This window comes from Neobacillus sp. NPDC093182, assembly GCF_044754045.1.
On sequence record NZ_JBIVOI010000003.1, the window covers coordinates 282136 to 339806 of the forward strand.

Consider the following 57671-nt stretch of genomic DNA (forward strand, 5'->3'; position numbering starts at 1 on the left):
AGCTTGTGACTTTGCTTTGTTCGCTGCAGATGGGTTTACTTTTTCAACCTCAGTTACTTCTGCTTCTTCAACTACTTCAGTTTCTTCTGTTTCGGTCTCAACTTCCACTGCTTCTTCAGCAGGTACTTCTTCTACTACTGCAAGTACAGCTGAATTGGCTGCTGCATGTGCTTTCGCAGTTTCGCTTGCTTTTACACTAGCTTGTGACTTTGCTTTGTTCGCTGCAGATGGGTTTACTTTTTCAACCTCAGTTACTTCTGCTTCTTCAACTACTTCAGTTTCTTCTGTTTCGGTTTCAACTTCCACTGCTTCTTCATCAGCCACTACTTCTTCTGCAACCTCTTCAGATTCAACTTCAGTTTCTACTTCAACAGCTTCTTCAGCAGGTAGTTCTTCTGCTACTGCAAGTACAGCTGAATTGGCTGCCGCGTGTGCTTTCGCATTGTCGCTTGCTTTTACACTAGCTTGTGCCTTTGCTTTGTTAGCTGCAGATGGGTTTACTTTTTCTTCTTCTTCTTCAACAGCTTCAGCTTCTTCGTCATCTTCAGTTTTTACAATTGCGTCTGTTTCAAAATCGATGTTTTCGGAATCTTCATCCTCATCTTCTTCATCTTCAATTCTTACAACTGAATCGGAGTCAGCATCTGTTTCTTCTTCCTCTTCTTTTGCCGCGTCATCTTCATCTTCCGTTTTTGCAGCTACATCGTTATCAACGTCAACTGCTTCTTCAGATTCAGAATCTGTATTCGTATCCGCTTCCGTTTCATCCGTTGCAGCTTCGGGTTCAAGTTCAATGACAGGTGTTGTTTCCTCAACCTGTACTTCTTCCTTTACTTCCTCTTCCGCCACCACATCTTCAGCTTTTTCTCCCTTTCCATGAACAGCTGAATTTGGGGCTGCATGCAATTTTGCATTTTCGCTTGCATGTACGCTCGCCTGCGACTTACTAGCCTTTTCTTCATTAGGCTTTACTTGTACGCTTACTTCATCCTTTGCCTGTACAGCTGGTACTGCCGGAACAACTGGTTTAACATTCACATTAACCTTTGCGTTATTGGATTGTTTCACTTGAACAGGTTTTTCAACTTTAGCGTGATCTGGGCCTGCTGCTGCCGTAAATTGACCTCCAGCAAAAATTCCAAACGATAAGGCTCCTGCAAGTACAAAAGATTTAGCAATTTTATTAGGGTTTAAGTAATGTTTCATTTTTATTTCGCTCCTTTTATTATCATGATCCGTGGCTTTTAGCTTTGGGTGACGTTGGTTAATAAAGGAGCTGCCTGCGGCGGTGGTGATGGCGGAGCATTCACCCATTGAGTATTCAACAACGCTTGCCGGGAAAGGTATGGCTGGACAAGTTTGATTTCAAAGTAGTGATTCCATTCAAACCATTTATCCAACAAGCTTAAATTACTTATCCCATAATTGACCCGATCATTTGATTGACCCCCCGAACCGTTGCTTCTCTGTGTTTGATTCAGTACTTGGTTTACCTTAGGTATTTCTTCCTCGCTGGCAGGATCTTTCTGTGTCCCCTGCACAACGGATTCTGATTTTGTTGTGTCTAAGTCTTCTCCTTGCAAATAGACACTATTATCTACTTTTACTGGTTTTACTTGTTTGACTTTTACCTCACTATCAGTATCTTGGATAGGATCTTTAGGATTCAACTTTTCTACTGTATGATTTGCCTGGACAGCCTCTGTTTGTTCGGGAACATTGACCTGAACAACCTTATCAGCCTTCTTTACCTCAGGCTTCGCGTTTGCATTTGCCTGTTCTGGCAGGCTTTTTTCCAACGCTTCCTGATTTGGAGTATCTTGGACTGGGAGCTGTTTTGCTTGTGCTTGGTTTTCACGAGCATGCTCAGGAATCGTCTTGTTCATCGATTTGGCCTCTACAGGCTTTGCTGGTTCTGCTATTGTTTCAGGTTCTGGTATTGATACCGGTTTTGGTATAGAAACATTTTCCGGAATGGAAGCCTGAGCTTGTCCCTTTTGAGGACGAATTTCATTCTTATCCGCAAAAGCATTGTCTGGAAAAAACATCGCCGCACCAACCAATAGAGCTGATATAAAAAATTGGCGGAAGTGCACATTTTCACCCCCTTTCAATGAATCGTAACTTTCACGGACAAAATTCGAGTAAAAGAATCGTTTTTTGTCGTCCTTTTTTAAAAACGATTCTTTTCACCCAATCCCCTGCAACAATATGGGTAATTTATAACATCAAAAAAAGACGATTCGGGGGGAACGAATCGTCTCTTTGTACTGCTAGTTAGGCTGCTGATTTATTTTTCTCAGTATAAGTCTTTGTTGTTTTGCGGATGAATGGAACCACCCAGCGGTCTAAACCATATTTACCTGCGTTGAATCCTGCTGCTAAGATGATGAAGCCTAAGAAAATATCAGTTGGGTTATGAGAAACAGTTCCCGCTAAGAAGAAAGAGAAGTTCATCACTAGACCAAAAACAATAGCTGCGGTTGTTAAACATCCAAGTAGAAGTCCTAATCCAATTAATGTTTCGCCCCAAGGAACGATGAAGTTGAAGACATCGATGTTTGGAAGTGCAAAGCTTTCTAAGAAGTTAACGTACCATCCGTAAACCATATTGCCATCTGGACCCTTTACTGGATTGGCTACTGCATTTTTTAAATATCCTGAAGCGTCGAATCCACCTGTAATTTTACCTAAACCAGCTGTGAACCAAGCATATCCAAGGTATAAACGAATAACGGTTAAAATAGCTGCTGCAATCTTATTTTCTCTTAAAAATTTAGTAAACATAAAGCATTCCGCCTTTCAAAATTTACTTGTTCTTTATACTTACACTATATTGGATTTCAGTAGTTAATAACATGGGTATAGTGTTAAGTTCACAGTTTGTTTGAAATGTTATGACGGAATGTTGAACGACTGATAGAAATGGTTATTTTCTAAGCTGCATCAATCTTTATTCGCTGATTTTTTTCGGTTTTCAGCTAATGGGGCTGTTCAAGCCAGGCTTTATTATATGGTTGGATCTCATACAAAAATTGTTGCAATTTAGACGTTATTACAAAATAACTTATTATTGTCGAAATCATGTCTAATTAGAGGGTGTTTGCAGCAACAAGATATATCAGTATCATTTACCCTTTTCTCAATTTTCCTACTATTTAAATCAGTGTTCACAGCTAAGATGTTCTATGGTACTATCGGAAAGGCTTTGGAAAAATGCTATCCATCATAAATTGAAGAACTTGGAAATCAAGTCATCGCACCTTCCAAACCACAGTACAAAAAAACATACGAGGTGTATGATGAAAACAAACAAATTGACCCAAATCGAAAACAAAGAACTTTTAATGGACATCGTGGAGCTAAAAATAAAACTAAGTGAATTATTTAACCAAACTGGCCCAAATACTTCCGAATATATAAGTCTATCAATCAAACTCGATTGCCTGATGAATGAATACTTTAACGAGAAAATAGAACAACTAATCTAACAAGTAAGGGACCAGCAAAAATTTGCTGGTCTCTTTTACATCTGCCTATATTAACTAGTAACTATCTCTTTTTCTATTGCTGTATAGCCTTCCATAATCGCCACACTCACCCAAACTCCGTTTCTTTTCTGTCTTCGGTCACTCCAGAATGCTCTCTCTAATATTTATTTTTTCTGACCATGTCCTTTTGGCCTTATTTTCTATATATAAAGGGTGAAAGGAGGTGATTGACAATGGCACAGGCAGTTGTAACATCGTCTAAGTTACGTTTGGTGTTTCAAGTAGGCATGGATGACGAAGGGAAACCCGTTATAAAATCGAAGACACTTAGTAATATCCAGAAATCCGCGACAGCTGATCAACTTTTCCAAGCAGCACAAGCGTTGATCGGTTTATCAAACGATACTCTCAGCAATATTGAGAGAGTCGACAATGCAGATTTACTAGCTTAATAGAAAAATAAATAGCGATAGGAGGTGAATGAAATGGCTAAAACATTAGAGTTGGAGTTTGCTACAGAGTTTGGTAAATCGGCACGTTTATCAATAGAAAATCCGAAGGAACCGATTGAGGAAGCAGTGGTGAAGGCGGCGATGGAAGAGATGATCGCGTCAGGAGTTTTCACTTCTACAAACGGTAATTTTGCTACTGTGAAAGGAGCTCGGGTGATCGATAGAAATGTAACCGAATATGAAATGATTTAATAGAGTAGGAGGAGGTCGGGTTCCGAGGGAAGCCGGCCTCTATTAAAGAAAGGAGTGAGATCTCGTGGAGCAAATGATACCTCTCATCAGTGAGGTAGGATTCCCAATCATTGTGACCCTCTATTTGCTATATCGGATTGAGTCGAAGCTAGATATGGTAGTCCAATCGATTCAAAATCTTCCCGAACGCATGAAGGCGTAGAAGCTAAACCGGAGCATGTCACCACCAAATTAATAGAACCTTAAACCTTTGTTCATAGTTTGTTCATACTTTGAGGGTAAGATAAATATATGAAGAGGACAAACATTTTTCTCTCTCTTTCATAAACCCCCTTTTATAAGATTTCTTTTTGGATTCGGCAACTGGCCGGATCCTTTTTTTTATGAAAATTTTGCACCTGACTCGCATAGAATGGAATGTTACTTATTTTCACTAAAACTTTTCGTTCTTTTTTCCGTCTGTTGATGTGGAAATTCACTATGGAGGCAGGTGTTATATGAAATTAACAATAAAAAAGTGTCTAGAATGCGGTGGAACTTCCTTTACGCAAGCAAGTGACCACAAATGCTTTCGTTCAATAGAAAAAAGTTTTACAAAGGGAACCGTAGAGAACTATATTGTATGTTTAACATGTGGTGAAATTCTGTCCATTAAAATCCTGCACCCCGGTAAATTAAAATTCGGCAATCACTAAGTCATGTGATTGCCTTCTGGCGCTCAGCTTATCCAGAAAATCTCCTGCTAAGTCCACTTTTTTTATCATCCTGGTATTCATCCCCATAAAATTTACTTTTACTATAAATGTACAAGAATCCAGCTAAATTAGAGAAGATAAAATCGGTTAAACGGATTTTTTAAAAATTTTACTTGCAAGAGCGCTTACATTGAGTTTATAATATCCATAAACCGATTTACTAAACCGGTTTACTAAAACGATTTATTTAATTACTTCAAAGAAGGTGTCATAACCATGCAAAATGTGATTGTTCCTTTAAATGCTTTTGATAGAGTCGAAGTCTTAGAGAAAGGACAAACTTCTTTTATTAAGCTTATTGCCAGTTCAGGTGCTTTTGGGACTGAGATTCGCCGTGAGTTATTTTCAGAACAAGATCCGCCGTTAGAAAGTATGAAACAAGAAATTGAACAACATAAACTTTTTACTGTGTATTCCGCACCCGTCGAGTTATGGAATGCGAATCATCAGTTAAATGAACAAGCGTTAACTGCGATTTTTGAAGAAGGAAAGAAGCTTGGAGCCAAGTGGATCAAAGTATCACTAGGACATTTTAGTAAAGACCAATCCAATGTAAGCGACCTCCACTTCTTTTTGAAGCAGCATTCTGATATTCAATTGTTCGTAGAGAACGACCAAACGCTGTATGGCGGAAATGTTTCCAACTTAAAGTCATTTTTTGAAAGCGCCTCCGAGCAGGATGTGCCGGTTAAAATGACATTTGATGCAGGAAACTGGTACTATTCCAAGCAGGATATAGACGACGCTTTAAGCCAGCTGTCCCAATATGTCCAGTATCTTCATTTGAAACAAGTTGACTTAGAAAATGGGGAACTCGTAACCGTACCGCTTCAAAAAAACATTGGACACAGCTGGGAAAAAGTGATGAACAGCCTCCCTTCCAATCTAGTGAAAGCGCTTGAGTTCCCAATACAACCAAAGGAACGAACAAAAGAGTATATCCAAATGATGACAGAAAGCGAGGTACTACTATGAAAAAGTTAGATGTCATAACATTTGGCGAAGCAATGGCGATGTTCATGGCGAATCATCCTGGTTCCTTACATGAAGTTAACCAATTCACCCGTGAGCTTGCAGGCGCTGAAACCAACGTCGCAATCGGTCTTGCCCGCCTTGGCCTCGGCTCTGGCTGGGCGAGTAAAGTAGGAAATGACGCGTTTGGAAAATTTATTATTAACCGTCTCCAAAATGAAAACGTCAACATAGACCATGTTTTGCTAGACAACACGTACCCTACTGGGTTCCAATTAAAATCAATGGTGTTAGAAGGAGATCCTGAGGTTCAATACTTCCGCAAGGGGTCTGCTGCAAGCCATCTTACTGTAGAAGATTTTAATGAAGAGTATTTCACAGCCGCTAAACACCTTCATATGACAGGGATTCCATTAGCGATTTCAACAAGTGCACGAGCATTTGCCAAACATGCGTTAACTACTATGAAAAAAAATGGCCGAAAGGTCTCCTTGGATCCGAATTTACGCCCGACTCTTTGGGCATCACAAGAAGAAATGGTAAAAGAAATCAATGAAGCAGCTTTCCAAGCGGATTACGTTTTACCAGGGTTAGCTGAGGGTGAAATTTTAACAGGGTTCAAAAACCCTCGTGATATTGCTTCCTTTTACTTGGATAAGGGTGTCGAGCTTGTGGTCATTAAGCTTGGACCGGCTGGTGCTTTTTATAAAACAGCAGCCGAAGAAGGAACCGTACTCGGCTTTCCTGTAGAAAAAGTCATCGATACCGTTGGTGCAGGTGATGGTTTTGCTGTCGGAGTAATCAGTGGACTCCTTGAAGGTCTCTCCATTCATGACGCAGTTATTCGGGGAAATGCAATTGGTTCACTAGCTGTTCAGTCGCCTGGTGACAATGATGGCTATCCAACCAAAGAACAGTTAGAAAAATATATAGAAAATAATTTACAGGGAGTGAATTAACATGAACCAAACGATTGCCAAAAAAAGATGGTTTTATCTGATTCCTATTGCTTTTATCACTTACAGTCTTGCCTATCTTGACCGTGCCAACTATGGGTTTGGAGCGGCTTCCGGATTAGCAAAGGACCTTGACATTACAGCAGCGACTTCCTCCCTGCTTGGTGCACTTTTCTTCTTAGGTTATTTCTTTTTCCAAGTACCAGGTGCTGCTTATGCCGAGAAAAAGAGTGCCAAGGTACTCATTTTCTGGTCATTGATTGCTTGGGGCTTACTTGCTACCTTTACAGGTATGGTAACAAACGTAAAGTTACTGTTCGTCATTCGTTTCTCCCTTGGAGTTGTAGAAAGCGCTGTTATGCCTTCCATGCTGGTACTATTAAGCAACTGGTTTACAAAAAAAGAACGTTCTCGTGCAAATACGTTCTTAATACTTGGTAACCCTGCAACTGTTTTATGGATGTCCATTGTTTCTGGTTATTTAGTTGAATCTGTCGGCTGGAGATGGATGTTTATTATTGAAGGTCTTCCTGCTGTTCTTTGGGCATTCATTTGGTGGAAACTAGTTAATGATAAACCGCGTGAAGCAAAATGGTTAACGGATAAAGAAAAGTCTGATCTTGAAATGCAATTAGTAAAAGAGCAAGAAGGAATCAAGCCAGTTAAAAATTACGGTGAGGCCTTCAAATCAAAACCAGTTATTTTGTTAAGTGCTCAATACTTCCTATGGAGCATTGGTGTCTATGGATTTGTGATGTGGCTCCCTTCTATTATTAAAGCGGCACCGAATATGGATATTGTTACAACAGGCTGGCTGTCTTCAGTCCCTTATATTTTAGCCATTGTTCTAATGTTAACTGCTTCCTATTTCTCTGATAAAATGATGAACCGAAGTGCTTTTGTTTGGCCATTCCTATTAATTGGCGCAATCGCCTTCTATGCTTCTTATGCAATTGGTACAGAGCATTTCTGGATTTCATTTGTCCTGTTGATTATTGCAGGTGGAGCGATGTATGCTCCATATGGCCCATTCTTTGCGATTATTCCTGAAATCCTGCCGCGTAACGTTGCCGGTGGTGCAATGGCTCTGATTAACTCTATGGGTGCATTAGGATCATTCGTTGGTGCCTATATTGTAGGATATTTGAACGGTGTAACAGGTGGATTCGGTGCTTCCTATATCTTTATGGCAGGATCTCTATTCCTTTCTGCAATCTTGACCGTTTGGGCGGTAAATGTCGCAAAAAAGGATAGCAGCAAGCCCGCAGATATAAATATGAGTGCTTAATAGAAAAGCTCTAGCTGCCTCTAGGCTCAGTAGCTAGATTCTTAAAAAGATGAACAGCCTTAGAAACATTCTAGGGCTGTTTCCATTATGAAGGGAGTTTTTTTACATGGGTGTTGAAGAAATTAAAAGGAGAGCAGTCGTCGCAGTCATTCGCGGTGCTTCAGTAGAAAGTATTATTCCAATGGCTAGGGCATTAAAAGACGGCGGGGTCACCGCGCTTGAAATTACAATGGAAACCCCAAAAGCATTGGCGGTCATTGAAAAAGCAGCCGATGAATTTGGTAATGAAATGTTTGTAGGCGCTGGAACGGTGTTGGACGCGGAGACAGCGCGTGCCGCCATTTTGTCTGGAGCCAAATTTGTTTTTTCACCAACGGTTCGGAAGGAAACGATTGAAATCACAAAGCGATACGGGGTTATCAGTGTACCAGGTGCATTTACACCGACAGAAATTCTAACCGCTTATGAATATGGTGCAGACGTCATTAAAGTGTTCCCTGCAGGAAGTGTCGGACCAGGTTATTTTAAAAATATTGCTGGTCCCCTGCCCCACATTCCTTTAATGCCAACAGGCGGTATCGACATGAATAACGCAAAGGACTATATTCTTGCCGGTGCTGTGGCGGTCGGCGTTGGCAGTTCACTTGTCGATCCTAAAAGAGAATTAAGTGATGATTATTTAGCTTTAATAACAGAAAATGCTAAGAAGTTAATGGACGAAGTCCACACAGCTAGGTTAACATAATCGTTGGGGATGACAGAAAGTTTGTCATCCTTTTTCTTTTTAATAAAGACGTACAATGCAGATACACTGGATAATTAGCTGATTTGTCGCTAAAATGAAAGCAGTGACCATAGGAAAGAGGAAGATAGGCATGGAAAAAGTAACGATGGCCGATGTGGCTCGTGAAGCGGGTGTATCAAAAAGTACCGTTTCTCAATACTTAAATAAGCGATATGAATATATGGGCGAAAAAACCAAGCAGAAAATTGAACAAGCCATTGAGGTCCTAGGGTATCAACCCAATTTTTTAGCCAGGAGCCTCAAACAAAAGCGTACCTCTCTTATTGGAATCATTGTTGCGAATATCACACATTTTTTTTCAACAGAAGTGAGCCGCGCGATTGAGGATTTCTTTCATCAATATGATTTGCAGACCATCGTGTGTAATGCAGATGATGATCCTGAAAAGGAAAAAAAGTATATTGAAATGCTCCGGGCGAAACAGGTCGATGGGCTGATTATCTTTCCAACTGGAAAAAATAATGATTTATATGAAAGCATGGTAAAGCAAGGCTATCCTGTTGTGTTTGTCGATCGAAAAGTCGAAAATCTTGATGTGTTTTCCGTGATTACAGACAACACCGAATCCACTTACAAGGCCATTCAGCAGTTCCTCGAAAACGGACATCGAAATATTGCCTTTGCTGTCCAGCCGCTTACAGTCAGCACGCGGATAGAAAGATTAGATGGATACAAAAAAGCCTTGTCTGAAGCAGGTTTAGAGGTAAATCCAAATTACATTATCGAAGCAAGTATCCCCGAAATGAAAAAGAAATTGAACCAGCTGTTTTCATTAGAAGTAAAACCAACAGCCCTATTTGCAGCGAATGATCGTGTTTTTATCGCTCTTGGAGAATTTTTAAAAGAAAAAGGAATGAAGTTTGGGAAAGACCTTGATGTAGTAGTCTTTGACAACATCCCTTTTTCCCAAATGCTCGAAACCACCCTGTCCTTTATCATTCAACCAGCTGCAAAAATGGGGACCAAAGCCGCCGAACTCCTTTATGAACAAATTCGCAAAGAAAGTCACGAACCCGAAGTATTCGTATTTCCGAGCGAAATCAAGTAGGTTGGTGCCTGTCACCGCTCGTGGACACTGTCCACCTCAGGCGGACAGTTATTGGCAGGCACTTCCCCTTCCTCCTCCCTTCCAGACCCTCTCGACTTTTTCTATTGAATAACGCTTACATTTGAAGTATAATCATTTCATAAACCGGTTTAGTAAATCGATTTATCTAACTGCCGAAAAGGAGTTTAAACGATGAAAATACAACTTGCTTTGGATCGGATGGAAATAAACGATGCGATTGATTTAACAAGAAAAGTGGAGGATTCTATCGATTGGATAGAGGTCGGAACCTCATTAATCAAGGAATTCGGGATGACGAGCGTTAGAGAGATGAAACAAGCTTTCCCAGCCAAAACGATTGTTGCCGATTTAAAAACGATTGATAATGCCCGTTATGAATTTGAAATGTGTTTTAAAGCCGGAGCAGATGTTGCAACGGTCATGGGCGTGTCTCCTCTCGTAACCATTGACGCGTGTATGGAGGTTGCAGAACAATACAATAAGATCGTAATGATTGATTTATTAAATACAACAGAGCAGCAAAAAAGAGATTTAATGAAATACAAGAAAGCTGTTTTTTGTGAGCACGTTAGCAAGGATCAACAAGAGGAGCTTGGAACCAGCAATCACGGTGCAGTGGAAGACAATCTCTATGGTCCAAACATGACCATTGCTGCTGCAGGCGGCATTACCCTCGATTCATTGGAACTACTACGGAAAACACTTAATCCTTCCATTGTGATTATTGGCTCCGCGATCACAAAGGCAGAGAATCCAGCAGAAACAGCAGCCAAATTTAAACGAGTGGAGGCAAAATAAATTATGTTACTCATTCCTACTATCATTAAAGAAATCGAAACTGTACTGAGTCAGCTAGAAGAAAACAAGCTGGAAGAAATCGCCGGCCAATTGCAAAAAGCCAAGCGTATCTTCGTGATTGGTGAAGGGCGTTCCGGGCTGATGGCCAAATCATTTGCCATGCGCTTAATGCATTTAGGAGCTGCGGTATTTGTTGTAGGTGAAACGATCACCCCATCTATTGAAAAAGGAGACCTTTTAGTAGCGATTTCTGGTTCAGGAACAACCAAGAATGTGGTTTGGACCGCTGAAAAAACACATTCTCTTGGCTGTTCCGTCATCGCGATCACTACCAGCCCAGAGTCTCCATTAGCAGCTGCGGCAACAGCGATTCTTCACGTACCGGCAGCGACTAAATACCGCCGTGAAAACGAGATGAAAACGATTCAGCCGCTTGGTTCCCTATTCGACCAGTGCGCTCACATTATATTCGACACCCTATGTCTGCAATACAGTTCACTTAACAAAGTGGACCACAACGCAGCATTCGAACGTCATAGTAATTTAGAGTAGACCCATTTCAGATGGGTCTTTTTTTCGACAAAGTCATAGAGTTTTCATCTTAAACAAGCGTTTGATTAAAACATCCTCAAGCCCTTTTTAAAAAAGAAATTTTGATAGTTTTCCGGGAAATTTTTTGTCGAAAAGTGATACGCTTAAATAACTTTCCATATAGTAACTTGAAGGGAGTTTTGCATCATGCAGCGGATTAAATTAATGGTTCAACTTTTTCTGAAAGAACCTTTGTGGTTTAAACTACTAATCTCCTTCACATTACTTTCCTCCATCATTCTCAGCATTTCCACTTTTTCAAATGTGCCTGTTTACCAAAGCATTTCCAAGTTGGCTGCAGCAATCTTTTTCTGTGCATATGGATTTAAATTGAGAATGAATCGTCTAATCTCCGTCCTTTTTTTCACCGTGGCAGCGATTTGTATTTACCTGGCATTTCTGGCTCTCAGGTAATAAGAAAAGCAGTGAACACTCACTGCTTTTGCTTTGCCTATTCAAATGCCTTGATGGAAGGTGCCTCGTAGTTTAAAAATTTATCGAGTAATGCCGCTGGCTCTTGCTCAATAATCGCCATCGAACGAAATTTTTCCTGCAAAAACTTTTGGTCAATCATATGGTCAAACAGACTGATTAATGGGTCGTAATAGTGGTTGATATTGAGAAGACCACACGGCTTTTTATGCAAGCCAATCTGCCCCCAGGTAAATACTTCGAAAAACTCTTCAAGGGTCCCGGTCCCGCCAGGCATGACCACAAAGCCATCTACCAATTCGGCCATCTTTGCTTTTCGTTCGTGCATGGTTTCAACGGTAATCAACTCCGTTAACCCTTTATGGGAGATCTCTCGTTCCTCGAGTACCTTAGGTATCACACCAATAGCTTGACCGCCCTCACTTAACACCGTATCTGCGACAGCACCCATCAAACCGATACTTGAACCGCCGTAAACTAAAGTAATATTCCGTTTTGCCAGTTCTTTCCCCAATTGAATGGCTCCTGTCTTATAAGCCTCTGAAGCACCCAAACTTGAACCGCAATAAACCGCCACTCGTTTCATGCCGCTGCCTCCCTCTATGTGGGTTTTAATATGATTATAGTTAATGCTAGAAAAGAATACAAAAAACAGGAAGAATTCACTTCCTGTCGGTTAAGAAAAGCTGCGTTCCTGCATGGGTTAACTAGTAGCTTTAAAGAAGATTTTAAAAGGTAAAAATAGTGCGGCTAAAGATAGTAATAAAAAGATAATGTCAGGCATAAAGGTACCAAAACCAATGATATGGAGGATAAAGTATAACGGATATACCCAACATGCATACCAAGACCATCGAAGTCCTTTACGATAGGCATTTGTTAGAATTGCAAATCCAAATAAAGCCATACCTATTACCAGTGAGCCTCTAAGCTTTAATTCAATTCCAGCCTCGGTTTGATCATTAGTTAAATAAGCGTGTAAAACTGAACCTTCACCTACTGGTCCATTTTCACCCGATATACTTATAATTAGCATTAGAACTTGTATGAGAAGCAAAAGGATCCAAGCTTTTGTTTGTAAAAACTTCACTTCAACCATCTCCTCTCAAGTAAATTCAATTAGTAGGATAAAAGTTAGACAGTAGTCGAACAAAGTGACCATTACCCTCGAAATATCCTATTAGGATATTATTATCCTTATCTAAGGTTATTCCAGATTTTCAATAATAATTATTTAACTAACTCTTTTTTTGGTACAGTTTATTGGAAAATATTGCGAAACCTTTCATCTCATTCATTCGTACTAACTACTACTAGGAAAGAAGGTGACACACATGCTGAAAAAGTGGTTTACTTGCTTGACACTACTTGCTTTGTTACTCGTTTTCCCCCATCAAAGTTTGGCTGTGGAGTTCTCAATTACTGATGTAAAAATTGATGCAGCCTTACAAAACAACGGAAATGTAGAAGTAGAAGAAACCCACACGTATGAATTTGAGGGCGAATTCGGCGGAATCACCCGTGAAGTGGTTCCGAAAAAAGGAGCTTCTATCAGCCAATTTACGGCAACAGAGAACGGTAAGAATTTACGAATTGAAAAAGAAGATAACCTATATAAGGTTCACCGTAAAGGTGAGGATGAAACCATTACAGTGAAACTTCACTACACGATTGAAAATGGAATAGAGGTCTATCAGGACGTGGCGCAATTTTATTGGCCGTTTTTTGATGACAGAAATGATTCCTCCTATGAGGATCTCTCAATCACGATTCACCCTCCTCAAGAGACAGAAGATGTGATTGCCTTTGGATATAACGAGGCGTTTACAGCTGAATCGATTCAGGAAGATGGTTCCGTCCTTTATAAATTAGGAAATGTTCCTAGTAATACAAATGGCGATATCCGTGTAGCCTATCCTGCCAGCCTTTTTCCGCATGCGCCTCTGACCGCTGATAAACTGATGAAAGAGGACATTCTTAATGCGGAACGTGAGCTCATGAAGCAGGCAGAAGCTGATGCCAAAATAAAAGAAACTCTTTCAAAAATTAGCACGATAGGTCTCCCTGCTTTTACAATTATTTTACTACTTCTTATTATGCGAGATTGGTTAGCGTCACGAGCAATACGAAATGATTTCATGCGTGAGGGAAAAACGACTTTATCTGTACCAAAGCAAATGATGAGTTTACCGGCAACCATCCATTTTACTAATAACAACTATCTTCCGCCTCAAGCCATGGCTGCCGCGTTACTAGATTTGGTACGACAAGGATTTGTAACGAAAACAGCAGACGACCAGTTTCAAAGGATTCGCTCAAAGAGCCCAGTAAAACATGAAAATCTATTGATGGAGCTGCTGTTTGATAAAATCGGTGCAAACCATATCTTTAGTCTCGACGACTTAACAGCTTATACAAAGAACACGAAAAACCAGATTAGATACAACACTTACCAAAGTGAGTGGAGGCAGGCAGTTAAACAGGAGGTAGACAGTCATTCCCTATACGAAAACAAAACAACCTATCGATTACTCATTGGTTTTTCAAGTATCCTTTTACTACCGTTTATTTTCTTTTTCCTAATTTATGGTCTTTTTGTTTCCTTTATTGTGACACTACTATTAATCATTACCGTCATCATCTATGCTAGTGTCTACCGGCCGAAAACAACAGAAGGTGCAAGGATTGCCTACGAGTGGAAGCAATTTAAAACGCGCTTTAAAAATTTACCACAAACCGAGTGGGAAAAATGGTCTGAAGATGACCGCATGCGCGCCTATATTTACGGTCTCGGAATCAGCAGCAAAGAAATAGATCGAAAAAATGATGAGCTCATCGAAGCATTGACCCCAACGGGTAACGATTACGTTGATGATGGCAGCTTCTTCTCCATCATCTATATCGGACCATACACGTCTTCAAGTTTCCACTCGGCTTATCATTCTTCAATCAGCAGCAGCGGAGGAGCTGGTTCCGGAGGAGGAAGCGGCGGGGGAACCGGTGGAGGCGGCGGAGGGTCCGGCGCTTTCTAAAACGAAAAAAGCTTGAGGCTATCCTCAAGCTTTCTCCGTTTTCCGTGCAATGGTTGTGGTTAAGGTTGAAATTATAATATCATAGAGTTAGAGATATCCATGAAATTCCATAATTAAAATGGAGCACACAAAATACAGTCCTCATGTTTTACAAACTACCGATAAAATGGAGGGAAAAGTATGTATCCAAATATTTTAAGACACCCAGGTCCAACCCCAATACCTAAAAAGGTTCAGCTGGCTATGAGCCAGGATATGATAAGTCATCGTACAGGAGAGTTTGTACGGTTATATCAAGAAACAACAAATCGAGTGAAACCCATTTTCGGAACGCAGCAAGATATCCTGCTTCTCCCATCAGGCGGTACAGCGGCATTAGAAGCAGCAGCCGTAAATACCGTTTCTCCAGGTGAAGAGGTCGTTGTGATCACCGTTGGCGCCTTTGGCAATTATTTTGTATCTATTTGTGAGAGATACGGGTTTAAAGTACATAAACTTGAAAAAAGCTGGGGTGAAGCATGCACAGAGGAAGATCTTACTGAGTTTCTTAAGCCTTTGTCGAATATAAAGGCCGTTTTTGCAACCTATAATGAAACCTCAACAGGAATCTTAAACCCCATAGAAAAATTAGCGAAGGTTGTCCGTGACCACACAGACGCTTTATTTATCGTCGACGGAGTGAGCTGTCTTGGCGGAGCGCCTGCTGAAATGGATCAATGGGGAATCGATATCTTAGTTACCGGTTCCCAAAAAGCAATGATGCTCCCTCCTGGACTTGCACTTTTAAGCGTCAGTGAAAGAGCATGGAACGTGATTGAGGAAACGAATAAACCCGCTTATTACTTGGATTTACTAAGCTATCGTGAGTGGGCAGCGAAAGGAATGACACCTAACACCCCTGCCATCTCCTTGATTATGGGACTTTCCGCCGTCTGTGACTTGATTGATGAGGAAGGCGGTTTTGCACAAACAGTTGCTCGACATGAATTAATGAAAAATATGATTCGTGAGGCGATGAGGGCTCTTTCTATCGGACTGCTTACATCCGATGAGCATGCATCACCGACCATTACCGCGATATGTGCTCCAGAAGGAATAGAAGTATCCTCCTTTATTGGGCATCTAAAGGAAAAATATCACCTTGATTTCGCTGGCGGTCTTGGTCACCTCCAAGGCAAGATCTTCCGGTTCGGCCATATGGGCTATTGCTTCCCAAGTGATATCCTTCAAGCTGTCTCTCTGATCGAAGCTGGATTACAAGACTTCTCCTATTCCTTTGAGCCGGGGGCAGGTTTGGCTGCGGCTCAAAACGTTTTCTTAAATTCTCTACGGAAGTAATACTTTAAGAGGCATGGTCTTAATGGACTGTGCCTCTTTCCATTCGGTCACTCCAGACTATCCTCCTTACATAAGTACACTCTGTACCTACGAAAACCCATAATATGGTATAGTATAAAGGAAATTCATTTGTATGGGAGGATGAGTGCATGCAATATCGTCGTTTAGGCAATACAGGCTTGAAGGTTAGTGAAATTAGTTTAGGAAGCTGGCTTACATATGGCGGGTATGTAGAAGAACAAAATGCTGTGTCCTCCATTGACCTTGCGTACGAATCAGGAATCAACTTCTTTGACACCGCAAATGTATACATACGAGGGGAAGCAGAAAAAGTAGTCGGAAAGGCGCTTAATAAATATCCACGGAGCTCCTATGTACTGGCTACAAAGGTGTTTGGACAAATGGGAGACGGTCCAAATGATCAGGGCTTATCACGGAAACATATTATGGAGCAATGTGATGCAAGTTTGAAGCGTCTAGGTATGGATTATATTGATATTTACTATTGCCACCGTTATAACGCTGAAACACCATTACACGAAACACTAAGGGCATTGGATGATTTGGTACGCCAAGGAAAGGTCCTATATGTCGGCGTAAGTGAGTGGACAGCAGAACAAATCACCGAAGCCGTGCACCTTGCGGATAAGAAGCTTCTTGACCGCATCGTCGTGAATCAACCAAACTACAGCATGCTGCAGCGCTATATTGAAAAAGAAATCATCCCTGTCAGTGAAAAACACGGTATCGGTCAAGTAGTCTTCTCCCCATTGGCACAAGGTGTGCTAACTGGAAAATATACAAAAGGTGCAAACGTCCCAGAAGGAAGCCGTGCGGCACAGGCAAACACAAACATGTCCCATATTCTAACGGAGCAAAATTTAGATAAAGTAGAACAATTAAGATCAGTAGCCTATGAGGAAGATTTAACCTTAGCGCAGCTTGCGATCGCTTGGATTTTGCGCCAGCCTAATGTAGCTAGTGCACTAGTTGGTGCAAGCCGTCCCGAGCAGCTCCAAGAAACGATAAAAGCATCCCGAGTCAAACTACCGAGTGATACGCTTGAAAAAATCAACGAAATTTTAGCTAACTAAATGAAACATGGATACCGTCATTAGGCGGTATCCATTCAGGTATTTCTCATTAATAGACATCTTTCTCCTCATTTCCCTACTATTTCCTACTAACCAAACGATTGATTAAAAAGCCATAACCCCTTTTATAAAACGAACTTTTGATTGTTTCCTAGGAAATTTATTGTCGAGGAATGGCTTAGGTTGGATATAGATTACTCCAATTCCTGTCAAAAAAAATAAAAGTTTACAATCTTCCACCCTTTCCTACACAAATCTCTTTTAATTAAACGTTTGTTTAAAAAGGGCTAATTTCCTTTTAAATCACCGATTTTCCTTTTAATATGGCAAAAAGATTGTCGGATTAATTCGTAATGTACTTTTAATTTAATTCATAATAACTGCATACAACCTGACCCACCGCTTTGGCAGCTACTAGGAGTGCATCTTCATCGATATCAAATTTCGGATGATGATTGAAGTAAGGATCTTCAACCCCTTTTGGTGTACAGGCAATGTAAAAGAAGCATGCCGGGAATTTTTCGGCATAATAAGCAAAGTCTTCGGATGGTGACAGCGCCGGAAATTCTTTGACTTCTTTTATATCTTTATCATTCATGCTTCGTAAGCTTTCTGCGACCATTGCCGTAAGCTCAGGGTCATTGTATAAAGGCGGATAATCTGGAGTGTAGGTAAGCTCACAGGTTACGCCAAACTCTTCTTCAATTCCTCTTACAATTCGCTTCACTTCTTTTTCAATCGTTTCTTTTGTTTCTACCGTCATATAGCGAATATCGCCTTCAAGTTCTACGCTGTCCTTGATCACGTTGAATGTACCTTTTCCGTCAAACGATCCAATAGTGATTACACCTATATCGAAGGGACTTAATCTTCGGCTGACGATGGTTTGCGCTGCTGTAACAAAATGGGCGGCAGCTACAATCGCATCGTTCGCGAGATGAGGAGATGAACCATGACCGCCTCTTCCTTGCACTTTCAATTTCATGTATGCTCGTCCATTGAAGGAATACCCAGCATGATAACCTACAGTCCCCGCAGGTCCCATTGGCAGCAAATGAATGCCATATACGGCATCTAAATCATCAATCAAGCCAGACTCAACTATACTTTTTGCTCCGCCTGGAGGGACTTCTTCTGCATGTTGGTGAATGATTTTGATCGTACCTGGGATGAACTCTTTTAATTGAATTAAGCAATCAGCCAAAACTAACAAGTATGCGGTATGTCCGTCATGGCCGCACGCATGCATAACACCTTCATTCTTTGACTTAAACGGCACATCCGCCTCTTCTACAATAGGAAGGGCATCAAAATCAGCACGAAGACCAATGGTTTTTCCAGGTTTTCCGCCTTTAATGGTAACGATAATGCCATACCCATTCCCAACATTCGTTTGAATGTCGACATCTTTCCCTTTATAAAAATCCACAATGTACTGAGCCGTTTTCTCCTCTTTAAAAGAGAGCTCAGGATTTTCATGTAAACGGCGTCGGATTTCGATGATTTCTTCTTTACGTGATTCTAACATGCCCATTAAATCGCTTTTCATCATTTTCGTCTCCCCTTTTGATAGCAAAGATAAAAGGAATCTCCATACTATAGTTATAATTAGAATGCACCTTCCGAAAATCATTAGTCAAACAGAAAACCTTTGTGTGTTTCTATACGATAGTTCATTAAAGTCGACACTTTGAGACAATTACTTTTAATCTGGTTAGGGGTAGAATAAGGTAGACTCAAAACATAAATAGATGAGGATGAAAATGATGGAGTTAAATAACGATTGTATGTATTGCATGAAGGATGAAAGACGGGACAACCTTATGATTGAAATTTGTGATCTCGAGGTTTCGACGGTTTTTCTTTTTAAAGAACAGACATATACCGGCAGATGTAATGTAGTATATAAAGGCCATGTAAAAGAACTATATGAACTGGATAGCCAGGAGTTAACAGCTTATATGAACGATGTGAAAAAGGTAGCAGCAGCTGTGGACAAGGCTTTCCAGCCTGGAAAAATTAATTATGGGGCGTACGGCGATAAAATGCACCATCTACATATGCACATCGTGCCAAAATACGTAGACAAAGAGGATTGGGGTTCCACTTTTGTAATGAACCCTGATAAAACATATTTAACAGAAGAAAAATATAAGGAAATCATCGAAACAATTAAAAAATCACTTTAATGTCAAAAGGATGGTGCAAACTGCACCATCCTTTTAAAATAGATTCTTATCGGTGACAGGCACCTATAGCACCTTACTTAAGAATGCTTTCGTTCGTTCATGCTGAGGGTTGCCGAATAACGCGTTCGGTTCATTTTCTTCAACAATATAGCCGCCATCCATGAAAATAACACGGTCTCCCACTTCTCTAGCAAAGCCCATTTCATGGGTAACAACCACCATGGTCATACCCTCTTTCGCAAGCTGCTTCATAACTTCTAAAACATCCCCGACCATTTCAGGATCTAGTGCAGAAGTCGGCTCGTCAAATAGCATAATCTTCGGATTCATAGCGAGTGCCCTTGCGATTGCAACACGCTGCTTTTGTCCTCCGGATAGTTCTCCCGGGTAGCTATTTGCTTTTTCTCTTAGTCCTACTTTATCTAGTAACTCAAGCGCTAATTTTTCCGCTTCTGTCTTCTCTGTAGAATGAATCTTAATCGGTCCCAAAGTGATGTTTTCTAAAACGGTTTTATGAGGGAATAGATTAAATTGTTGAAATACCATTCCAACCTCTTGTCTCACTTTGTTTAGATCGACTTTTTTGTCCGTTATATCATGTCCATTAATGACTACCTGACCGCCAGTAATCTCTTCCAAGCGATTTAAGCAGCGAAGGAATGTACTCTTACCTGAACCAGAAGGACCGATAACACAAATAACTTCTTTTTCCTTCACTTCTGCATTAATATCTTTTAAAACCTCTAGATTACCAAATGATTTTCTTAAGTTTTTTACCGTGATCATGCTCATCGAAGTTGAAACCTCCTCTCTACGAAATTAGCAAGAAGTGTTAACAAATAAATGATGATGAAGTAAATGACACCAACAGCCAGCCAAATCTTAAACGCTTCAAATGTTGCCGAAGCTTGAATCTGTCCTTGCTGTGTTAAATCGGCTATACCAATGACCGATAATAGCGACGTATCTTTCAAGCTAATAATCGATTGATTCGTAATGGTTGGGAGCATTCTTCTAAAAGCCTGCGGAAGCACGATATAGCGCATCGTTTGTGCACTAGTAAAGCCAATCGACCTTGCCGCCTCCGTTTGTCCCTTATCAATCGATTGAATACCCGCTCTTATAATTTCAGCAAAATAGGCCCCTGCATTGATCGCAACCGTAATGATTCCGGCTGTCGTACTGTTTAACGAAATGACCTGAAGTGAATTTACACCAAAATAGATAAAGAACAATTGCACAATAAATGGCGTTCCTCGAATAGCGTCTACATAAGCCTTTGCGATCCAATTTAAGATCTTAAGCGGTGCAAGTCGCAGCAAGGCAATGACTAAACCTATTAAAAAACCGAGTATGATAGCAATCAAAAAGATATAAAGTGTTACTTGAAGCCCTTTTAATAACATTGGCAAAGCAGAAACAATAATATCCACCCTTTTCATCCCCTTTCATTTCAAAAAGAAGACGCGCTCGCTTTAAGCACGCCTCATCCTATTATTTTATTCACCAAGATACGTTTTTATAATTTTATCATATGTTCCATCTTTTTTAAGCTCAGCAAGTCCGTTATTAATTTTTTCTAATAACTCCTGGTTCTCACCTTTCAATACAGCAATTCCGTATTGATCTCCATTTAAACGATCTCCCACAAGTTTTAATCCTAGATCCTTCTGGGCAATGGCATAAGAGATAACAGGGTAATCTTCAATAAGTGCATCTGCATTTCCATTTGATACTTCCTGGAACATCGCAGGACTATCGTTAAATTGAACCACTTCAATTCCTAGTTTTGAAGCATTATTTACTGCATATGTTGCACCTGTCGTACCTTTTTTAACCGCAACCTTTTTTCCTTTAAGATCATCAACAGATTTAATTGTTGTATTATCTTCTTTCACAACAACGATTAATCCAGCGTCAAAATACGGTGTTGAGAAATCGACAATCTTTTTTCTGTCATCTGTAATACTCATTCCTGCAATAGCTACGTCAAGCTGGTTCGCTTGCATAGCTGGGATAATTCCGCCAAAATCCATTGGAGAAAGTTCGATTTCAAACCCTTGGTTTTTCGCAATCGCATTAATTAATTCGATATCGATACCCTTATACTCGTCTCCTTCTTTAAATTCGAACGGAGGATAAGTTGTATCTACACCAACTTTATATACTTTTTCACTATTAGCACTTTCACTCGCTGTTTTATCGGTTCCACATGCCGCGATAAATAACGTAAGAACCAAAAACAACGTAAATAGGCCAAATTTTTTCATATCATTCACTCCCCATATAAAAGTTATTAATATTACCGTAGTAATAAAATTATGACTTTAATAATATAGCATAAATTCAGATGAGAATAATAGTGGCAATTATTGAAATATAACAAATTGAAAGAATCATCGACCATAATTCGCTAGATAAACGAATAAACTGCAAGCCTAAAAAGCTATTTATATCAAAATAAAAAAAGCGATTGGAGAAGATTAACAAGGAAAAAATTACACATGCAATCATTTTTATAAACGGAGATTTCTTTTTTCGTAGCTTTGTCAACTAAGTGTTGGCACGCGGTCCATAGCCACTATTTTTCATATTAAACTGATCCAACGAATACTTCTTAAGCCTGGTGCATTCAGACAGCTCCTTGCTTTTTTCGCCTTGGCCTGTCCGAATGCCCCACCATTCAGACAGCTCGTATAATTTAATAGTATTGATTGCCATTCCGCTCCTAAAGTTTTCCTGTAATTTGTTCTTCAATATCTTCAATAAGATCCCAATCAACATCTTCATCTAATTCATTACTTATTTTTTCAATAAGAAGGAACTTCTGCTGATCCATATCTCCATCATATCCAAACTGTAAAAAGTATTGATTTTTAAAGTTAACAAACCAATAATACTGGCTATATAATACCACTTCGTAGCTAAATGGAAATTTTTCTACTATATCTTGTGCACACTGCTGCAAAAACCAATACTGTCTTAAAAGTTTAGATAAGCCTTCATCATCGATATGGATAAGAGTTGTTTCATCTAAAACGGGATTTAAAATTTCCATCATTTTTTCAATATCTTCTCCATTAATAAGATCCATGGTGAATCTCCTAACTCCGAATATTATTTTCTTATTACTAGATTATTTCAGAAATATTATTGCAATATAAATGCCACGGATGTAACCGAACTAACACCTCCCTGTTCTTTTTCTCAGAAAATTCTATGTTAAGATGATTAAAAATTAGCAATAAAAGAACATGGAGGGTAAAAGAATGCTTAAGAAATTTGTATCAATTTTAGCAGTTGCTGTACTCTCAGTAACTGTAAGTGCTAATGTTCAAGCTGCAAGTATTACCGTACAAAAAGGGGACACCCTTTGGGCGCTGTCACGCGCAAATAATATGTCTTTAGAAAATCTCCAAAAGATAAATAATCTTACTACAGACCTTATACATCCGGGGGATGTGCTAACTGTCGCACCTGAAAAACGTTATACTGTTATACAAGGTGACACATTATGGGATATAGCCATGAATCATCAAGTAACAGTCTCGCAAATTAAAGATTGGAACCAATTACATACTGATCTTATCCATCCTGGATTAAATCTAGTAATCTTTGAAGGTTTAAAAACTACTAATATCGTGTTAACAGAACAACCAGAACCTGCACCTGTAACAGTGGTGCCAACTGAAAGTGAACCTGCGGTAGAAGCGACAACTGAACCTGCACCTGCTGTTCAGGAGCAAGCGCCCGCACCAGCTGAAAGTGCACCTGCAGTTGAAGCCGCAGCACCTAGTTCAAAGGAAATTACAGTAGAAGCTACAGCCTATACAGCAAGTTGTGAAGGCTGCTCTGGTATTACGGCCACTGGAATTAACCTTTTAGAAAACCCAAATCAAAAGGTTATCTCCGTTGACCCAAGTGTTATACCGCTCGGCAGTAAAGTTTATGTAGAAGGCTATGGTGAAGCGATCGCCGGAGATACAGGCGGTGCGATTAAAGGAAATAAAATTGATGTCTTTATCCCTTCGAAACAAGATGCCATTAATTTTGGAAGGAAACAATTAAAGGTAACCATATTAAACTAAAAACATTGCAAACCCTTTATCTATTTAAAGGGTTTGTCGTGTTTCTGGTGTAAAATAGCGCTGAGAAAAAACCCCAGAATAAAGGCTTTAGACCACGTTATTGTAACTCTAGGTTAATAATAAAATAAAACTAACAAAAAAAGGAAGAAACATCCTACAAAAAATATTAAATTCTCTATTGCGACGCTATTTATATTCTGCTAATATGAAATAGCGTTGTTATTGGAAAGCTGTTATTCAAAATATCTTTGAGTCTTTCCAAGCAGATAATTTTTGACCACTTCCTTAAGAAGTTAAGGCCATACGGACAGCCGGGTCAAATGCCGATTGGCAACTTTAGTTGCCTTATTGATTGAGTTAAAAGCTCAAATTTTATAAGTTGGTTACTTTACAACCAGTGCAGATGCACACAACTTGTGAAACGGTCAATAAGAGTAGTAAAAGTAATTATTTGCTATATAGACTCTGATCCTATGAAGATATATTTTGAATATTAGCGAGCTTTCTTTCATAATGTCCTAGGACTTTTATGCTAAGGGTATACTTCTGTGTTACGGTATACTGAGCTTATTAATATTGATTAAATATCGAAAACAAGTGTTGTGCGCTGTCATGCGTTTTTTCACTTGTTTTTTTTGTTGGGAAAAAATTTATTAAGTTGGGAGATAGGAGAATGGGAAAAGCACTTATCATTGGCGCCGGCGGCGTAGCATCAGTGGCAGTTCATAAATGTGTTCAAAACAGTGACGTATTTGAAGAGATTTGTATCGCTAGCCGTACAAAATCAAAATGCGATGACTTAAAAGCAAAATTAGAAGGCACAACTAAAACAAAAATCACCACTGCTCAAGTGGATGCAGATAATGTAGAAGAATTAATTGCTTTAATTAATGAAGTAAAACCAGATATCGTGATGAACTTAGCATTACCATATCAAGACTTAACGATTATGGATGCTTGTCTTGCAACAAAGACACACTATATGGATACTGCAAACTACGAGCCAGAAGATACAGCAAAATTTGAATACAAATGGCAATGGGAATACAAAGAGCGTTTTGAAAAGGCTGGCATTACAGCTCTTTTAGGAAGCGGCTTTGACCCAGGTGTAACGGGAGTATTCTCTGCTTATGCGCTAAAACATTATTTCGACGAAATCGAATATATCGATATCCTTGACTGCAACGGCGGCGACCATGGCTATCCGTTTGCAACAAACTTCAACCCTGAAATCAATATCCGCGAAGTATCTGCTAACGGCCGCTACTGGGAAAACGGTGAATGGGTCGAGACTGAGCCAATGGAAATCAAGCGCGTTTATAACTTCGCTGAAGTTGGCGAAAAAGATATGTACCTGCTATACCACGAAGAGCTTGAATCTCTTGCGAAAAACATGCCAGGCCTTAAGCGTATCCGTTTCTTCATGACATTTGGTCAAAGCTATATTACACACCTTAAAGCTCTTGAAAATGTAGGAATGACTTCTATCGAACCAATTGAATTCGAAGGAAAACAAATCATTCCGCTTCAGTTCTTAAAGGCTGTATTACCAGACCCTGCTTCTCTTGGACCACGTACAGTTGGAAAAACAAATATCGGCTGTATCTTCCAAGGTAAAAAAGACGGAAAACCGGTAACGTATTATGTTTACAACGTGTGTGACCACCAAGAATGCTACAGAGAAGTTGGTTCTCAAGCGATCTCTTATACAACAGGTGTACCTGCAATGATCGGTGCAGCAATGGTCATGACTGGCAAATGGAATAAGCCAGGCGTATTCAATATCGAAGAATTTGATCCAGATCCATTCATGGAAGAGTTAAACAAATGGGGACTTCCATGGGTAGAAAACTTCAATCCTGTTCTAGTTGATGAGCCAGTGAAAGAAAAAGAGATGGAGTTCGTTCGATAAGATGAAGTTCGAAGAATTACCAACACCGTGTTATGTAGTAGATGAGGGTCTTCTAGAAAAGAACCTCAAAATCCTGAACGGCGTCATGGAACGTACAGGAGCTAAAATTGTTTTAGCACAGAAAGCATTTTCTATGACAACAATGTATCCCCTCATTGGAAAGTATTTAAGCGGAACAACAGCTAGTGGATTATTCGAGGCACGTCTTGGTTACGAAGAGATGGGCAAAGAAAATCATGTCTTTGCCCCTGCCTACCGTGAAGATGAAATTGACGAAATTATATCCATTTGTGATCATATTATCTTTAACTCCTTCTCACAGTTGGAAAAGTTTAAAGATAAAGCCCTAGCAGCTGGCAGAAAAGTCGGCTTGCGCATTAATCCTGAATGTTCAACGCAGGTTGGACACGAAATCTATGACCCATGTTCAATAGGTTCTAGATTTGGTGTTAAACAAGAAGATTTTCGCCCTGATTTGCTTGATGGTGTTTCTGGTTTGCATTTCCATACCCTTTGTCAGCAAAACTCTGACGATTTAGAGACCACTCTAAATGCAGTCGTAGAAAGATTTGGACAATGGCTTCCGCAAATGGAATGGATTAACTTTGGCGGCGGCCACCATATTACAAGAGAAGATTACGACATTCCAAGACTCGAAAACTGCATTAGAAGAATGCAGGAGAAATACGGATTAGAAGTATACCTTGAGCCAGGTGAAGCGATTGCGCTTAACGCAGGCTATTTAATCACTTCTGTCCTTGACCTCCATCGTAATGGAATCGATATTGCCATTCTTGACACATCTGCAACTTGTCATATGCCTGACGTTTTAGAAATGCCTTATCGTCCTCCACTGTTTGGATCAGGGGAAACAGGCGAAAAGCCATTTACCTATCGTCTTGGCGGACAAACCTGTCTTACAGGTGATGTAATTGGTGATTACTCTTTCGACCAGCCATTAAAGAGCGGCGATCGTCTAGTTTTCGGTGATATGGCCATCTATACAATGGTAAAAAACTCTACCTTTAACGGTATGCCTTTACCAGCGATTGCTGTCCAGGATAAAGACGGAGACTGTCGTATTGTACGTGAATTCGGCTATCAAGATTTCAAAATGAGATTAGCTTAATAGTAATGAAAACCAGATTCTGTTTAAGAGTCTGGTTTTTTATGTCCACGAAATAGTAACAATATTTTGACGCTTTAGCCCGTTAATGAGTTATAATAGAAGAAAATTGGAAAAAGAAGATGATATTTTTGGTATGTAAAAGCCTGGAGTTCAAAAATACTTTTGGACAGAAAATCAAAGTCATGGACATCCCTGTATTAGAAAAAAACCATCGATACTTTTTTGCGGTACAAGCTCGATTACAGCGATTTACCTCACTACTCTTTGAGCATCCTCAAGAAAAATGCTGCCATTCTTTCCGGGAACATTTGAAACGAAAAATGAGCTGGACTGACTTCAAAGATTTATACAATATTGAAGATTTTCGAAATAACGCATAATCTTACTTATCTATAAAACATTACATAAACAATCAAATAGATGTTCAAAACAAAGGGTCAGCCCCCACTATCTTAGCATATCGTGGGGCTGACCCTTTTTGGCTGCTATTTGGATATCCGCATCCTTGTAGAACCCTTTCAACTAAGCATTAACAATCATTAATTCTTCCATCCAGAGAACATCTGATACAGGCTGGGGATTGCGTTTGTACAGTTCCCCAGCTTTAAAAGCGTGTACTTCATCATATACAGCTTTCATTTGGTTATACACCCAATGTTCCGTTCTATGTACTGGTGACCAGCAGAAGATGTCCATTTTATTCAACTCATTTGTTACCATATGGATTCTTTCATAACGAATCGATTCCATCTTTAGGAAACCATTTTTTTCATAAAAACGTATTCTTTTTTCCGAGTCAGGGTCTATCAGAGTTACTGGCTCCACCTCTAATATGATCGCTTTTCCTTTTCTTTTCAACTGATCAAGGATCTTACTTCCTCTCCCATTCCCACGGTTGTTTCCGGTCACGAGGATATAATCTATGAAGATAAAATCTGAATGTTCGAAGTATACAAGCACATGGCCTGGGCTTTCTTCTAATTGATAGATTCCTTGCTTTTCATGAAAAAGTATTTCAAAATGCCTTTTGGATTTCATTTCTTTTTCTGGAAAATAATCAGTCAATCTAGTATACCAGTGGCTCATCCTACTACCCCTTTAACAGAATTTTTTCAATTTTCTTCAACTTACCCTCTTATTTTAGTGAATCAATGTAAATTTTTTATTAAGATAGTTTTAAGTATTTGTACTCTTTGTGTAAATCTGAAAATTCTAACTTTTATTTTTGTTAAAATAATGCTGTTATAATCTTGTCCACATTCAAAATAGGGAGAGTTATGCAGATGAAAGAGAGCAAGGGTAAAGTAACGGCATTACTTGGCTGGAGTCTTCATGCAATTGAAGCGATTGACAAAATGAATCGACCTTTTGTGGTGGTCGGTCCACCTGAATTTCAAAGTTTTGCTGACACCCATAACATCCAGTTTGTCCCATGGGTATTCGACCACTTAGAGGAACGGTCGGATGAACTTTATGAAAGATTAAAGAACCTGAATACAAAAGTAGCTATACCGATCTATGAGGAAACCGTCGAATGGGCTGGTACCCTTAATGCAAGGTTCCGAAATAACCCGCGTATTTTCCATAAATCACTGTTACTTCGGGACAAAGGGTTGATGAAGCGTAAAGCACAAATGGCCGGCATCCGTGTGGGTGTATTTGCAGAAGCGGAAAACAAGGATGATATCTATCGTTTTTTAAATAGAGTAAATGAAGCATTAATAAAGCTGGATGGCGATCCAAATGACCCCATCCATGTAAAGCCTTTTAATAAGGCAGGAACAGTGGGCCACCGGATGATTCGCGATCGACAAGAGATTGAACAAATCTGCGATTCTGAATTTCCCCTTCTGATGGAAAGCCATCTAGATGGTCAGGAATTCTCCTGTGAGGTCTTTATCCATAATGGCAAGGTGAAGTTCCTAAATATTACCGAGTACGTAAAGCTTGGTCATTCTAACTTCGTGCCTGCTTCTCCTTCTCTTGAAGAATGGCGGCCGCAAATTAGGGAAGAGATCGAGAAGCTTGTAGAAGCCTTTGAAGTCGAATACGGAGTCATTCACCCTGAATATTTCATCGCCCCGGATGGAACATTGAATTTCGGCGAGGTGGCTGCCCGTGTTCCAGGTGGTCATATATTTGAATTGATTGAAAAGGCGTATGGCTTTAGTGCGTTCCAAGCACAGATTCTTTGTAGCGACCCAGATACTACAGAAGAAGAACTTGAGGCCTTTTTCCCTGAGGAAGTGGTCTCTGCAAAGGGTTATGCCGGCAGCTTGATGGTATATCCAAACGTAAAAATCATTGAAAAACTCAGTATGCCTGAGGAGCTCAAAAATCATCCTTATTTCGAAAAACATGATATGTTCATACCTGTTACTTCCAAAGTGGCAGAACGAGTGGGCTTTGGAAACCATTATGGAACGATTTTCTTTTCAGGGGATGACAGTGAAATCATGAGGATGCTCATGAAAAAATATGAAAAACATGATTTTTACCTTTAAGGAGGGAAGAAACGGATGACCAACCAAACAAAGCGGAAAAGAATGAGTAAACTAACAGCCGCCTTAAAAAATAGATTCGAAAATGCCCTAAACAGACTCGAGGAGGCAAAATCATTCGCCAAAAGCATGTACCAGACAGAAGTCTTCCAACTGGCGATTGAGCTATCCCGTTCAGATGACGGTCTGCCTATCCTCTATGGGAATGCCCATCGGTTTGACAAAGCCGGTGTGTTCCAAGACGGTCCTTGGGAAGATCCGGCAAAAATGCAGCCTCCCTTGGCCGGTGGTTCATTGAAGCTTAAAGGTGTCCAATCCATTATTGAATTGTTAAGTGAAATGAGAATGCTTGCCATTGCCAAAGGGGATTACATACACGAGGGCGTTACCGCTGAAGAAGCACACGTATTTTTAAATGAAGTCCTCGCTCTTAATCTTGACCTGTTATTTCCGCCGGAAAATGAGGAAAACCGTATTCAGCTGGATGAACATATGATCCGGGCACAGCACTTGTTCCGCTACCTGGGCCAAGAGCTTTCGTTTAAGGCAATCGCTGATAAAATTGCTCAGGAGATCGATCGCCTGACCGTTCAGCGCCCGATTATGACCGGACGGATATTAAACATGATCGCCATGTTTGAACCACTAATGGAAAGTGTAGAGGATGAAAGAACAGCGGAAGCTCTTAAAAAGTACTCACGTGCTGCCAATGCTCCTACACCACTAAGTAAGGATGCGTCCACTCAAAGGGAATACAGGCTCAGAATAAAGGATGCCTATGGTGATGAACTTGAGGCTGAGGCTAAGATTTTTGCTGGTTCCATGAAAGATACTGGGCTTGTTTCACCCCATCATGCCGTACTGCTGCGATTCCTTAACCGGAAGAATCCGGACTTGATTCCAGCTGCCCTTGATCTAACGGAAACAGGGATAGCCAGCTTTAATGCCAATAGAGAATTAATTCACGATATGATTCAGCTCTCTATTTATCCAGAAACAAGGCAATCTATTTACGGCCTTGCAAGAATGCTTGACCGCGGAGTTCTTTCCCAGGAACATGTGGCACCAGCCATTCGCCGGCTGTTCGAGCTCCCGATTCACGCCCAGGTGAAACAAATCCTTTCAAAGCCTGAATATGAACGGTGCGGGATCAGCCTGAACGGTGTGCTCGTTGCCGGGGTCATTAGTGTACTCGGCCAGCCGCTTGGAGTGGGCCAGGGTCTCAATCCAACTTGCCAGTCTGCGAGAGCCGTCTCCCTGTGGTCCCAGCATGGAATCGGCCAGCTGTTAGAATACATTGCCCGCGCGGCTCGTGATCATGATATTGACATGACTTTTGAAGGTGAAGCAATCCATTCAAGCCTCCTGGTTGACGGAGTTGCCGGAGAAATTCACCAAGAATTGGATCCCGTATCCATTGTTCTTGTTTCCCACCTCGATAAAATCTATAACGAAATGATGAAACGGACACTCCTTCGCGGAGAAGACGGTCATAAGTGGGTGAACCCCGAATTTTATGGAGAGTGGATTCCAAAGGGCTTTATAAATGTAATCGATCCACTAACACTGAAAGTGACCAATTATTCCACCTTCGTCAGGCTATTCTATGCTACCCACCATCCTGACTATAATGAGGGGTACGAATTGATTTATCCAAACCCAGTTGGCATTTTCACGACTAACGTACACGGGACACTGCTCGGTTTGCACGCGGTATCGATTCAAAGGATTCATCAAGATCAGAATGGGGATTACCGGATCTATTTTTACAATCCGAACAACGACAGCGGCCAGAATTGGGGGCAAGGCATAAGCCCTAGCGTTTCAGGTTTCGGTGAATTTGAAGGAGAATCTTCCCTTCCGTTTCATGAGTTTTTATCAAGGATGTATGCCTTCCATTACAACCCCTACGAACAGGGAGACATCTATATGGTTGAAGATAGCCTTGTAGAAGAAGTAGAAACCTTAGCAAGAGACAGCTGGGGCAAAACTTATCTTTGGGAATAACAAAAGCGGAAGCGCCTTGATCAGGGGCTGGAGCTAGATCAGACAACAAACTGTTTACGGGAGGTCCGTCATGCAAGTATCAATAATCGGTACTACTGGATATGGCGGTGGTGAACTATTTCGCATATTACATCACCATCCTATATTTAGGATACAATCTGTTCATACGACACGGGATGAGATTCCATTATTTGAAGAGTATCCACACCTGAACGGAATTACAAGCTTAAAACTTGAGCATATCGATGCTGAAAAAATAGCGAAGCATTCAGATATTGTTTTTATTGCTGCGCCATCAGGGGTATCTAGCAAACTAGTCCCCGCCTTCCTTGACACAGGTATTCAAATCATCGACTTATCTGGTGACCTGCGTCTTACCGATGGAGAACTATATAGAAAATGGTATAAGCACGAACCTGTAGGAAGCAATCTCCTAGAAAATGCTGTTTATGGGTTAAGTGAATGGAACAAAGAAAAAATCATCGATTCTAGTTTAATTGCCAACCCTGGCTGTTACCCTACAGCCACGCTATTAGGTCTTGCGCCAGTAATAAAACAGAAACTGATTGATCCGGAAATGATTATTGTTGATGCGAAATCCGGTGCTTCGGGAGCTGGAAGATCGGTATCTAAAAACCTGCTATTCTCGGAAATCAATGAAAATTTCCGAATCTATAAGGTAAACGAACATCAGCATATTCCTGAAATACAACAGCAATTGAACCTGTGGGATGCCGAAATTTCACCTATCACATTCAATACCCATTTGTTGCCAATCACGAGAGGAATCATGGCTACTATTTATGTAAAGCTTACAGAAAATATCAATACTGATAGACTTATTGAATTATATAAGGAACAGTATTTGAATAATCCGTTCGTAAGGATTAGACAAAAAGGTAATTTCCCATCTGTCAAGGAAGTATCTGGATCAAATTATTGTGATATTGGTTTACATGCTGACGAGAGAACAGGAAGGGTAACGATCGTTTCTGTCATCGATAATCTCATGAAAGGCGCTGCCGGCCAGGCGGTTCAGAATGCTAATTTAATGAATGGATTAAATGAGAAAACGGGATTAGAGTTTATTCCTATGTACCCTTAAGGAGGATCTGGAATGCAGTTATTGTTAAAGGATAAAATGGTTGAAATAGAAAATGGGAATATATTATCACCACAAGGATTTACGACAGCAGGGGTCCATGCCGGACTCCGCTATGCTAAAAAGGATTTAGGAATCATTATTAGTGAAATCCCGGCTTCAGCTGCAGCAGTTTATACTACAAACCAATTCCAAGCAGCTCCTTTAATAGTAACGAAAGAAAGCATTGAGAGCGAAGGTCTCTTACAGGCTGTTGTGGTGAACAGTGCCTGTGCCAATGCTTGTACAGGAGTAAGAGGACACAAGGATGCATTAATCATGCGCTCCTTAACCTCTGAAAAATTCAACCTTAAGGAAAATTATGTGGCTGTTGCTTCGACTGGTGTTATTGGCAAGTATTTAGATATGGATAAAATTTCAAACGGCATTCAATCATTATCACCAGGTAAATCAAACAGTGATGCAGTTGATTTTCAAACTGCTATTCTGACCACCGATATCGTGATGAAAAGCTGTGGTTACTCAAGCATAATCGACGGCCAAACCATTACCATCGGAGGTGCGGCCAAAGGTTCAGGAATGATTCATCCGAACATGGCTACCATGCTTGGTTTCTTAACAACGGATGCAGCAATCTCTCCAGAGAATTTATCGGCAGCCTTAAAACGGGTAACCAATCATACATTTAATCAAATTACTGTGGATGGAGATACCTCCACAAACGATATGGTCTTGTGTTTGGCAAACGGTCTGGCAGGGAATCATCCGTTAACCCCAGAACATCCAGAATGGGAAACATTCGTTGAGCTTTTGAAGAAGGCTTGTGAAAATTTAGCCAAGCAAATTGCAATGGATGGCGAGGGTGCTACGAAGTTAGTTGAGGTAGAGGTACTAGGGGCAAAGGATGATGAGGAAGCAAGATTCATTGCCAAACAAATTGTTGGGTCAAATTTAGTAAAAACCGCCATCTTTGGTGCCGATGCCAACTGGGGACGAATCATCGGCGCGATTGGGCAGACAAAAGCGGCGATTAACCCTTATACAGTCGATATGGCCATCGGTTCTATTAAGATGCTGGAAAATAGTGTACCTTGTACGTTCTCAGAGGACGAAGCACGCAATTATTTAAATCAGCCATTTATCAAGATTTTTGTTAATCTTCATGTGGGTAAAGGTGCCGGTAAGGCATGGGGCTGTGACCTATCTTATGACTATGTCAAAATCAATGCCAGCTATCGTACGTAAGGCTCGGAGGAAACAGGATGAAATATATTGTTATCAAATGCGGCGGCAGTGTTTTAGACGAGTTAACATCCTCTTTTTTCACAAGTCTTTCCGAGTTGGAGAATCTTGGATATAAACTGGTTTTTATCCATGGCGGTGGACCTGATATAAATGAAATGCTCGAATTATTTAATGTAAAACCTGAATTTGTCAATGGACTTCGTAAAACGAATGAGCAGACACTAAAAATTGCGGAAATGATTCTATCAGGGCAAACGAACAGAAAACTTGTGGCAATGCTTCAGCAGCACCACTTCTCCCCCATCGGGATAAACGGAAGTGACGCGAATTGTTTACAGGCTGAGTATTTAAACCGTGAAGAGCTTGGTTTTGTTGGAGAAATCAGCAAGGTTAATACAGAATACTTAGAACTTGCTGTTAATAGGAACTACATTCCTGTCATTACTCCGTTAGGAATTACTGAAACAGGTGAAAAACTTAATGTTAACGCTGATTATGCAGCCGCAGAGGTGGCGAAAGCCCTTGATGCCGAACAATGCCTGTTTGTCACCAATGTTGATGGCGTCTTGATTGAGGGCACAATCGCCAGTTCCCTATCAAAACAAGAGGTCGATACTTATATTGCCAATGGTGAAATTAGTGGAGGGATGATTCCGAAAGTTCAATCAGCTTTGAATGCTGTGGAAAAAGGCGTTGATAGTGTCATGATCGTATCCGGTAAAAAGACCTTTTTTGAAAATGGCACCTGGAACGGGACGAGAATTTTTCATAAGGAGCTGATCACAAATTGAGTCACTTATTTCCAACCTATGCACGCTGGGAGATTGAACCTGAATCAGCGAGTGGCAGCACAATGATAGATAAGAATGGAAAAACATTTCTTGATTTTACTTCAGGAATCGGGGTCTGTAATCTTGGACACTGTCCGAAGAACGTTGAAGAAGCAGTACTTAAGCAGCTCAAGCAATTTTGGCACGTATCGAATCTGTTCCAAAGTGAAAACCAGGAGGCAGCCGCAAAAACGCTTGCAGAAGCAGCCGGACTCGATCGAGTATTCTTTGCTAATAGCGGTGCAGAAGCAAACGAAGCCGCCATTAAGCTAGCACGTAAAGCAACAGGAAAAACAAAAATTATCACCTTTAAAAATTCCTTTCACGGCCGCACCTTTGCGACAATGTCAGCAACAGGACAAGATAAAATAAAGCATGGATATGGCCCAATGCTCGAAACATTTATCTATGTTTCCTATAATGATATCGAAGCAATTAAGAGTGAAATAGGAAATGATGTTGCAGCAGTTATGATTGAAGTTGTACAAGGTGAAGGTGGAATTCATGTTGGCAATAAGAATTTTTTACAGGGTGTTCAGGAGCTTTGTAAACAGCATGGTGCACTTTTCATCATTGATGAAATTCAAACAGGAATTGGCCGGACAGGGAAACCATTCGCATTCCAACACTTTGACCTTGATCCTGATCTAATTACATCGGCTAAAGGTTTAGGAAGCGGATTTCCAATCGGCGCATTAATTGGGATAGAAAAACTTGAGCAATATTTTGGTCCTGGAAGTCACGGCTCGACCTTCGGAGGAAATCCAGTTTCCATCGCCGCAGCTATTGCTACGATGGAAGCCATTTTTAATAAAGAATTTTTAAATGAAGTTCTTTATAAAAGTGAATTTTTATTTATGCAACTAAATAGTCTTAAACACTTTAATCTGATCCAGGATATAAGAGGAATTGGATTGATGGCTGGAATCGAATGCAAGTTACCCGTAACAGCAATAATAAGGGAGCTTCGAAATAAGGGGCTGATCGTATTGCCAGCAGGAGAAAAGGTCATTCGACTATTGCCGCCTCTCACCGTATCAATGGAAGAACTGGAAAATGGAATGAACATACTAAAAGAAATCCTAGAAAAAGCCTATGTCCGCCGAAATGCAGGAGTTTGGTAATTAAGCATGTCCGTTCGCCGCGGTAAGGGAGCTGACTCCCACCATTTTCAACAGTAAAAATTAACAGAAAAAAATTTAAGGGACCTGAAATATATGGTCCTTTTTTGCTTAATTTCGAATAGAGAGGAATAATAAGTAATTCTCTTTATGTTTTGTCAATATGATACTGTAAAGGCACTATGTAAAGAAAGGGATTGAATTCATGGGACTTTTTCTTTTTACATTAGAGGATTCATTTCAAAGGGCATTATATCAGTTATTGAAAACACCCTTATTAATGAAAAGTTCATTTCAACAGGCCGTTTTTGAAGAAGCTGCTTTACTTCTGAAGAAACCTAATGGATTGGCAAAGATTTTTCAATATGCCCATCTGTTTGATGAAGCCGGGGTGTTTGTGGGGAAACCATGGGAGAATGTCCGTAAGCTCAATCCCGTTCTTGTTAGAGGTACTTTACATGCAGGTGGCATTATGGCAACTGCCGAAGCACTAAGCAATCTAAGAATTCTTGCCATTGCCAGGGGTGATTATGTACACGCAGAAATGTCTGCGCAAGAAGCAACTGAATTTTTGACAAAGGTTATGGCTTTGAACCTGGATCTGCTATTAATGAAAGAAACAGAAGAAAATCGGGTAAACCATCTGTACAAAGATAAGCAAGCTTCGGAAATTTTAGGATTTATCTCAGACAATTGTTTTTCACCGCTTGTATTTCAAAGCCTATATCAGGAAGTCGATAATTTAGCCGTACAAAGACCAATTGTAACGGATAAGATTCTAAAATTAATTGCCAGTGCAAAAAAGTTAGCTCACGACCTTGAAAAAGCAGATACTAGCATGGTGCATTACGAAAATGCCGTTTATTGCCCATCTGTAATCGCTGCTACAGCGTCCGTTGAAAGTTATCAAAATAAGCTTAAAGCCAGCAATGATTTAGTATTAATTCAGGAAGCCCATCAGCTGCGTGAATCACTCAAGAATACAGGGCTTGTTTCACCGTTCCATGCGATTTTTTTAATCTATATAAATAATGAAAAGCCCGATTTACTTCAGAGAATAGTAGGTGAAGATGAAACAGCAAGGAAAAACCTGCGGGGGAATCTTCCTTTTATTTCTACTCTAATTGATACAGCGATTACGATTAAAACCCGAAGAAGCATTTATGGTCTCATACGCCTTCTGGAGCGAGATATTTTTACGAAAGAATTTATAAGAGAATTAGGGAAGCTTTTAGACGTACCTCTTTATGAAAACATAACAAAAAGGCTCGCAGAAGTTCATAGTATCAACGATACGGGTGTCCTTCGTTCTCTTCTAGTCTCGGAAATGATAAGCGTTTTGGGTCAGCCACTCGGTATTGGCCAAGGTTTTAACCCAACTTGCCAATCGACAAGAGCACTCAGCTATTGGTCACAAAAGGAGCCTGTTATGCTGCTCAAAATGTTTAATCACTTTCTTGAACATGGAAAAATTACGATTCATTTTGAGGGCAGACCTATCTCTTCTGATACACTTCCGCATGTGTCCCTAGATGATGTCGACAATATTGATACCATATCACTACTCTTAATCCCTCACCTCGATTCTATCTATTTTGAAATGTTAAATGCCACCAAAGGACGCGGTCAGGATCCCCATAAATGGATCAACCCTTCTTTTCATATTAAAGGAATATGGTCCGGGTTTTCAGATTCATACAGTGACGTTCAATTTAAATCCAAATTTCACCTTTACTATCACCCTTCGAGTAATCAAAATGTCAATGAAGGGCTTCCCCAGCCAGCCGGAATTACGATTTACAACCACTCTGGTCAAGCGCTTGGAGCTCATGCAGTGCTTATACAAAGAGTAGCCCCTGACCCTTCAGGCTGCATACGTGTCTATTTTTATAACCCAAATAACGACAGCCTTCAAGTATGGGGAAACTCCATTAGAACGAGCGTTTCCGGAAATGGCGAGAAAGAGGGCGAGTCCTCCCTTCCATTCGACGATTTCCTGCACTGCTTATATGCATTTCACTTTCCTAAACTGGATGGATAACAACCACTTATAAGGCCTTGATTACTCCCTATGCGGAGCGATCGAGGCCTTTGAAAGGAGAAAAAGAATGTGCCCGTATGTAGGAAGGTAACTGAATTTGAAAATGACTATTTCTAACGTGTACCAAATGGCACAGTGACCAAAACTCCTCTTCCTCCACCGTTACGGTCACTCCACACTACCAAAAAAACAAAACTAAATCAGCTTCAAAATCCTGCCTATTTGCTCGGCTGTTCTTCTTAAATTTAACCTGGTTACTTCTGGGTCCATGGCTGTTTCTAAGTCAACAGGCCCGCTCACGATGGGAAAGAACGAAGATATCCCTGACTCATGCAAAGAAGAATTCCCTTCTGTGATATCTCCTGCAAGTGCAATCACAGGGATTCCATGTTTTTTTGAAAGATGAGCAATTCCGGCAGGGGCTTTCCCCATTGAGGTTTGACCATCCAGCTTCCCCTCGCCTGTAATCGTAAGGTTCACTCCCTGCAGCTTTTCCTCAAGCCGCACATAATCAAGTATCAGCTGTACACCAGATTCCAGTTCAGCACCTAGGAACCCAGCAAAAGCCGCTCCCAATCCACCGGCTGCACCGGCTCCTGAAATCTGCTGCAGATCCTTGCCTGCCTGCTCTAACACTACCGCAGCAAAGTTTCGAAGGCCATCATCTAATTCCTTTACTATTTCTGGTGTTGCTCCTTTTTGCGGTCCATAAATATAAGCCGCACCATTCAAGCCATATAGCGGATTATTTACATCACAAGCAACACGAAACTTCAAGTCTTTCACCTGATGGGGAACAGCGCTCGAATCAATCCGTGCAACCTTCTTTAGCTCAACTCCGCCAAATCCAACAAGCTCACCCTCCAGAGTAAAAAATTGATACCCTAGTGCCTGCAGCATTCCAACTCCAGCATCATTGGTGGCACTGCCGCCAAGACCGATGATAATTTCATGGCATCCCTGTTCCACCGCTTCCAAAATAAGTTCTCCGACACCAAAGGAAGTGGTAAACAGAGGATTACGCTTTTCAACAGATAATAACGGTAATCCACATGCTTCCGCAATTTCTATAACGGCAGTTGTCCTGTCCCCTAAAATTCCGAAGACTGCGTTCACCGGGTGACCTAAGGGTCCTGTAACAATTTTTTCAATAAATTGTCCATTTGTCGCATGGACTAGCGCCTCTACCGTACCCTCGCCACCATCTGCAATCGGCACGGTCACAATAGTAAAATCCGAACTAACCACTGAAAATCCTTCAGCGATAGCCTTATTTGCTTCGAATGATGACAAGCTCCCCTTTAAGGAATCCATTGCAACTAAAATATTCAACTGCCTGCTCCCCCTTTTTCCCTATAAAAAATACCTGTAAACATTTGTCTACAGGCTTATTAACATTATAATCTAGCAAAATATTGTCCTTTTATTATCTCCCAATCAAGTTGAGATGTAGCTTCAACCCTGAAGTCCGCACCATCAAGATAATGGCCGACACCAACCGCAAACATGCCGCTTGCTTTTATCGCTTCAATCCCCGCTTGGGCGTCTTCAATGCCAAGCGAATAGGCTGGATTAGCCACTAGTCCTTTGCAGGCTGTGAGGAAAATCTCTGGATCTGGCTTTGATTTGCTAATTTTTGCGGCATCCGCACAGTAATCAAAAGATGATTCTAACTGGAGCGCCTTTAAGACCGTCGCTGCATTTTTTGAAACGGAAGCAAGGCCAATGGAAATTCCCTCTGCTTTAATAGCAGCTAGTAATTCCAGGATTCCCGGCAAAACAGCTTCTGGTGTTAATTCTTTTAAGAACTCACAGTAGTGCAAATTCTTTTTCGCCGCCATTTCTTCTTTTTCAGCTAAGGTAAAATCATTCTGTCGATTTCCCTCTTTTAAAATTAACTCAAGGGAATCCATGCGGCTGATTCCTTTCAGTCTCTCATTAAATACTTCGTCAATCGTGATTCCCACTTCTTCTGCCAGCTGTTTCCACGCAAGAAAATGATAATGTGCCGTATCGGTTATCACTCCATCCAGGTCAAAAACAACTGCTTCTATACGTTTATTTTCCATATCTCATTCCCCTAATTCTTAACTTTGGCTTCAACCCGGTCACTCAAATGATATTCATTACCGTTAATCTCAACATCTAAATCCAATCCTGAAAGCTTCACAATCTCGACACGCTCGTTAGTCAATTTGACCGTAAGTTTCCGCCCCTGATAAGTAAGTGGAAAATTCAATACTGACCAGTTTTTTGGTAACTTAGGGTTAAAGGTGAGACGGCCGCCAGCCTGTGACATATTGGCAAAACCAAACAGTGCAGTCAGCCAAATCGCTCCTAATGAAGCGGCGTGTATTCCTTCATCAGACGAATGCGGATTGGGACCCAAATCGATTAGGCATGCTTCCTTAAAAAATCGATAGGCAGTTTCCTCTTCGTCACAGCGTGCTGCAACAATTGCGTGAATCGCCTTGCTGAGAGAAGAGTCATGGATGGTATGATCTTCGTAATAATGGAGGTTCTTCGCGACAACCTCTTTTGGAAACAGATCCGGAAATAGATACAGCAGCATAACGGTATCTGCTTGTTTCAAAATCTGCATTTCATTGACCTCAGCACGCGAATAATCGAGCAAAATCGCCTGACTTCCCTGTGATTGTTTATAAGGGGTTAAGTCAATTTCAGGCTTGGATAAGAAGGTATCATCCTGCGGAATGATCTTGGCTTCATTGGGCACTGGAAGATACAAACGTTTTAAAAAGTCCATTCCCTGGCTGATAAGCTGTTCATCCGCATCCTCATATTGATCCATAAAATAAAGGGCTTGTTCCACATTGTAGAACGCCATGTAATTTGTATAGGCATTGTTGTCAATGTGCTCTGTGTATTCATCTGGCCCGATAACATCCTTGATGGAAAGCTTGTTACCTTCTTCTACTGTACGGCTAATCCAAAACTTTGCCGTTTCTTTCAGCAGTGCAAGACCTTCATTTTTCATGAACTCTTCATCCAATGTGTTTTGGAAATACTGGACAACAAGAAAGGCAATATCCGCAACAATATGGTGCTCACTGAGTGCAGAAGCTACCTTCTGCCGCGTTCCAGTCCGTATATTAATCGCTGCAAACTCCGGTGTTTCCTCTTTTCCTGAAAAAGCACTTTCCCATGGGAATAACGCACCTTCATATCCATTTTCAACTGCCTTTTCCTTTGCCTGCTGCAAATGGAGGTAGCGGTATCGCAAAAGCTTTTTCGCCGTTTCAGGCTCTGTGAACAAATGAAAAGGAGCGATAAAGATTTCGGTATCCCAGAAGACATGTCCTTTATACCCTTCACCAGTAAGTCCTTTGGCACCAACGCTAAAACGCTCGTCATGAGCCGGTGTCATAATCTCCATGTGATAGAGAGCAAAATCCATTGAAGTCTGGTCGAATTCATCTGTAGATTGGATTTCAATACCCTTTTGCACCCAAAACTCCTGCCATGCATGTGCAGACCTTTCAAGCAAAGCCTCATAACCTAGCAAGCTATTAGATTTAAGATCTGCTAAACCAGCACTTTCTGGATTCGAACTTTCGAGCGAGGTGTATACCGTTCCTATTTTTTCAAAAACAAACGGCTCATCTTTTTCGATATTCTGAGCAACCGCTGCATTCAACTGGCGGTTTTTTGCAGAAAAAGAAATTTGGCTTGCCGCAGGAGCATATATGCTGGCTGCTATCGCGATCGTAATCCCCGTTTCCGTCGTTTGATAGACGCATTGGAGAAATTCTTCGTTAAAAACCCGGACACTTTCTTCTAGTAAATGTTGTTTCCCGAAGTTTGTCTGCTGAGCATCAATTCCGGTAACAATCTTAATTTTGGCTGGTTGATCCAGACTTGTAACAGTTACCTTCGAAGCAAGCAAATGTAAATGATCCTTAGCAACAAAACGTTGAAAAATAAATTGAAAACGGGCACCCGCTTTATCTTTCCAAATGAATTCCCGTCTTAGCTCACCAGTCTCAAGTAGTAAAGCTCGCTGATAAGAAAGCAATTCTCCTTCTAACATGGAAAAGATTTTGCCGTCAATCTCAATCAACATACCAGAAATGTCCGGTAAATTGACGAGGTCGGACGTGTCATTAGCACTCGCTTTATTATAGACACCTGCCACATACATCCCGCGGGTTTGACCTGTATAATTCTCCTCATGGGCGGCACGGACACCTAAATAGCCATTTCCTAAAGCCATTACACTCGAAAATTTATTAAGAGAGTGCAAATCAAAATTATTATCGTATATCACTTGTTTATTCTTCATAATGTTACACTCTCACCTTTTTCCGCAGATTGGTACAATGCCTCGATCAGTTGTTGGATGAAGTATCCTTGCTCTCCGTCTGCCACCATAACATCCTTACCTAAGCATCTATCCACAAAGGCTTCCATGCTTTTTTGATGGCGGTCAGGATCGGCACTTTCTCTGTTCAAAAGCGAAACAAGCTCGCCGCCTTCATCTGTATAGATTTGGGCAGGAAAGAGTGTCGCACCAGCTTGTGTACCAAAGAACTCAACGTTCATGACAGAGTCTTCTTTCATGTTCAAGGCAAAGGATGTTTCGATTTGTAACAAGCAGCCGCCTTCAAGCTCAATAAATCCGAACAGTGAATCCTCGACATTAAATTTAGCAGGATCCCATTCTCCGAGAGTACCTTTTGATTTTTTTGTTCCAATCTTTTGATACATTTTTGCTGTGACTTTTTCAATTTTCGGGAATCCGAGCACATATAATGCTGCGTCAAGCATATGTGCCCCCAAATCAATCAGTGGTCCTCCGCCCTGTACTTCCTTGTTTGTGAAGGTTCCCCATCCTGGGATGCCGCAACGCCTCAATGCCTTTGCTCTCGTCACATAGACATTTCCAAGGACCCCCTCCTTCACTTTTTCACGAAGAATGGTCACGTCCACCGCAAAGCGGTGATGGAAATCATAAGCAAGCAGGCAGGAGTTGCGCTCGGCCGCTTCTTTCATTTCCTTCGCTTCAGCAGCAGAAATAGCTGGTGGTTTTTCACACATCACATCGCAGCCATGTGAAATCGCCTGCAGGACATTCTCACAATGGAACATGTTTGGGGTACAGATACTAACTATATCCGGCTTCTCAACAGCATACATGTCTTCTGCATCCGTATAAAAACGCGGAATATGATTTCTCTCAGCGAATTCCTTCACCTTATCAGGATTTGGACCAACAACTGCGACAATTTCTAGTTCTTCTCTTGTTTGATAGTAGGCCACGTGTACCTTTTCAGCTACTTGTCCTGCTCCAATAATCGCTACTTTCTTTTTCAATGCGGTATCCTCCTTTTAACGTAAGGATTCTCTTAGGTGTGTTACTGCCTGTCTGTATTCAGCATCAAGATCGTTGCCTCTGACCCGGCATTCGATGGTTAGAAAACCTTCATAGCCATCTTCTTTTAACGTGTTAAAATGTTTTTTGAAATCGAGAGAACCGCTACCCGGTTGGAAACGGTGGTTATCAGCAAGGTGAATATGGCCGATTAGGTCACGGTTTTTACGTAGCGCTTCTGAAATATCATCTTCTTCGATGTTCATATGATAGAAATCGGCAATGATTTTTACATGCTTAAATCCGTTTTCTTCAATATAGCTGCTCGCATCAGCCAATGTGTTAATCATATGGTCCTGATAACGATTCAATGGCTCAAGGAAAATTGTCGTCCCTGTTTCTTCCGCTGCCTTATCAAGATAAGCCAGTGATTCTGTTACTGCCTTTCGATCACCGTTTTGGCTCCTAGGTGAAGTCATTGGCGGCAGGCGATAAGTGAACATACCCCAAGCAGCTGGAACAACAATACCTTTTCCGCCTACTTCTTTTAACGCCTCAAGGATTTGTTTGATTTCTACCAGACCATTAAGCCTGCGCTCTTCAATAAAATCACCAATCCAGCCAGAATATCCGCCACATGCAGTTGTGACTGGAATACCAGTTTCCGAAATCGCTTCTTTTACTTCATCTAAATGGTCAACTAACAGTTTCCCATCGATTTCAAAGCCTTCGAATCCCAGTTCCTTAATGTATTGGAACTTTTCCTTGATATTCTCTGGAAAAAAGTTTTGATTTTGCGTACCTAGTCTCATCGTGTATTCCTCCATGGAAGAGATTGTTCATACTATAGATAGGCCGCCTAATGAAAGACGGCACACATGCCCATTACTTTTTGTACTCGATCCCCATCTTGATACTTAACTCAGGACGTTGGTCAACAAATTCCATATAAGCTTCTGCACTTTCTTCGAAGCGCACAATTGGATCAATAATATCCTCGCAATTAAGATAACCGTTCATTAACAATTCCCAGCAAGTATCTTCAATACGTTTTCTGTTCCAACGCGGATAATCCGGGTTAGGCTCGCTAGCCGCACGAGAGAAGACAATCTTTGCATTGTTGAAATGGGCTTCTCGGCCAAAGTTCAATCCTGCAGGCAGTGGTTTACCAAATGCAACATAGGAAATCGTTCCACCATAAGCAATTCCCTTTAATGCAGCTTGAAGTGCAGCTGCAACTCCACTTGTTTCAATGATGGAATCCGCACCCATTTTATTGGTCAGCTTTTTCACTTCATAGCCAACATCACAAGCCGTTGGATCAAGACAGAAGTCCGCACCATTGCGTAATGCGATTTCACAGCGATTTGCCAATGGGTCAACCCCAATAACAATGCTAGCTCCAGCTCTTTTCGCAAGCTGAATGGCGATTTGACCGATAGCTCCTAATCCAACAACAACCACATAGTCTCCAGCACGTACATTCGCATCGCGTACGCCTGCCATCGCATATTGTGCAGGATCATAGCAAACGGCATTTTGCCATTTTCCGCCTTCCGGCATTTTGCGCAGGCGGTGATTATCAACGGCATTTACGATTAAGGTTTCCATGATCGGTCCATAGGTACAAACAGTTTCCCCTAATTGATAATCCGTAACTTCCCTTCCTGCCTCAACGATTTTACCTACAACCATGTTGCCAAGCTGAAATTCCCCAAACACTATTCCAGGTTTAGAACCTTCTTCGCGGGGCATAAACATGCGCCATTCTTCGTTAAAATCCTCATCCATAAATGGAGTGATTCCTCGGAAATCGACTACTTCCGTCCCGTGTTTAGGAGAAGCAAATTCAACACTAATTTTGACTTCATTTGGTTTAATTTCACGATCTTCATATTCCACCAATGCAGCTTCTCTAGGTGCTGCAGCAATTAGCTTTTTCATAGGATATAACCTCTTTCATTATTTTTGAAAAATTAACCTTTTACCCCGCCTTCAGTGGCCCCGCCTTTAATAAAGTAATCAGAAATCGAGTACATAATCACAACGGGAAGTGCTGTAATCAGCGACGCTGCCATCATTCGGCCCCAAACATAATCCGGTGTGCTGAATAATGTGTTCAATCCGATTGGCAACGTGAAATTCAACGAGTCTGACAAGAAAATCGAGGCAAACAAGTAATCATTCCAAGCAACCATAAAGGAATAAACAAATACTGAGATAATCCCAGATAAAGATAATGGAATAATGATTTTAAAAATAATTTGAATACGGTTTAAACCATCAATACTGGCCGCCTCTTCCAGGTCTTCTGGAATTGTATCAAAATAGCTTTTTAACATAAAAATCGCTGTAGGCAGTGTCTGAACAATCATCGTAATGATTAACGCTGTTTTCGTATCGTACAAACCAAGTCCGGAAATAATTTTGAACAACGGAACAATTAGCAAGATTCCCGAAAACATATACACCGTATAAAAACTTGCATTAATCGTTGTCCTCCCCATAAACTTCAGCCTAGAAAGAGCATAAGCACCAAAGATTCCGATGAAAACGGCCAGTACTGCTGCTGTCAGCGCCACGACTAAGCTATTTTTAAAATAGGATAGAAAAGGAAAAATGTCCGGATTGAAAATGTCGACAAAATGCTCGAATGTCCACTTCTTTGGAAAAAAGGTTGGATTAGTTGAAACAGCTTCCTCTGTAGACTTAAAGGATGTCATCAGCATAATGAAAAATGGAAAAAGGGAAATCGTTAACAGGCCGATAAGCCCCGTATAAAATCCAACTGTCTTAATCGCCTGATTCTTTTTACTTCTGGCCATTGCCATTAGTATTTCACCCGCTTTCGTGTTGCTATAATTACAAGGGATAAAATGATAAACAGAATAACAGAAATAGATGCCGCTTTGCCAAGATCATTGAAGGCAAATGCTGTTTTATACAAGTAAATCCCCAGGATGTCCACTTTGTTTGTAAGTAGGAAAACGTCCGTGAACATATAGAATAGCCAAATGGAACGCAGCGTTATGACGGTAATAAGTACTGGCATAATGGCCGGGAGGGTAACAATTTTAAACTTTTCCCAAGCAGATGCCCCGTCGATTTCGGCTGCTTCATATATGGATGTATCAATGGTTTGCAGAATGGCCAAAAATGAAATAAATGCATATGGAAAGTATCTCCAAATAGCAAAGATTACGACTAAAATAAAACTGCTGACCGGATTATCAAACCAAAGCGGAGCCTTGTCAGCCAAGTTAAAGACGTCTACAACTAAGTAGTTCACCACACCATAACCATTATTGAACATGTATTTCCATGCAAACACCAATGAAATGGATGGGGTAACATAAGATAAAATAATTAAGGACCGGGAAAGTTTCCGGAATTTAAATGGCCGATTAAAGAAGATGGCTACACCCAATCCCAGCGCCGTACTGCCTGCCACGGCGAAAATCATATACAAAAGAGTAATGCCTAGTGATTGAAAAAACGCTCCATCCGACAGAATTGAAATGTAATTTCCAATACCAACAAAGGTTGCACTCAATCTCTGGTTGATTGGTTGGTCAAAGAAGCTAATCTGGATATTGGAGATCATCGGGTACGCTACAAGCAACAGCACCAAGAAGATACTTGGAAAAAGCAAGACCATTGCTAATTTTAAATCTGATTTCTCCCTTTTAATGGTTTTCATGGTACCCCCCTGTGTAATAGTGAAATGTTTTATTTCATGTATTGTTTCTACAAGATTGCAGGGGATCTTTTTGCATGGGATCCCCCCTATATTCAAATTATTTTTCTGCTAAAATCTCAGAAATTGCTTTATCAGCTTTTTTCAGTTCACCGTTAACTTTCTTTTCACCAACCGTTATAGCATTGATTAATTTAGAAATAGCGCCTGAGCTTGTAATATCTCCCATTTTCAGGAAGTTCTTTCCATCAACTAGTCCAAACATTTGAACATCATTGAAAGAAGCTGCAATTTCAGTTGAAAGGTCACCAAAGGATTCCACGACATCGTTTGCAAGATAAACTTCATTCTCGACCACGAGTTTGCTTACGGGCTGGGCCCCGCCTGGTGACATTAATACCCAACTCGTCATATTTTCCGGTTGTGCTATAAATTCAACGAATTTCTTTGCTGCTGTTTTTTGCTCATCCTCTAACCCTGATGAAATAGTCAGTGCAGATACGGTTCCATATACAGCTTTAGTTTCTTCAGTTGGTATCGCAAAACCAATATTCGCTGAATTACCTTGTTCATATACAGCTGGAAGGATATAGGTTGAATAAACCGCCATCGGTGCTGATCCGTTCATGAAGGCATCCTTCACTTCGGTTACATCGTTAGAACCAGGCATGGTATACTTCGATAATTCCTGATAGAAAGTCAATGCCTCTTTCATTTCGGGTGTATTCATATTCAATTTGCCTTTTCGATTTAGGACATTAGCATTGTTTGAAAGCGCAAATTGAGAAAATACCTGCTCAGAATATCCACCTTCTACCGTTGGTAATGCAATTCCATATTTTTTGTTACGGCTGTCTGTAAATACCTTTGCAATTGTGAGAACTTCCTCCCAGCTTTTCGGTTCTTCAAATCCTTTGGAAGCAAGCATTTCTTTGTTGTACCAAATACCTTGTACCCAGCCACTGATTGGTACCCCAGTGAAACTTTTGCCATCTTCAGTTTTCACTAATTTCAATGCACCGTCATAAAAATAATCCTTACCAACTTGTTCGAGCACACTTGTTACGGCGTCTTTATCGATTAGCTCATCCTTATCCATTACTTTTGCATAATCTTGTCCTACTTCAATGACGGCAGGAAGCACTCCTGCACTTGCTAACGTAACAACTTTTGTATTATAGGAATCCTCTTCGACTGGAACTTGCTTAATTTTTATGTCAGGATTTTCTTCCTCGAACTTCGCAACTAATTTATTAATGACAGCCAGGCGTTCCTGTTCAACAGATGAATGCATAAATTCGATGGTTGTCTTACCACTGTCATTTCCATCTCCGCCGCCACAAGCCGTTAACCCTGCTGCCACAAGCAACACAATGAATGCGAACAATCCTTTTTTTATCATTGCTCTTTCCTCCTAATGAGCTGGTTTCAGCCAAACAAATTGATATGGGTTTAATGCAATGGAATGATTACAATGGATAGTCTCACCAGTAATACGATCAATGAAACTTCCTGTTAACTCACAATCTATCGATTCATTCGCTAGGTTACAGATTACTAACAGGCTTTCTCCCTTTTCATCCACCCGTTTAAAGGCGAATACCTTTTCTCCCATATCAAGGACTTCCATGACACTATTAGGGTGAAAAATCGTTTCTTCCTTTCTTATAGAAATGATCTTTGTTAATTCAGTAAAGACCTTATTTCTTAAAGTATCCGGGTTATTTAGTTCCTTTTCGATATCAGCCATAGTGTATTTTTGGCGATTGATGGAGCGGTTCATACCTGTTTTCGCGACGCCTTCCCTGTCATTCCGAGATCCAAGTATGCTTTGAACATAAATCGCAGGTACTCCTGGCAAAGCGAGCAGAATCGAATGAGCAGCTAAAAATCTTTTCACACGAAGATCATCATCATCAGATTGTCGATTTAACGCATCAAGATAGGTGACATTAATTTCATATGGGCTCTCAGTCCCATCTGGATTTTTCTTGTAATTGACCAAGGCCCCTTCTTTTTTCAAATCCTCGATCATAGACAGAATCTCTTCTTCCGGAATAATTCCGCGAATCGGATTTACCCCAATCCCGTCATGGGAAGCTAAGAAATTGAAAAAGGTTGTATCCAGCCCAGTCGGCGGAAGCTCCTTTGCCCACTTCGAAAGCGCCGTTCCATTACCATTATGGATGGAATAAAGAACAAGTGGCGGCAGCGGGAATTGATAAACCATATGTGCCTCATCATTACCATTTCCAAAATAAGAAACATTATCTTTATGCGGGACATTTGTTTCCGTAATCAGTACCGTCCCTTTCGCAGCCTCATCAGCGATTGCGCGGAATATCTTCACAATTTCATGTGTTTTTTCGAGGTGGATACATGTGGTGCCAGCCTCTTTCCACAAGAACCCGATCGCATCTAACCGAATGAATTCCGCCCCTTGCTCGATGTAAAAGAGCAACACATCAATCATCTCGAGCAAAACCTGAGGATTAGAAAAGTTCAAGTCAATCTGATCTTCACTGAATGTTGTCCAAATATTCTTCTCTTTTCCATTTTCCAAGATGAATTTGGTCAACAGCGGATGAGCCCTCGGTCTTGTCACACCACTTAAGTCTATGGTTGGATCCATATCAATGAAGTAATTTTCATATTCCGGATTTCCTTTTAAGAATTCTTGAAACCAGTCACTCTTAGCAGAGATATGGTTACATACATCATCAAACATAATCCGAGCAGAACCTGAAAGCTCATTAATTTGCTCCCAATCACCCAAGATTGGATTTACTTTCTTGTAATCAATAACGGAAAAACCGTCATCCGACGAGTATGGATAAAAAGGCAGTAAATGCACAATCTCAAACTTATCCGCTAAGTACTTATCAAACATCTTTTTAAAAGTGTTTAGTGTGGGTTGGTTATTTTCCTGAAATTGGTCGCCATATGTAATCAGAAACACATCGCGTTGATCCCAGTTTTGTTTCCTTGGCTTAAGGGGCAGCGCTTTTGTTTTTGCCATACGCTCCTCAATGCTTTTCCAAAGTGAATCAACATCATAATCCTCATAAATAAATGAAAGTCTTTCTTTAATTGTTCTCATAGAATCCTCCTTTGTGGTACCGTTCCCAATTCGAGTTAAAAATGCACCAATTCCATAGAAAGTTAGTTTCATCATTAATTTCTTTACCAATATATAAGTTTTTGGAGCGCTGCCCATAACGTAAAAGAATGAACAAGCTGAGATACCTTTTACATATGAACCCCAATGGTACCGCTCCCATCCAAGCCAAAAAAAATAACAGTTTTTTGTGGTACCGCTCCCAAATCTAGTAAAAAAAATAAATTAATTATCACTGGTACCGCTACCACGTGATAAATATATTATAGATAACTCTTTCTGTCAATCAAATAGGTACAATATTTATTGGTAAAAACTATTAAACGTAAACTACTAAATTGTTGTTGCTTGATTCAATTTTCATCCATATAATTTGTATATTGACTAAATTAATAGGATAAAGTGATGATATATGTAATCGAATTCAGTAATAACGTGTATTTTCATCTTGAGAGGAGGAGCTTTATTGGGCTACACCATATATGATATTGCCCGGGTTGCAAACGTTTCTAAATCAACCGTGTCCCGTGTATTAAATAATCAGACCAATATTTCTGAAGATGCCAGAAATCGTGTCATCAAAGCAATTGAAGAATTGAATTACCAGCCTAGCAAATTGGCCAGGGCTCTATCCTCCAGTTTTGATGCCATCATGGTTGTCTCTCGGTCTGCAAAGACGACAGCAAACAATCCATATTTCTCAGAAATCCTCCAGACGGTAGCAGAAAAAGCGGAAGAAGAAAATTTCGATGTCATCCTGCAAACTGCAAAAAACAGTAAGGATGAACTCGAGAAGTGCATCACCAAAATAAAAGGAAAAATGATTAAAGGAATCATCATGTTGAGTTCGCCTACTAATGAAGAATTGTTCAAACAGCTTGATGTTTTTAATATTCCAATCGTTGTCATTGGTAAAGTCGATGGTAAATATAACAATATATATTCTGTCGATACCGATAACTACCATGATAGTTATGAGTTAACAAAATATGTAATCGAACAAGGTCACAAAAAGATTGCCTGTGTACACTCTCCACTTGAATATCATGTTTCCATAGATCGCCTAAAAGGTTATAAAGCTTGTATGGAGGATCATCAATTGCAAGTGCAGGACGAATGGATGATTGACGGCGGCTACAACGTAGAAACAGGCAGCCTTGCAGCCAGGAAGCTGATTTTAGGAGCAAACCGCCCTTCAGCCGTGTTGGCCACTGATGATTTAAAAGTCATCAGCATTTATAAAAGTGCAACAGAACTCGGCGTTTCCATTCCACACGATTTATCCGTTGTGGGTTACAGTAATTCAAGTTTTATTCCCTTTCTGACCCCTTCCCTGACGAGTGTAGAAATACCGGTCAGAAAGCTAGGAGAAACGGGGGCAAACCTCCTCTTTTCTATTATTAGAAAAAATAAACCTGAGGAAGCGCGTACCATCATAAAGACAGAAAAAATGATTCAAGATTCCGTTCTAAAAAAATTCACTTATAATAGTTAGGCTGTGTTAAAGCTAAATGTTGATTTTTAGCACTCTGTTGATTTACGCGGAAGGCACGAAGACTCCTGCGGGAGGACGGGGCAGTGCCTGGAGCGCAAATCAACAGACAAATTTAACACAGCCAATAGATAAAAAAGCCAATGGAGTTCTGTCCATTGGCTTTTTGCGTTTGAGGGAGATTACACGGTCCCTCCCATTTTATCTCCTAATTCGCTTTTTAATGAGAAAAACAGTCTTATTTGAGAATTAGCTGATGAGATATGGGTCGATTACATGATATGGAATAACCATGAAACAAAGCATGGAAAAAATAAAACATAATGGTTGACAAGATGGGTGCTTTTATATAATAATAAACATTGTATTAGAATTATTCTAATTTAGTTATTAGTATTTGATGTTAACCATTCTCAAAATTATTTTAGGAGGAAATACACTATGTCATTAATCGGTAAAGAAGTACAAGCATTCACAGCAAACGCATATCAAAACGGAGATTTCATCACTGTTTCAGATCAAAACTTTAAAGGTAAATGGAGCGTTGTTTGCTTCTACCCAGCAGATTTCACATTCGTATGCCCTACTGAATTAGAAGACTTACAGAACGAATACGCAACGTTAAAAGATCTTGGCGTTGAAGTATATTCTGTATCAACAGATACTCATTTCACTCACAAAGCATGGCACGACCACTCTCCAGCTATCAGCAAGATTGAATATATTATGATTGGTGACCCATCTCAAAAGCTTACTCGCGCATTTGATGTACTAGATGAAGAAGAAGGTCTTGCACAACGCGGAACTTTCATCATCGATCCAGACGGCGTGGTACAAGCAATGGAAATCAACGCAGACGGTATTGGCCGTGACGCAAGCACACTTGTTAACAAAATTAAAGCAGCACAATATGTTCGCAACAATCCTGGTGAAGTTTGCCCAGCTAAATGGCAAGAAGGTTCTGAAACACTTAAGCCAAGCCTTGACCTAGTAGGAAAAATTTAAGGAGTAGATAAATATGTTACTAGATGCAGATATAAAAGCTCAGTTATCCCAGTATCTTCAACTGATGGAAGGCGATATCCTTCTTAAAGTCAGCGCAGGAACCGATGACGTATCTCGCGACATGCTGCTATTAATCGATGAATTGGCAACCATGTCTTCTAACATTAAGGTTGAAAAAACAGAACTAGAGAGAACACCAAGCTTTAGTGTAAATCGTATCGGCGAAGACACTGGAGTAACGTTTGCTGGTATTCCTCTAGGACATGAATTTACTTCCTTAGTACTGGCTCTCTTGCAGGTTAGCGGAAGAGCACCAAAAGTAGAACAAAAGGTAATCGAACAAATCAAAGCAATCAAAGGTGAATATCACTTTGAATCTTACATCAGCCTAACTTGCCACAACTGTCCTGATGTTGTACAAGCCCTAAACTTAATGAGCATTCTCAACCCTGGTATTTCTCATACCATGATTGACGGTGCTGCTTTTAAAACTGAAGTTGAAAGCAAGAACATCATGGCAGTTCCAACTGTTTTCCTAAATGGAGAAAGTTTTGGCAGCGGTCGTATGACAATTGAGGAAATCCTCGCTAAAATGGGCACTGGTCCAGATGCAGCTGAGCTTTCTGATAAAGATCCATACGATGTGCTCGTTGTCGGCGGGGGTCCTGCTGGTGCAAGTGCAGCCATTTATGCAGCTCGAAAAGGTATCCGTACAGGTATTGTGGCTGAACGTTTTGGCGGTCAGGTTATGGACACGATGGGTATTGAGAACTTTATCGGTACGAAATATACAGAAGGTCCTAAACTTGCTGCAAGCCTTGAAGAGCATGTCAAAGACTATGGCGTGGATGTTTTGAACTTACAACGCGCAAAACGTTTAGAAAAGAAAGATCTTATAGAAATTGAACTCGAAAACGGTGCTGTTCTTAAGAGTAAAGCCGTTATCCTTTCAACGGGTGCACGCTGGCGTAATGTTGGTGTCCCAGGCGAAGCCGAGTTTAAAAACAAAGGTGTAGCATACTGCCCACACTGTGATGGTCCATTGTTTGCTGGAAAACGTGTTGCTGTTATTGGCGGCGGGAATTCCGGTATTGAGGCGGCTATCGACCTTGCAGGTATCGTTAAGCATGTAACCGTTCTTGAGTTTGCAGCAGAGTTAAAAGCTGACTCAGTGCTTCAAGACCGTCTTTACAGCCTGCCTAATGTAACGGTTATTCTGAATGCTCAAACAAAAGAAATTACCGGTACTGACAAGGTAAATGGTATTTCCTATATGGATCGTGAAACAGAAGAAATTAAGCACATCGAATTAGAAGGTATTTTCGTTCAAATCGGTCTTGTACCAAACACAGATTGGTTAGAGGGTACCCTTGAACGCACTCGCTTCGGTGAGATTATTGTGGACAAGCATGGTGCTACTAGCATTCCGGGCGTATATGCGGCTGGTGACTGTACAGATAGTGCTTATAAGCAGATCATTATCTCTATGGGATCAGGTGCTACTGCTGCCTTAGGTGCATTCGATTATTTAATTCGAAATTAATCTTTGTTTTAAGAAATTTTCACCATGAATATTAAGAAAGTCGCTTGTACTATTTTGACCGATAGTATAGCGACTTTTTTTTTTTCACAGCTTTATTCAACCTATTTTGCTTCAGGGTCACACTCTTGTCTGAATGAGACCCGAATTCGGACAGTTCCTTGATTTTTTCGCCTTGTTTTGTCCGCATGAAACCTCCATTCAGCTAGATTCATGCGTTTTTCTTCAACTCTTTCCCCCTTCTAAACAGAATAGTATTTTCCATTATAAGACAACCTACTAATAATAGAATTAAATTTTCTTCGAGTGATTATATACATAGTGTTGGAGGGAGATTGAACCGTGAAACTGTATCAAGTAAGAAAAGGACAATTTGTTTATTTTAACAATGAGTTACATAAGGTATATGGAGTAAAACCCATGTACAAACTGTCCGTCCATCTTATTAAGCTTAGGGATTTATCACAGCATATAACCAATGCAGCAAGCGTGGAAAAATACAAGCCAAAGGAATATGACAGCTTTATTTTTAATCATAAGGCATATACGCTCAAAAAGGACCGAAAAGCAAAATCAGGGGAATACATTTTAATAAACAATCCAATGCCAGATTCCCTCGATACCTATTCATTAAATGAAATTGAATTGGTTGAAACGGCAGACAACAAAGGGGTTATTACAAGCAATTCTCATGGCGTCAAACATAATGAGTATTTATTAATGGAACCGGGTCGCGCAGCTGATAGCAATCCTATCGATTATAAAGACAAGGCAAATGATGGAGACGAGAGCTTGACGGACACCGGAACCCTAGGTCTGCCTACTAGCGAACTACTGCCATCGTTAGGAGACATCTATAAAAAGAAAGACAATGACTCAATAGTTGAAGCAATGGTGGTCGCAATTAATGACCAAACCGTTTACCTTGGAGGTGGATTTGAGGTCACCCAGGAAGAGTTGATAAACACGGAAAAGTGGGAATTTCAATATAACCTCCTTGATAAGTGATTACCTTCGAAAACCTATCCTTACTGAAAAATTTCACCTGACACCAAGCTTTACTAGGAGGTTTCTATGGACAGCAAAATCAATAAGGAAAACAGTGTGTTTATTATTTCATTATTACTTACGCTCATTTTTATTGTTTGGGGAGTCTTTTTTACCGATAATCTCGCCAAAGTTACCGATATTATTTATAGTGGTTCGATCGATTACCTTGGGTGGGTGTATCTTGGTGCTACCCTATTCTTTGTTATCTTTTCAATATATTTATTGTTCTCTAAATATGGTGATATTCGGCTGGGAAAGGAAACAGACCGTCCTGATTTTAACACTGCCTCTTGGCTTGCCATGTTATTCGGTGCTGGGATGGGAATCGGAATTGTGTACTGGAGTGTTGCCGAACCTGTAACGCACTATACAACCCCGCCTTATGGGGAAGCTTATACGGTTGACGCAGCCAATACGGCGATGAAATATACATTTTTCCATTGGGGCCTAGATCCATGGGCTATTTACACAGTAATCGGTCTAGCCCTTGCCTTTTTTCAATATAATAAAAGGCTGCCGGCAGCCATAAGTTCGACCTTCCATCCGATATTAGGAGACAGAATTTACGGACCGATTGGAAAAACTATTGATATCCTGTCCATCTTTGCAACAGTCTTTGGTATCGCAACCTCATTGGGTCTTGGTGCCATGCAGGTGACGGCCGGAATGCATGACATATTCGGTGTTCCCAATCAGTTATTTGTTCAAATGATTGTGATTGTGGTCGCAACAGTTATTTTTATCATTTCCATCAATACAGGTTTAGAAAGGGGTATCCAATACTTATCTAATGCTGCGATGATCCTATCTTTTGCGATCATGCTGCTGATTCTAATCGTTGGTCCAACTCTGACTGTCATTAAAGTCTTTTTTAATACAACGGGTCTTTATATTAGTGACTTTATACATATGAGTTTAAGGCTAAAGCCCTTTGGTGAAGGAGAATGGATTGCCTCCTGGACGCTTTTTTACTGGGCATGGTGGATTGCCTGGGCACCATTTGTGGGTATGTTTATCGCCAGGGTTTCAAAAGGAAGAACAGTAAGGGAGTTTGTTATTGGCGTATTGGTTGTTCCTACCCTCGGAACCTGTCTCTGGATGTCCATATTTGGCGGCTCTGCGCTTGAGCTTGTTCAAAAAACAGGCAACCATGACCTTGCAAAAAATATTACCGAAAACGTTTCATTGTCTATCTTTACATTCTTTGATTATCTTCCATTAAGTTCGGTGTTAAGTATATTAGGGTTTGCGGTTGTAGCAATTTATTATATAACGGTCGCCGATACCGCAACCTTTGTATTAGGAATGCTAAGTGAAGGCGGTACATTAAATCCCTCAAATAAAATAAAAATGACATGGGGTGTCATTCAATCCGCTCTCGCTGCAGTATTGCTTTTAGCTGGCGGTTTGAACGTTTTGCAAACTGCTTCCATCGCAGCTGCCCTCCCTTTTGCGATCATTATGGTCGTCATGTCCTTCTCACTAGTGAAAGGGTTAAAAAGTGAAGGCGAAGTACAAAGAGGAAATAAAAGAAGCGCGTACCATTCCTAAAGGGTTATTAAATGTGATTAAGCCGTACTGAAAACCCAAGGCGGTATTTAGACAAAGAAAAACCATCTTTAAGAAAATGGCTATTTTCTTAAAGATGGTTTTATTATGGAATATTAACTATTTTAAAAAGGATCAGGCTTACTGTCCTTAGCTTAAAAAAATGGCTCCGCAGGTAGGACTCGAACCTACGACCGATCGGTTAACAGCCGATAGCTCTACCACTGAGCTACTGCGGAACAATCGAAAGGTATTTTGCTTCGCAAAAAATTCTGGTGGGCCTAAATGGACTCGAACCATCGACCTCACGCTTATCAGGCGTGCGCTCTAACCAGCTGAGCTATAGGCCCATAATTGGAGCGGGTGATGAGAATCGAACTCACAACATCAGCTTGGAAGGCTGAGGTTTTACCACTAAACTACACCCGCATATTAAAATTTGGAGGCAACACCCGGATTTGAACCGGGGATAAAGGTTTTGCAGACCTCTGCCTTACCACTTGGCTATGCTGCCCGACTCTTAAAGAGCTAACCCAATTTATTAAGATTAATGGGGCGACTGATGGGAATCGAACCCACGAATGCCTGAACCACAATCAGGTGCGTTAACCACTTCGCCACAATCGCCATGATGGTTATTTTCACCTTGGTGAAAACATTTTGCTTCGCAAAAAACTTTGGTGGAGGGGGACGGATTCGAACCGCCGAACCCCGAGGGAGCGGATTTACAGTCCGCCGCGTTTAGCCACTTCGCTACCCCTCCATATATAAAAGACCAATAAAATTCCAAAAAAAATGATGGCTCAGGACGGAATCGAACCGCCGACACAAGGATTTTCAGTCCTTTGCTCTACCGACTGAGCTACTGAGCCATACACAATCTATATCTATATCAACAGTAGAGTTAACCTACTGATATAAAAAATGGCGGTCCGGACGGGACTCGAACCCGCGACCTCCTGCGTGACAGGCAGGCATTCTAACCAACTGAACTACCGGACCAATTTTTTTCAAGTGTTTTTCTTGAAAATAAATTACTTAATTGCGGGGGCAGGATTTGAACCTACGACCTTCGGGTTATGAGCCCGACGAGCTACCAGACTGCTCCACCCCGCGACAATAAGAATTTAGAATTTATGGAGGAGGAAGAGGGATTCGAACCCCCGCGCGGTATGACCCGCCTGTCGGTTTTCAAGACCGATCCCTTCAGCCAAACTTGGGTATTCCTCCGAATAAGTGGAGCCTAGCGGGATCGAACCGCTGACCTCCTGCGTGCAAAGCAGGCGCTCTCCCAGCTGAGCTAAGGCCCCATTTGGTAAATGATGGTCGGGAAGACAGGATTCGAACCTGCGACCCCTTGGTCCCAAACCAAGTGCTCTACCAAGCTGAGCTACTTCCC

At 40.7% G+C, this 57671-nt stretch carries 53 protein-coding genes and 12 tRNA genes (1 of these 65 running past the window's edge); 31 read left to right on the plus strand and 34 right to left on the minus strand.

What is annotated here, in order from left to right:
* From ACIQAA_RS08675 to ACIQAA_RS08685, 3 genes are all read right to left on the minus strand, one after another.
* The coding region (locus tag ACIQAA_RS08675; RefSeq protein ID WP_402617741.1) for a hypothetical protein at positions 1-1206 on the minus strand (1206 nt) is incomplete at its 3' end.
* Positions 1207-1244: 38 nt separating this feature from the next.
* Positions 1245-2096, minus strand: coding sequence for a hypothetical protein (locus ACIQAA_RS08680; RefSeq protein WP_402617743.1), 852 nt, complete (start codon positions 2094-2096; stop codon positions 1245-1247).
* A gap of 181 nt (positions 2097-2277) precedes the next feature.
* On the minus strand, positions 2278-2787 hold the full coding sequence (locus ACIQAA_RS08685; protein ID WP_402617746.1) for a DoxX family membrane protein: 510 nt from the start codon (positions 2785-2787) through the stop codon (positions 2278-2280).
* A 515-nt stretch (positions 2788-3302) separates the two neighbouring features.
* On the opposite strand from ACIQAA_RS08685, the gene ACIQAA_RS08690 reads away from it, so the two are divergent.
* The 11 genes from ACIQAA_RS08690 (at position 3303) to hxlB (ending at position 11390) form a co-directional block, all read left to right on the plus strand.
* On the plus strand, positions 3303-3491 hold the full coding sequence (locus ACIQAA_RS08690) for a Spo0E family sporulation regulatory protein-aspartic acid phosphatase (RefSeq protein ID WP_402617749.1): 189 nt from the start codon (positions 3303-3305) through the stop codon (positions 3489-3491).
* A 233-nt stretch (positions 3492-3724) separates the two neighbouring features.
* Positions 3725-3943, plus strand: coding sequence for a DUF1659 domain-containing protein (locus ACIQAA_RS08695; RefSeq protein WP_402617907.1), 219 nt, complete (start codon positions 3725-3727; stop codon positions 3941-3943).
* Between the two features lie 33 nt (positions 3944-3976).
* The gene (locus tag ACIQAA_RS08700) at positions 3977-4195 is read left to right on the plus strand and encodes a DUF2922 domain-containing protein (protein ID WP_402617751.1); all 219 of its coding nucleotides are present in this window, start codon (positions 3977-3979) and stop codon (positions 4193-4195) included.
* A 64-nt stretch (positions 4196-4259) separates the two neighbouring features.
* Entirely contained in the window at positions 4260-4397 is a 138-nt protein-coding gene (locus ACIQAA_RS08705; protein ID WP_221829235.1) for a YvrJ family protein, read from the plus strand.
* Positions 4398-5166: 769 nt separating this feature from the next.
* On the plus strand, positions 5167-5925 hold the full coding sequence (locus ACIQAA_RS08710; RefSeq protein WP_402617754.1) for a sugar phosphate isomerase/epimerase family protein: 759 nt from the start codon (positions 5167-5169) through the stop codon (positions 5923-5925).
* A complete protein-coding gene (locus ACIQAA_RS08715; protein ID WP_402617757.1) occupies positions 5922-6881 on the plus strand; it encodes a sugar kinase in 960 nt (319 codons plus the stop codon). The genes ACIQAA_RS08710 and ACIQAA_RS08715 overlap by 4 nt, the downstream gene beginning before the upstream one ends.
* A gap of 1 nt (position 6882) precedes the next feature.
* Entirely contained in the window at positions 6883-8166 is a 1284-nt protein-coding gene (locus ACIQAA_RS08720; protein ID WP_402617759.1) for an MFS transporter, read from the plus strand.
* A gap of 106 nt (positions 8167-8272) precedes the next feature.
* Entirely contained in the window at positions 8273-8911 is a 639-nt protein-coding gene (locus ACIQAA_RS08725; protein WP_402617762.1) for a bifunctional 4-hydroxy-2-oxoglutarate aldolase/2-dehydro-3-deoxy-phosphogluconate aldolase, read from the plus strand.
* A 130-nt stretch (positions 8912-9041) separates the two neighbouring features.
* Positions 9042-10019: a LacI family DNA-binding transcriptional regulator gene (locus ACIQAA_RS08730; protein ID WP_402617765.1), complete on the plus strand. Its 978-nt coding sequence runs from the start codon at positions 9042-9044 to the stop codon at positions 10017-10019.
* A 192-nt stretch (positions 10020-10211) separates the two neighbouring features.
* A complete protein-coding gene (gene hxlA, locus ACIQAA_RS08735; protein WP_402617768.1) occupies positions 10212-10838 on the plus strand; it encodes a 3-hexulose-6-phosphate synthase in 627 nt (208 codons plus the stop codon).
* A 3-nt stretch (positions 10839-10841) separates the two neighbouring features.
* The gene (gene hxlB / locus ACIQAA_RS08740) at positions 10842-11390 is read left to right on the plus strand and encodes a 6-phospho-3-hexuloisomerase (RefSeq protein ID WP_402617771.1); all 549 of its coding nucleotides are present in this window, start codon (positions 10842-10844) and stop codon (positions 11388-11390) included.
* A gap of 490 nt (positions 11391-11880) precedes the next feature.
* Here the strand turns inward: hxlB and ACIQAA_RS08745 are convergent, their stop codons facing one another.
* Both ACIQAA_RS08745 and ACIQAA_RS08750 read right to left on the minus strand, forming a co-directional pair.
* Complete coding sequence (locus ACIQAA_RS08745) at positions 11881-12447, minus strand: LOG family protein (protein ID WP_402617774.1); 567 nt, start codon at positions 12445-12447, stop codon at positions 11881-11883.
* 117 nt (positions 12448-12564) lie between these two features.
* Entirely contained in the window at positions 12565-12951 is a 387-nt protein-coding gene (locus tag ACIQAA_RS08750) for a hypothetical protein (protein WP_402617777.1), read from the minus strand.
* Between the two features lie 244 nt (positions 12952-13195).
* Between ACIQAA_RS08750 and ACIQAA_RS08755 the strand changes: the two genes are divergently transcribed.
* From ACIQAA_RS08755 to ACIQAA_RS08765, 3 genes are all read left to right on the plus strand, one after another.
* On the plus strand, positions 13196-14893 hold the full coding sequence (locus ACIQAA_RS08755) for a DUF2207 domain-containing protein (protein WP_402617780.1): 1698 nt from the start codon (positions 13196-13198) through the stop codon (positions 14891-14893).
* Between the two features lie 180 nt (positions 14894-15073).
* A complete protein-coding gene (locus ACIQAA_RS08760; protein ID WP_402617783.1) occupies positions 15074-16231 on the plus strand; it encodes a pyridoxal-phosphate-dependent aminotransferase family protein in 1158 nt (385 codons plus the stop codon).
* Positions 16232-16380: 149 nt separating this feature from the next.
* Positions 16381-17325 (plus strand): aldo/keto reductase family protein, encoded by a 945-nt coding sequence (locus tag ACIQAA_RS08765; protein WP_402617786.1) that lies wholly within the window; start codon positions 16381-16383, stop codon positions 17323-17325.
* A gap of 361 nt (positions 17326-17686) precedes the next feature.
* Here ACIQAA_RS08765 and ACIQAA_RS08770 read toward each other — a convergent pair whose 3' ends face one another.
* Positions 17687-18874 carry an amidohydrolase gene (locus tag ACIQAA_RS08770; RefSeq protein WP_402617909.1) on the minus strand — a complete coding sequence of 396 codons (1188 nt, stop codon included), beginning with the start codon at positions 18872-18874 and terminating at the stop codon, positions 17687-17689.
* Positions 18875-19091: 217 nt separating this feature from the next.
* Between ACIQAA_RS08770 and ACIQAA_RS08775 the strand changes: the two genes are divergently transcribed.
* On the plus strand, positions 19092-19514 hold the full coding sequence (locus ACIQAA_RS08775) for an HIT family protein (RefSeq protein ID WP_402617788.1): 423 nt from the start codon (positions 19092-19094) through the stop codon (positions 19512-19514).
* 63 nt (positions 19515-19577) lie between these two features.
* Here the strand turns inward: ACIQAA_RS08775 and ACIQAA_RS08780 are convergent, their stop codons facing one another.
* The 5 genes from ACIQAA_RS08780 to ACIQAA_RS08800 all read right to left on the minus strand — a co-directional run bounded on the left by ACIQAA_RS08780 (position 19578) and on the right by ACIQAA_RS08800 (position 22608).
* Positions 19578-20306: an amino acid ABC transporter ATP-binding protein gene (locus ACIQAA_RS08780; RefSeq protein ID WP_402617791.1), complete on the minus strand. Its 729-nt coding sequence runs from the start codon at positions 20304-20306 to the stop codon at positions 19578-19580.
* Positions 20303-20947: an amino acid ABC transporter permease gene (locus tag ACIQAA_RS08785; protein ID WP_402617794.1), complete on the minus strand. Its 645-nt coding sequence runs from the start codon at positions 20945-20947 to the stop codon at positions 20303-20305. Before ACIQAA_RS08785 ends, ACIQAA_RS08780 begins: the two co-directional genes overlap by 4 nt.
* 66 nt (positions 20948-21013) lie before the next feature.
* Positions 21014-21784 (minus strand): transporter substrate-binding domain-containing protein, encoded by a 771-nt coding sequence (locus ACIQAA_RS08790; protein ID WP_402617797.1) that lies wholly within the window; start codon positions 21782-21784, stop codon positions 21014-21016.
* Positions 21785-22067: 283 nt separating this feature from the next.
* Positions 22068-22235 carry a hypothetical protein gene (locus tag ACIQAA_RS08795; RefSeq protein WP_402617800.1) on the minus strand — a complete coding sequence of 56 codons (168 nt, stop codon included), beginning with the start codon at positions 22233-22235 and terminating at the stop codon, positions 22068-22070.
* A 7-nt stretch (positions 22236-22242) separates the two neighbouring features.
* Complete coding sequence (locus ACIQAA_RS08800) at positions 22243-22608, minus strand: hypothetical protein (RefSeq protein ID WP_402617802.1); 366 nt, start codon at positions 22606-22608, stop codon at positions 22243-22245.
* A gap of 175 nt (positions 22609-22783) precedes the next feature.
* Here ACIQAA_RS08800 and ACIQAA_RS08805 point away from each other — a divergent pair, with 175 nt between their 5' ends.
* The 4 genes from ACIQAA_RS08805 to ACIQAA_RS08820 all read left to right on the plus strand — a co-directional run bounded on the left by ACIQAA_RS08805 (position 22784) and on the right by ACIQAA_RS08820 (position 27023).
* Complete coding sequence (locus ACIQAA_RS08805) at positions 22784-23602, plus strand: 3D domain-containing protein (RefSeq protein ID WP_402617805.1); 819 nt, start codon at positions 22784-22786, stop codon at positions 23600-23602.
* 673 nt (positions 23603-24275) lie between these two features.
* A complete protein-coding gene (locus tag ACIQAA_RS08810) occupies positions 24276-25514 on the plus strand; it encodes a saccharopine dehydrogenase family protein (protein ID WP_402617808.1) in 1239 nt (412 codons plus the stop codon).
* A gap of 1 nt (position 25515) precedes the next feature.
* On the plus strand, positions 25516-26643 hold the full coding sequence (gene nspC, locus ACIQAA_RS08815; protein ID WP_402617811.1) for a carboxynorspermidine decarboxylase: 1128 nt from the start codon (positions 25516-25518) through the stop codon (positions 26641-26643).
* 119 nt (positions 26644-26762) lie between these two features.
* On the plus strand, positions 26763-27023 hold the full coding sequence (locus ACIQAA_RS08820) for a DUF2535 family protein (protein ID WP_402617814.1): 261 nt from the start codon (positions 26763-26765) through the stop codon (positions 27021-27023).
* A gap of 142 nt (positions 27024-27165) precedes the next feature.
* Here ACIQAA_RS08820 and ACIQAA_RS08825 read toward each other — a convergent pair whose 3' ends face one another.
* Positions 27166-27729 carry a GNAT family N-acetyltransferase gene (locus ACIQAA_RS08825; protein ID WP_402617817.1) on the minus strand — a complete coding sequence of 188 codons (564 nt, stop codon included), beginning with the start codon at positions 27727-27729 and terminating at the stop codon, positions 27166-27168.
* A 197-nt stretch (positions 27730-27926) separates the two neighbouring features.
* Here ACIQAA_RS08825 and ACIQAA_RS08830 point away from each other — a divergent pair, with 197 nt between their 5' ends.
* From ACIQAA_RS08830 to ACIQAA_RS08860, 7 genes are all read left to right on the plus strand, one after another.
* Entirely contained in the window at positions 27927-29147 is a 1221-nt protein-coding gene (locus tag ACIQAA_RS08830) for an ATP-grasp domain-containing protein (protein ID WP_402617820.1), read from the plus strand.
* A 15-nt stretch (positions 29148-29162) separates the two neighbouring features.
* Positions 29163-31151, plus strand: coding sequence for a hypothetical protein (locus tag ACIQAA_RS08835; protein WP_402617823.1), 1989 nt, complete (start codon positions 29163-29165; stop codon positions 31149-31151).
* 70 nt (positions 31152-31221) lie between these two features.
* Positions 31222-32256, plus strand: coding sequence for an N-acetyl-gamma-glutamyl-phosphate reductase (gene argC, locus ACIQAA_RS08840; RefSeq protein WP_402617826.1), 1035 nt, complete (start codon positions 31222-31224; stop codon positions 32254-32256).
* 12 nt (positions 32257-32268) lie between these two features.
* Positions 32269-33498, plus strand: coding sequence for a bifunctional ornithine acetyltransferase/N-acetylglutamate synthase (gene argJ, locus ACIQAA_RS08845; protein ID WP_402617828.1), 1230 nt, complete (start codon positions 32269-32271; stop codon positions 33496-33498).
* 17 nt (positions 33499-33515) lie between these two features.
* Positions 33516-34289, plus strand: coding sequence for an acetylglutamate kinase (gene argB / locus ACIQAA_RS08850; RefSeq protein WP_402617832.1), 774 nt, complete (start codon positions 33516-33518; stop codon positions 34287-34289).
* Positions 34286-35452, plus strand: a complete 1167-nt coding sequence (locus ACIQAA_RS08855; RefSeq protein WP_402617835.1) for an acetylornithine transaminase — start codon at positions 34286-34288, stop codon at positions 35450-35452. Before argB ends, ACIQAA_RS08855 begins: the two co-directional genes overlap by 4 nt.
* 202 nt (positions 35453-35654) lie before the next feature.
* Positions 35655-37490: a hypothetical protein gene (locus ACIQAA_RS08860; protein WP_402617837.1), complete on the plus strand. Its 1836-nt coding sequence runs from the start codon at positions 35655-35657 to the stop codon at positions 37488-37490.
* Positions 37491-37685: 195 nt separating this feature from the next.
* Here ACIQAA_RS08860 and ACIQAA_RS08865 read toward each other — a convergent pair whose 3' ends face one another.
* The 10 genes from ACIQAA_RS08865 to ACIQAA_RS08910 all read right to left on the minus strand — a co-directional run bounded on the left by ACIQAA_RS08865 (position 37686) and on the right by ACIQAA_RS08910 (position 49619).
* Positions 37686-38822, minus strand: coding sequence for a glycerate kinase family protein (locus ACIQAA_RS08865; RefSeq protein WP_402617840.1), 1137 nt, complete (start codon positions 38820-38822; stop codon positions 37686-37688).
* Positions 38823-38887: 65 nt separating this feature from the next.
* Entirely contained in the window at positions 38888-39559 is a 672-nt protein-coding gene (gene pgmB, locus ACIQAA_RS08870) for a beta-phosphoglucomutase (RefSeq protein ID WP_402617843.1), read from the minus strand.
* A gap of 11 nt (positions 39560-39570) precedes the next feature.
* Positions 39571-41793, minus strand: coding sequence for a glycoside hydrolase family 65 protein (locus tag ACIQAA_RS08875; RefSeq protein WP_402617846.1), 2223 nt, complete (start codon positions 41791-41793; stop codon positions 39571-39573).
* On the minus strand, positions 41790-42824 hold the full coding sequence (locus tag ACIQAA_RS08880) for a Gfo/Idh/MocA family protein (protein ID WP_402617849.1): 1035 nt from the start codon (positions 42822-42824) through the stop codon (positions 41790-41792). The genes ACIQAA_RS08875 and ACIQAA_RS08880 overlap by 4 nt, the downstream gene beginning before the upstream one ends.
* Positions 42825-42839: 15 nt before the next feature.
* On the minus strand, positions 42840-43634 hold the full coding sequence (locus tag ACIQAA_RS08885) for a sugar phosphate isomerase/epimerase family protein (RefSeq protein ID WP_402617852.1): 795 nt from the start codon (positions 43632-43634) through the stop codon (positions 42840-42842).
* Positions 43635-43707: 73 nt separating this feature from the next.
* Positions 43708-44766, minus strand: coding sequence for a zinc-dependent alcohol dehydrogenase (locus tag ACIQAA_RS08890; protein ID WP_402617855.1), 1059 nt, complete (start codon positions 44764-44766; stop codon positions 43708-43710).
* Between the two features lie 32 nt (positions 44767-44798).
* The gene (locus tag ACIQAA_RS08895) at positions 44799-45653 is read right to left on the minus strand and encodes a carbohydrate ABC transporter permease (protein ID WP_402617858.1); all 855 of its coding nucleotides are present in this window, start codon (positions 45651-45653) and stop codon (positions 44799-44801) included.
* Positions 45653-46522: a carbohydrate ABC transporter permease gene (locus tag ACIQAA_RS08900; protein WP_402617860.1), complete on the minus strand. Its 870-nt coding sequence runs from the start codon at positions 46520-46522 to the stop codon at positions 45653-45655. Before ACIQAA_RS08900 ends, ACIQAA_RS08895 begins: the two co-directional genes overlap by 1 nt.
* A gap of 97 nt (positions 46523-46619) precedes the next feature.
* Complete coding sequence (locus ACIQAA_RS08905; protein ID WP_402617862.1) at positions 46620-47921, minus strand: ABC transporter substrate-binding protein; 1302 nt, start codon at positions 47919-47921, stop codon at positions 46620-46622.
* Positions 47922-47933: 12 nt separating this feature from the next.
* Positions 47934-49619: an alpha-amylase family glycosyl hydrolase gene (locus ACIQAA_RS08910; protein WP_402617864.1), complete on the minus strand. Its 1686-nt coding sequence runs from the start codon at positions 49617-49619 to the stop codon at positions 47934-47936.
* A gap of 484 nt (positions 49620-50103) precedes the next feature.
* Between ACIQAA_RS08910 and ACIQAA_RS08915 the strand changes: the two genes are divergently transcribed.
* From ACIQAA_RS08915 to ACIQAA_RS08935, 5 genes are all read left to right on the plus strand, one after another.
* Positions 50104-51132, plus strand: coding sequence for a LacI family DNA-binding transcriptional regulator (locus tag ACIQAA_RS08915; protein ID WP_402617867.1), 1029 nt, complete (start codon positions 50104-50106; stop codon positions 51130-51132).
* A 438-nt stretch (positions 51133-51570) separates the two neighbouring features.
* Complete coding sequence (gene ahpC / locus ACIQAA_RS08920) at positions 51571-52134, plus strand: alkyl hydroperoxide reductase subunit C (protein ID WP_402617870.1); 564 nt, start codon at positions 51571-51573, stop codon at positions 52132-52134.
* 13 nt (positions 52135-52147) lie between these two features.
* A complete protein-coding gene (gene ahpF / locus ACIQAA_RS08925; RefSeq protein ID WP_402617873.1) occupies positions 52148-53677 on the plus strand; it encodes an alkyl hydroperoxide reductase subunit F in 1530 nt (509 codons plus the stop codon).
* 339 nt (positions 53678-54016) lie between these two features.
* Complete coding sequence (locus tag ACIQAA_RS08930; RefSeq protein ID WP_402617876.1) at positions 54017-54682, plus strand: hypothetical protein; 666 nt, start codon at positions 54017-54019, stop codon at positions 54680-54682.
* Between the two features lie 66 nt (positions 54683-54748).
* On the plus strand, positions 54749-56275 hold the full coding sequence (locus tag ACIQAA_RS08935; protein WP_402617879.1) for a glycine betaine uptake BCCT transporter: 1527 nt from the start codon (positions 54749-54751) through the stop codon (positions 56273-56275).
* 161 nt (positions 56276-56436) lie between these two features.
* On the opposite strand, the gene ACIQAA_RS08940 is transcribed toward ACIQAA_RS08935, so the two are convergent.
* The 12 genes from ACIQAA_RS08940 to ACIQAA_RS08995 form a co-directional block, all read right to left on the minus strand.
* Positions 56437-56511, minus strand: a tRNA-Asn gene (locus ACIQAA_RS08940).
* Positions 56512-56545: 34 nt separating this feature from the next.
* Positions 56546-56622, minus strand: a tRNA-Ile gene (locus ACIQAA_RS08945).
* Positions 56623-56627: 5 nt separating this feature from the next.
* Positions 56628-56701: transfer RNA gene (locus ACIQAA_RS08950), tRNA-Gly, on the minus strand.
* Positions 56702-56712: 11 nt separating this feature from the next.
* Positions 56713-56786, minus strand: a tRNA-Cys gene (locus ACIQAA_RS08955).
* Between the two features lie 37 nt (positions 56787-56823).
* Positions 56824-56899, minus strand: a tRNA-His gene (locus ACIQAA_RS08960).
* A 51-nt stretch (positions 56900-56950) separates the two neighbouring features.
* Positions 56951-57035, minus strand: a tRNA-Tyr gene (locus ACIQAA_RS08965).
* Positions 57036-57071: 36 nt separating this feature from the next.
* Positions 57072-57144 (minus strand) — tRNA-Phe (locus ACIQAA_RS08970).
* Positions 57145-57197: 53 nt separating this feature from the next.
* A tRNA-Asp gene (locus tag ACIQAA_RS08975) sits at positions 57198-57274 on the minus strand.
* A gap of 40 nt (positions 57275-57314) precedes the next feature.
* A tRNA-Met gene (locus ACIQAA_RS08980) sits at positions 57315-57388 on the minus strand.
* Between the two features lie 21 nt (positions 57389-57409).
* Positions 57410-57502, minus strand: a tRNA-Ser gene (locus tag ACIQAA_RS08985).
* Between the two features lie 7 nt (positions 57503-57509).
* Positions 57510-57582 (minus strand) — tRNA-Ala (locus ACIQAA_RS08990).
* 13 nt (positions 57583-57595) lie between these two features.
* A tRNA-Pro gene (locus tag ACIQAA_RS08995) sits at positions 57596-57671 on the minus strand; it runs 1 nt beyond the window's last position.

Coding starts and splice junctions, on each gene's coding strand:
- ACIQAA_RS08790 (WP_402617797.1), bottom strand. CDS start 21,784: ATGAAAAAATTTGGCCTATTTACGTTGTTTTTGGTTCTTACGTTATTT.
- argB (WP_402617832.1), top strand. CDS start 33,516: ATGAAATATATTGTTATCAAATGCGGCGGCAGTGTTTTAGACGAGTTA.
- ACIQAA_RS08820 (WP_402617814.1), top strand. CDS start 26,763: ATGATATTTTTGGTATGTAAAAGCCTGGAGTTCAAAAATACTTTTGGA.
- ACIQAA_RS08730 (WP_402617765.1), top strand. CDS start 9,042: ATGGAAAAAGTAACGATGGCCGATGTGGCTCGTGAAGCGGGTGTATCA.
- ACIQAA_RS08805 (WP_402617805.1), top strand. CDS start 22,784: ATGCTTAAGAAATTTGTATCAATTTTAGCAGTTGCTGTACTCTCAGTA.
- ACIQAA_RS08780 (WP_402617791.1), bottom strand. CDS start 20,306: ATGAGCATGATCACGGTAAAAAACTTAAGAAAATCATTTGGTAATCTA.
- ACIQAA_RS08695 (WP_402617907.1), top strand. CDS start 3,725: ATGGCACAGGCAGTTGTAACATCGTCTAAGTTACGTTTGGTGTTTCAA.
- ACIQAA_RS08910 (WP_402617864.1), bottom strand. CDS start 49,619: ATGAGAACAATTAAAGAAAGACTTTCATTTATTTATGAGGATTATGAT.
- ahpC (WP_402617870.1), top strand. CDS start 51,571: ATGTCATTAATCGGTAAAGAAGTACAAGCATTCACAGCAAACGCATAT.
- ACIQAA_RS08720 (WP_402617759.1), top strand. CDS start 6,883: ATGAACCAAACGATTGCCAAAAAAAGATGGTTTTATCTGATTCCTATT.
- ACIQAA_RS08860 (WP_402617837.1), top strand. CDS start 35,655: ATGGGACTTTTTCTTTTTACATTAGAGGATTCATTTCAAAGGGCATTA.
- ACIQAA_RS08875 (WP_402617846.1), bottom strand. CDS start 41,793: ATGAAGAATAAACAAGTGATATACGATAATAATTTTGATTTGCACTCT.
- ACIQAA_RS08745 (WP_402617774.1), bottom strand. CDS start 12,447: ATGAAACGAGTGGCGGTTTATTGCGGTTCAAGTTTGGGTGCTTCAGAG.
- hxlB (WP_402617771.1), top strand. CDS start 10,842: ATGTTACTCATTCCTACTATCATTAAAGAAATCGAAACTGTACTGAGT.
- argC (WP_402617826.1), top strand. CDS start 31,222: ATGCAAGTATCAATAATCGGTACTACTGGATATGGCGGTGGTGAACTA.
- ACIQAA_RS08905 (WP_402617862.1), bottom strand. CDS start 47,921: ATGATAAAAAAAGGATTGTTCGCATTCATTGTGTTGCTTGTGGCAGCA.
- ACIQAA_RS08685 (WP_402617746.1), bottom strand. CDS start 2,787: ATGTTTACTAAATTTTTAAGAGAAAATAAGATTGCAGCAGCTATTTTA.
- ACIQAA_RS08935 (WP_402617879.1), top strand. CDS start 54,749: ATGGACAGCAAAATCAATAAGGAAAACAGTGTGTTTATTATTTCATTA.
- ACIQAA_RS08800 (WP_402617802.1), bottom strand. CDS start 22,608: ATGGATCTTATTAATGGAGAAGATATTGAAAAAATGATGGAAATTTTA.
- pgmB (WP_402617843.1), bottom strand. CDS start 39,559: ATGGAAAATAAACGTATAGAAGCAGTTGTTTTTGACCTGGATGGAGTG.
- ahpF (WP_402617873.1), top strand. CDS start 52,148: ATGTTACTAGATGCAGATATAAAAGCTCAGTTATCCCAGTATCTTCAA.
- ACIQAA_RS08890 (WP_402617855.1), bottom strand. CDS start 44,766: ATGAAAAAGCTAATTGCTGCAGCACCTAGAGAAGCTGCATTGGTGGAA.
- ACIQAA_RS08810 (WP_402617808.1), top strand. CDS start 24,276: ATGGGAAAAGCACTTATCATTGGCGCCGGCGGCGTAGCATCAGTGGCA.
- argJ (WP_402617828.1), top strand. CDS start 32,269: ATGCAGTTATTGTTAAAGGATAAAATGGTTGAAATAGAAAATGGGAAT.
- ACIQAA_RS08765 (WP_402617786.1), top strand. CDS start 16,381: ATGCAATATCGTCGTTTAGGCAATACAGGCTTGAAGGTTAGTGAAATT.
- ACIQAA_RS08795 (WP_402617800.1), bottom strand. CDS start 22,235: ATGGCAATCAATACTATTAAATTATACGAGCTGTCTGAATGGTGGGGC.
- ACIQAA_RS08755 (WP_402617780.1), top strand. CDS start 13,196: ATGCTGAAAAAGTGGTTTACTTGCTTGACACTACTTGCTTTGTTACTC.
- ACIQAA_RS08690 (WP_402617749.1), top strand. CDS start 3,303: ATGAAAACAAACAAATTGACCCAAATCGAAAACAAAGAACTTTTAATG.
- ACIQAA_RS08770 (WP_402617909.1), bottom strand. CDS start 18,874: ATGAAAAGCGATTTAATGGGCATGTTAGAATCACGTAAAGAAGAAATC.
- ACIQAA_RS08760 (WP_402617783.1), top strand. CDS start 15,074: ATGTATCCAAATATTTTAAGACACCCAGGTCCAACCCCAATACCTAAA.
- ACIQAA_RS08830 (WP_402617820.1), top strand. CDS start 27,927: ATGAAAGAGAGCAAGGGTAAAGTAACGGCATTACTTGGCTGGAGTCTT.
- ACIQAA_RS08825 (WP_402617817.1), bottom strand. CDS start 27,729: ATGAGCCACTGGTATACTAGATTGACTGATTATTTTCCAGAAAAAGAA.
- ACIQAA_RS08725 (WP_402617762.1), top strand. CDS start 8,273: ATGGGTGTTGAAGAAATTAAAAGGAGAGCAGTCGTCGCAGTCATTCGC.
- nspC (WP_402617811.1), top strand. CDS start 25,516: ATGAAGTTCGAAGAATTACCAACACCGTGTTATGTAGTAGATGAGGGT.
- ACIQAA_RS08835 (WP_402617823.1), top strand. CDS start 29,163: ATGACCAACCAAACAAAGCGGAAAAGAATGAGTAAACTAACAGCCGCC.
- hxlA (WP_402617768.1), top strand. CDS start 10,212: ATGAAAATACAACTTGCTTTGGATCGGATGGAAATAAACGATGCGATT.
- ACIQAA_RS08715 (WP_402617757.1), top strand. CDS start 5,922: ATGAAAAAGTTAGATGTCATAACATTTGGCGAAGCAATGGCGATGTTC.
- ACIQAA_RS08710 (WP_402617754.1), top strand. CDS start 5,167: ATGCAAAATGTGATTGTTCCTTTAAATGCTTTTGATAGAGTCGAAGTC.
- ACIQAA_RS08775 (WP_402617788.1), top strand. CDS start 19,092: ATGGAGTTAAATAACGATTGTATGTATTGCATGAAGGATGAAAGACGG.
- ACIQAA_RS08900 (WP_402617860.1), bottom strand. CDS start 46,522: ATGAAAACCATTAAAAGGGAGAAATCAGATTTAAAATTAGCAATGGTC.
- ACIQAA_RS08895 (WP_402617858.1), bottom strand. CDS start 45,653: ATGGCAATGGCCAGAAGTAAAAAGAATCAGGCGATTAAGACAGTTGGA.
- ACIQAA_RS08700 (WP_402617751.1), top strand. CDS start 3,977: ATGGCTAAAACATTAGAGTTGGAGTTTGCTACAGAGTTTGGTAAATCG.
- ACIQAA_RS08885 (WP_402617852.1), bottom strand. CDS start 43,634: ATGAGACTAGGTACGCAAAATCAAAACTTTTTTCCAGAGAATATCAAG.